Here is a 57,671-nt window from a genome sequence, read left to right as displayed (position 1 = left end):
TGGCCACCAACATGATCACCCACAACCTGGGCGAGGTGGTGGCCGCCGCCAAGTATCTGATGGCCCACCCGGACGCAGGGCTGGACGAGCTCATGCGCTACGTGCCCGGCCCGGATCTGCCCGGCGGCGGAGTCATCGTGGGACGGGACGGCATCCGCAAAGCCTACGAGCACGGCCGGGGGGCCTTCGTGACCAGGTCCGTCACCCACCTGGAGAACGTGACCGCCCGCAAGAAGGCCATCGTGGTCACTGAGCTGCCCTTCATGGTGGGCCCCGAGCGGGTTCTGGAGCGTATCTCCGATGGGGTGCGCAACCACAAGCTGGAGGGCATCTCCAGCGCCATCGACCTGACCGACCGGCACAACGGGACCCGACTGGTCATCGAGATCAAGACGGGATTCGATCCGGGCAAGGTCCTGGGCAAGCTCTTCAAGTACACGCCCCTGGAGGACTCCTTCACCATCAACAACGTGGCCCTGGTCCACGGACGGCCCAGAACCATGGGGCTCAAGGAGCTGCTGCAAGTCTGGGTGGAGCACCGGCGCACGGTCATCCATCGGCGCAGCGAGTTCCGCCGCAAGAAGGCCCTGGAGCGTCTGCACCTGGTCGAGGGGCTCCTGCTGGCCCTGGTCGACATCGACGAGGTCATCCAGGTCATCCGCAGCTCGGACGACGCGGATGCGGCCAAGACCAGGCTGATGGCGGTCTTCGACCTGGATCAGACCCAGGCCCAGTACATTCTTGACCTGCGGCTGCGGCGGCTGACCAAGATGAGCCGGATCGAGCTGGAGGGCGAACGAGACGACCTCAACAAGCAGCTGGAGGAGCTGGAGCGGATTCTGGGCTCTTCGGCCGAGCTGGATCGGGTGGTCATCCAGGAGATGGATCAGGCAGCGGCCCAGTGGGGCACGCCCAGGCGCACGGTCATCCTGGACCAGGAGCCCTCCGGCGACCTGGCCCCCGTGCAGTCGGCAGCCAGCGACCAGCAAACCGCTCAGCAGACCTCGGGCAAGGTCGCTGCTGGCTCCCAGGCTGCACTGCTGGCCAGCGGAGGAACCAGCCGCGGCGGCGACGGCGGCGACCTGCACATGGAGGACAAGCCCTGCACGGTCATGATGAGCGCCACCGGACTGCTGGCACGCAGCACCCCGGGCGCCCTGGATGCCTGGCGGTCCCGGCCGCGCAACCAGGACCGGGGGCATGACGACCAGGTCATCGCCATATTCGCCACCACTACCCTGGCCACCTACGGCCTGGTGACCACGGCTGGAAGGCTGATCACCGCCCACGTGGCCGACCTGCCGCTGATCCCGGCCACCGCCAACCCCAACCTGAGCGGGGGCATCGTGGCTGACGAGCTCCTGGGCGGGACCGCCAGCACCGAACCCCAGGCCGACGAGCACGCCGTCACCGTCATCGACATGAACGACTCCGCGCCTCTGGCCCTGGGCACCCGGCTGGGCACGGTCAAGCGCTGGAACCGCGAATCCCCGACCACCATGGACTCCTGGTCGGTCATCGACCTCAAGGGTGACGACCAGGTGGTCTTCGCAGCCCCCTGCCAGGACGGGGATCGGATGGTGCTCATCTCCTCGGATGCCAGCCTGCTGACCTTCACCGGGGACAAGGTTCGCCCCCAGGGCCGCAATGCGGCCGGCATGGCGGGCATCCGGCTGGCCCAGGGCTGCCAGGTCGCCGCCTTCGCGGTCGTGCCGGCCGGGGAGATCGGCTGGACCTATCAGGAGACGGGCGAGGATGGCATGAGCACCCAGGCCGGGGCCGTGGTCCTGACTGTGGCCGGCGACTCCGAGGCCCTGCCCGGCACCGAGAACGGGTCGGCCAAGCTGACCCCGCTGGAGATGTATCCGGTCAAGGGCCGCGGCACGAAAGGCGTGCGCTCCCAGCGCTTCCTCAAGGGTCAGGACACCCTGCTGTTGGCCCGGGTGGGCGCCTGGCCCCTGCACGCCAGCACCGCCGCCGGTTCTCCGGTCGAACTGCCCGAAGTGGACATGCGCCGGGACGCCTCCGGCCAGGAGCTGGCAGCGCCCATCGCCTTCGTGGCCTGAGGGCGCTCAGCAAGGGCTCAGTAGAGTGCCATGCCGCCCGGACCGGCCGTGAACCCGGCTGCGGCCAGGGCCATGCCCACCGGTTCGCGCATGGTCAGAGGCCGGCCATTGGCATCACTGAAGAGGATGCGTCCCTGTCCGTCCCGGCTCAGCCATGAGGCCAGCTGGGCGAAGGCGGCCTCCAGCAATCCACGCTCGGGCTCACCGAAGACCAGCAGATGATGACCCTTGGGCGCCGCATAGACCAGGGCGCGGCCATGATTCTGCACCAGGAGGTTCCCTATCCGCCGAATGGGCCGTCCGCCGCCATCCCCTGATGTGGTCGGCCAGGCAAGAGCCGTGCCATAGAGGTTGGCGGGATCGGTCACGTCCATGACCACGGGTTCGGCAGGTCGCTGCCCCGATCCGCCTTCGCCATCGCTTTTGCGCTCATCCTCTTGGAAGTCCCTGAGCTGGTTGATCACCTCTCTGGGGGCGAACTGGGCGCCGCCGAAGCCGTCGACGATGACCCCTCGCGTCAGCCGGCCGGCCTCCTCCATGCGCCTGCAGACCTGATAGAGGGCCGAGAATCCGCCGGGCAGGGACCGCACCTCAGGCAGCACCGGAGCCAGGAGCCCATAGCGGTCCAGGATGGCCTGCTCCTCGTGGACCAGGCTGACGGTCCGCTGGCGGTCACCGTCCTGGCTGCCTCTCGATTTGTCGATTGGATCGGGCATGCCCATCCCCGCTGCAACTGCTGCTGCTCCGCGCTCATCCGCAACAAGGGTCCAGAATCCCTCCGCCGCCGCTGACAAGGCAGATGAGCCGGCCGCCCGCGTCAAAGCCGCGCGTCCCAAGGACCTGCCGCGCCCACGCAGACCATGGGGCAAACGGCGGGCCCTCCCCGAGGGCTGCGGCCCTGATCCACGGACCAGCCGCCGAACAGGAGCCAGGGAGGCGTTGGTGACCAGCCCACGCCTGACCAGGCCCCAGAGCGAACGGGCCAGGGCCTCCTGGTCGGGGGCCTTAGAATCAGGGGACTCCATGCCATCCCCGCCCCGGCTGGCGCAGGCGCGCAGAAGGCGATCGAAGCGGTAGGCTCCCCCATCGGCCAGCACACCCAGCAGGACCTTTTCCAGATCGCCCGCGTTGCCCGGGTGGCTCAGGTTGCCGGTCCCATTTGTGGCTGACGGAGAACCGGCGGATTGTGCTGGAAGCTCCTCATCCAGGTCCTCGGCCAGGTAGAAGGTCATGGCGCCCAGCGGGCCCTCCCCCTGGTCGGACCCCACCCAGACCACCTGGCCCGAGGCCAGCAGATCGTCCATCAATGCGGGACCGTAATCACGCACCCTGGCCGGGAAGATGGCCGACTCCCAGAGTTCAGGCGGCAGAGCCAGCCCCTCCAGCTGCCCGACCACCTCCAGCAGTCCTTCGGCGCCCATCAAGGGCTCCTGGCCCAGGGGTGCCAGACCCTGCCGGTGAAGAAGGAAGTCGCTGTAGACATGGCCGGGAACGGGACTGGCGGCCTTGCTGGCCTTGGCCAGGGACCGCGAGCGCAGCCGACGGAAGACCTCGGGATCCAGCCACCCTCGGCGGGGTTGACCCCCCTCCCATCCAGGCTCGCCGTAGGCACGCAGGTCGGGCCGGGGGAAGACCCCGGTCATGAGCATTTCGCGAGCGGCCAGGGAACGCAGTCTGCCCTCCAAGAGAGCGCTGCCCAGGCCCAGGTGGCCGGCCAGATCCTGGGTGGTGAATGGCCCATGGACTGCGGCGTATTGCCTGACCAGCTGGTCGAAGGCCTCGCTGTCTGATTCCGATTCCTTTGTCGGCTGGGCGGATGGCTGGATGATGCCAGGGCCCAGAACCGCCGTCAGCCGCCCTGCCTGACCGGCCCATATCCAGCAGTCGCGAGCGCCTAACCTGACGGGAACCACCCTGGACTGGGTCCGCAGCTCCTCCAGCATGGCCCGGACCTGTGCCTGCGTCACCGGTTCGTCCTCCTGCCCGCGCATGCGCCGGCGAATCCCGGCCGGATCCATAGGGCCCAGGGTGCGCAGTAGGTCGGCCAGCCCCTCGGCCCCCCTGGCCCGGGTCCTGGGCGAAAGCCGCTGCAGATCAGCGGTCACCTGGTCGACGGTCTCCTGGTCCAGGAGGTCAGCCATGTCCACCTGGCCGACCATCTGCTCCAGCAGATCGGAGTCGATGGCCAGCATGGCGGCGTCGCGCTCGGCCTTGGGCATGTCGTACTGGTACATGAAGGTCCCCAGGTAGCCGAAGAGCAGCCCCGAGGCCATGGGCGAGGGGGTCCGGGTAAAGGCCGGGACCAGACGGGCGCTCCCCTGCTCCAGGTCGGCCATGAGCTCGCGCAGGGCAGGCATGTCGTAGACGTCCTGGAGGCACTCGCGCATGGTCTCCAGAACCAGGGGGAAGTCATCCTCCTTCAGGGCCGCGTCCAGCAGACGGGAGGCTCGAAGACGCTGCTGCCAGAGCGGCACCCTGCGGCCGGGCTCCATCCTGGGCATGTAGAGCGAGCGGGCTGCGCACTGGCGGAAGCGGGCCTGGAAGAGCGCCGAGCCGACCAGATGACGTCGGACCTCGCGCTCCACCTGATCGGGGGTGAATCCGAATATTCGCTGGTCTTCCAGGAAGGCATCGGTACCCGGGATCTGCACGACGATGCCGTCCTCCCCCGCCCAGACGGATCCGTCGTATCCGCGCTCGCGGGAGAGCCGGGCGGCGATGGCCAGGGCCCAGGGCTCGTTGACCCTGCGGCCGTATGGCGAATGGAGGATCAGCCTCAGATCGCCCTCCTCGTTGGGGCAGCGCTCTACCACCAGGTGACGGTCGTCGGGCACCCGGCCGGTGGAGGCCTGCTGCTCGGCCAGAAAGGCGGCCAGATTGTTGATGGCAGGACGGTCCAGGCCGTCCTCCAGCAGACGAGAACAGACGGGTTGAGTGAAGCCCGGCCGACCGGAGGCAGTCTGGACCGCCGGTATCAGGCCCTGGGACAGTTCCCTGGCCAGCCTGCCCAGACGACGGCCGAATGCGGGGTCACGGCCGGTGCCCTCCCCGTGCCAGAATGGCAGTCTGGCGGAGCGTCCCGGAGCGGGTACCACCACCACACGGTCGCGGGTGATCTGCTGGATCCTCCAGGAGGTGGTGCCCAGGGTGATCACGTCCCCCTTGCGGGACTCGTAGACCATCTCTTCGTCCAGTTCCCCCACTCGGCGGGGCTTGCCGCCGGCGGCCTCGGAGGGCATGACCACACTGTAGGAGCCGCGGTCGGGAATGGTGCCTCCGGAGGTCACCGCCAGTCGCTGTGCGCCGGGTCGGGCCGTCAGGGTTCCGGTCTGGCGGTCCCAGACCAGGATGGGACGGAAGGCGGTGAAATCCTGGGAGGTGTAGGCGCCGCTGAGCATGCCCAGCACCGCCCGGTAGACCTGCTGGTCCAGATGGGCGAAGGGCGCGGCCCGTCTGACCGTGGCCAGCCAGTCCTGCTCACTGAGCGGTCCCATGGCGGCCGCGGCCACCGTCTGCTGGGCCAGAACATCCAAGGGGCTGCTGGGCATGATGGTGGGTTCGATGTCGCCCTGGGCCATGCTCTCCATGCTGGCCGTGCACTCCAGGATCTGCTCGCGGGTCAGGGGGAAAAGCCTGGCTTGGGATACCCGACCGACCTGGTGATCGGCCCGGCCCACCCGCTGCAGTCCCGAGGCGGTCGACAGCGGGGCGTTGACCTGGATGACCAGATCGACCGAGCCCATATCGATGCCCAGCTCCAGGCTGGAGGTGGCCACCACACAGCGCAGTCTGCCGGCCTTGAGGTCATCCTCCACCTGGCGCCGGCGTTCCTTGGACACCGACCCATGGTGGGCCATGGCAATGGGTTGGTCGACGCTCTGGCCGGAAGTCCTCTCGGAAGTGGAACCGGTGGCCGAATCGTAGTGGGCGGGCTCCCTGGACTCATCTGTCTCATCGGAGAAACCCGGCTGGTCATGACCTGAGGCCTGCAGATCGGCTTGGTGCAGGTCGTTCAGCCGGGCGGTCAGGCGTTCGGCGAGCCCTCGGGAGTTGACGAAGACCAGGGTGGTGCGGTGGGACAGAACCTGGTCCAGAATGGCCCGCTCGATTGCTGGCCAGATGGACCCGCTTCTTTGGTCGCCCTCCTGACCTGACTCACCTGACTGACCGGGCGGCGCGGCCAGATCGCCCATGTCCTCCAGGGGCTCGATCAGGCGCAGGTCCATGGCTGTGGACGACTTGGGCTGGATCAGACTGACCTGACGGCTGCCACCCAGGAAACGTGCCACCTGCTCGGACGGCCGGACCGTAGCCGACAGGCCGATCCGCTGCACGGGCCCTCCGACCAGGTCGTCCAGCCGCTCCAGACTCAGGGCCAGATGAGCCCCGCGCTTGTTGCCCGCCAAAACGTGGATTTCGTCCACAATAACGGTTTGCACGTTCTTCAGCGTGCTAGCCGTTTTGGAGGTCAGCATCAGATAGAGGGATTCAGGGGTGGTGACCAGAATGTCTGGCGGATGGGCGGCCAGGGCTCTGCGGCCGCGGGCATCGGTGTCTCCGGTGCGGATGCCCGTCCGGACCTTGGGCGCTTTGCCTCCCTGCTGTTCAAACCGCTCGGCGATGCCTTCCAGCGGAGCCTGCAGGTTGCGGGCCACATCCGTCCCCAGGGCCTTCATGGGCGAGATGTAGAGCACGGCGACCCCAGGCTTCCGGGAGCGCCGGGGCCTGGTCATGAGCTCGTCGATGGCCCAAAGAAAGGCGGCCAGGGTCTTGCCCGAACCGGTGGGCGAAATGATCAGCGCATCGCCGCCTGCGCGGATGGCCGGCCAGGCCTGCACCTGGGTCGGCGTGGGACCCTCGGGGAAGGCCTGACGAAACCAGTCGGCCGTCTGCGGGGAGAAACTGCCCAAGGGATCGCCCATATGCGTCACACTCCTCTCCCCGCCCTTTCGGGCCTTGCCGAAGGCAGATCAGGTGTCGATCTTGCTCCGGTCGAAGTCGTCGGCATTGTCCACGATGAACTGCTTGCGGGGCGGCACGTCGTCCCCCATGAGCAGGGGGAAGATGCCGGCTGCCTGAGCGGCATCCTCCATGCGGATGCGGCGCAGCATGCGGGTCCTGGGATCCATGGTGGTGTCGGCCAGCTGGTCGGCGTCCATCTCGCCCAGACCCTTGTAGCGCTGCACATCGGGATTGTAGTCGATGTGCTTGGCATGCAGGTCGGCCAGCTTGCCCTCCAGCTCATCGTCCGAATAGGTGTAGATGAACTTCCCTTTGTTCTTGCCTGCCAGGGCGATTCGATGCAGGGGCGGCACGGCTGCGTAGACCCGCCCGTTCTCGATCAGGGGCCGCATATAGCGGTAGAAGAGGGTCAGCAGGAGGATGCGGATGTGGGCGCCGTCCACGTCGGCGTCGGTCATCATGATGACCTTGTTGTAGCGGGCCTGGTCGATGTCGAAGCTGGCCCCCGAGCCGGCGCCGACCACCTGGATGATGGAGGCGCACTCCTTGTTGGTCAGCATCTGGGACAGGGAGGCCTTCTGCACGTTGAGGATCTTGCCGCGGATGGGCAGCAGGGCCTGGAACATGGAGTTTCGGGCGGCCTTGGCCGTGCCCAGGGCGGAGTCGCCCTCGACGATGAACAGCTCGGCGATGTCATCGTTGCCGGGCATGGAATCCGAGAGCTTGGAGGGCATGGAGGCCGATTCCAGGGCGTTCTTGCGCCTGGTGACCTCCTTGGTCTTCCGGGCCTGGACGCGGGCATGCATCTCGCCGACGATCTTCTCCAGCACCTGGCCAGACTGCTCCTTGAAGCCGCGCTTGGAGCCGCTGATCATCTGGCCGAACTGGTCGTCGGTCATCCGGGTGACGATGGGTTTGACCTGGGCCGTGCCCAGCACGTCCTTGGTCTGGCCCTGGAACTGCGGCTCGGCAATGCGCACGGTGACCACGGCCACCAGCCCGGCCAGGACGTCGTCGCGCTCCACCTTGGTATGGGAGTCCTTGAGGTTGACCTTGAGACGGCGGGCGTTGGCCTCCACGGCCTTGCGCACCTGGCGGGTCATGGCGTTCATGAACCCGTCCACGTGCATGCCCCCGCCGGGCGTCTCCACCACATTGACGAAGCTGCGGACGACTGAATCGTAGTCGTTGACCCAGCGCAGTGCGATATCCACCCCGCAGACACGTTCCACCTGCTCGGCGTGCAGCTCGCCATCGGGGCCCACCCGCTGGGTCTCCTCCTGGTAGGTGTCCTGGCCGCTGATCCGCCAGATGTCGCTGACCGGCTCGCCCTTGGACAGGAAGTCCACGAAGTCCGTCACCCCGCCGGTGTGCAGGAACTCCTCCACCCGCTGATGGCCGGACTGGTCCTCCGGCTGCAGCATGGCCCGGTCGGCCCGCTCGGTGGCCGAAAGGTCGGCATCATCCGCCTGCGCATCCTCGGCAGGTTGGTCTTCGGCGCCTTCTTCTGGCCAGTCCCCGCTGTCAGACGGTTCACCAAGGTTCCCCTGAATGTCCTGATCGTCCGGTTCCGCAGCAGGTTCGCCGTCAACCTCCAGGCGCAGGTCCTGCTGGGCGCTTCCTGTGGCGGGGATGCGCTCGTCGATCACGGTGATCTTGAGGCCGGGCACCAGGAAGCTGGTCTGACGCACCCGGTCGATCAGCTGGGCGTAGCTGAACCGGGCCGTCGAGTTGAAAATTTCCGGATCGGCCCAGTAACGCACCCTGGTGCCGGTCCGGGACTTGGGCACGCTGCCCACCACTTCCAGAGGCGTAGGCCGGTTCTTCCTGGTGCGCTTGAAGGGCGAATCAGGCGAGGGATGCTCCGGATCCGGGTCCTGGTAGGTGCCGGGATGGCCCTGGTGGAAGCGCATCCGGTGGGTCTTGCCGTCCCTGTCCACCTCCACGTCCAGTCGGGAGCTCAGAGCGTTGACCACCGAAGAGCCCACGCCGTGCAGACCACCCACGGCCGTATAGGAAGAGTTGCCGAACTTGGCGCCGGCATGAAGCTTGGTCAGGACCACCTCCACGCCGGTCAGCCCCGTGCGAGGCTCAATATCGACGGGGATGCCTCGTCCATTGTCGTCCACCTCGATGGAGCCGTCCTGGTGCAGGATGACCTTGATGTGGTCGCACTGGCCGGCCAGAGCCTCGTCCACGGCGTTGTCGATGATCTCCCAAAGGCAGTGCATGAGCCCCTGGCTGTCCGTGGTACCGATGTACATGCCTGGACGCTTGCGCACTGCGTCCAGCCCATCCAGAACCGTCAGACTGCCGGCACCATAGGACTTTCCCTTATCAGGCTTTTTCGCCACCATTTACCTCGCCGTTCACCTCATGGCGCCCACGGGGACAGGAGTCCTCGCGTGGGCGGTCGCTTACGCACCGATGACCATTTCTAGCAAGGAGGCCTCGACAGCATCAGAACCTCCCCGCCGGGCGCAGAGGTCACTGATCCAGGAAGTCCCGCAGGGTCTGCGAGCGCGAGGGATGCCGCAGCTTGGACATGGTCTTGGACTCGATCTGGCGGATGCGCTCACGGGTGACCCCGTAGACGCGGCCGATGTCGTCCAGGGTCTTGGGCTGTCCATCCTCCAGGCCGTAGCGCATCTTGATGACGCCGGCCTCACGGGGGCTCAGGGTCTCGAGAACCTGCTGGAACTGCTCCTGCAGCAGGGAGAAGGCCACGGCATCCGAGGGGGCGATGGCGTCGGTGTCCTCAATCAGGTCGCCGAACTCCGAGTCGCCGTCCTCACCCAGAGGGGTGTGCAGGGAGATGGGCTCGCGGCCGTACTTCTGGACCTCCTGGACCTTCTCGACGGGCATGTCCAGTTCCCTGGCCAGCTCGTCGGGGGTGGGTTCGCGGCCCAGGTCCTGCAGCATCTGACGCTGGACGCGGGAAAGCTTGTTGATGACCTCGACCATGTGGACGGGCACGCGGATGGTGCGGGCCTGGTCGGCCATGGCCCTGGTGATGGCCTGACGAATCCACCAGGTGGCGTAGGTGGAGAACTTGTAGCCCTTGGTGTAGTCGAACTTCTCCACGGCACGAATCAGACCCAGGTTGCCTTCCTGGATCAGGTCCAGGAAGAGCATGCCCCTGCCGGTGTAGCGCTTGGCCAGGGAGACCACCAGTCGCAGGTTGGCCTCCAACAGATGGTCCTTGGCCTTCTTCCCGTCGTTGGCGGCCCACTTGAGCTCGCGGCGACGCTTGAAGTCCATGTCCTCGCCCTCGGTATCCAGCAGATGCTGGGCGTAGAGGCCGGCCTCGATGCGCTCCGAGAGGTCCACCTCCTGCTCGGCGTTCAGCAGGCTGACGCGGCCGATCTGCTTGAGGTAGTCCTTGACAGGATCGGCAGTGGCGCCGGCGGTGACCACACGACGCTTGGGATTGCCTGAGGGGGTGACATTCTCGTCGTCATCGGAATCGTCGACGACAAAGGCGCCCTTGACCTTGGCTGCGAGGGCATGGGCGGCCTTGCGGTCCTCTTCGGCCTCATCCTGGACCTGGGAGGCCTCATCCTCCTCCTGATCGCCCTCGTCGGGCTCGTCCTCCAGCTGGTCGTCGTCCTCCTGATCCTCGAGCAGGTCCTCGTCGGGCTCCTGCTCCTCCTGCTGGCGGATGGGCTTCTCTTCGACCTTCTTGGCGGTCTTGGAGGCCGGACGGCGGTTCGTCTTGGTCGCCGAGGTGCTAGTGGCGGCGCTCTTGCGGGACGCGGTCTTGCGGGACGCCTTGCTGCTGGTCTTGGACCTGGTGGCGGTCTTGGTCTTGCCGGCAGTTGAACTGGTCCGGCCCTTTTCGGTATCCACTGCGGCTGTCTTGGCTGACTTGGTGTCCTTCGTGGCCAAATTCTCCTCCTGGATCATCCCACCCGCCGACACTGCTTTTAGGGCACAGCTCTGGCAAGGTCAAATCGTAGACTCATTAAAGTGAACCACCCCAGGGGGACGATTATTCCCGATTCAGCCCAATTGCCTCCAAGCCGGGTCGATGCCGCGGCCTATCAAGGCCAGGACGATGGCGGCCAGGCTGCAGGAGCGGTCGTCTGCCAGAGCTTTCTCCGCAAACCCCGATGCTCGGGATCCCCCACTCCACCAGTCGACATAAGCCGCGACCGCCAGTGGCTGGGACCGAAACCCCGGCGGAACCTGATCTGCCATGGCTTCAAGCATGGCAAGCCCAGCACGGCAACGGGGCTGGTCCGGCCGTGTTGCGGTGTCCTTGAAGACCGCATCCAGGATGCTGCAGAGCGCCGTCACATTCGATGGATCGTTGGGACGAACGCAAAGATCCATCAGCCGATCGCTGTCCAGGCCAGGCTCGGGTGCCAGAATGGACAAAATAAGCCCGTCGCGTATGGCCAGCGTCTCCTTAATGGCCACGGCCAGGCAGTCGGCCGAGTCGGCGTCCAACCGCTGGCACGTCTGCGGCCCTTGCAAACCAGCGGTCCAGTCTGTCAGAGGTTGCTGGAGCCATCGTCTGTCGGCCTCTTCCACACCCCATCGTCGTCGGCCCTCTCGGTAGTGCTCCACCAGGTCTTTCATGCCGTATTCATGCGCATCGTCCATGCCGTCATCGCCTCCCATCCGCTCCCGGTATGAGCACCGGGAGCCTTGGCACCATCCTGATCCAGCTGGAATCGCGAGGAAAGCCACAACCGATCATGTGGTCAAGTGGTGTCATCCATCCACCATGGTCCTGGCAGCCTGTTCGCTGGGCAGATATGCGGATAGGCTCTAAGGCATGAAAAGCGTGACTGCAGCACGGGTCGAACAGCGCATGGAGGAACTGCTCCTACGCCGTTGCGACCATCTGATTGCTCCAGAGTCCGGACCGGACCAACCCCTGGATCAGAACCCCTCCCAGGAGGCTTTGCAGGAGGTCATCCTCCAGGCAATCGAGGCTGGCCGCGGCGGCAAACGCCTGCGCGCCCTGCTGCTCTGCGACGTCTGGCGGGCTCTGGAGTCCGAGCAGAATCCTGACCGTGAACAGGCGGTAGTGGACCTTGCCTGCGCCTTGGAGGTCTATCAGACCAGCGCGCTGGTCCACGACGACATCATCGACGGCTCCCCCCGTCGTCGGGGCCGTCCTGCCGCCCATCTGGCCCTGAGCCGGTCGGTTGCCGGAAACGATTCGAGCGGCCGGGCGCCCGCAAAACCTGATGCCCGCGGCGCCGGCCTAGGCATCCTCCTTGGCGACCTGCTGGCATCGCTGAGCACGGACATGGCCCTCCAGGCGGCTGCCAAGCTGCCTCAGGGAGCGGCCATCGGCAGGGCCTTTCAAGCCATGCAGACGGCTGTGGTCACCGGCCAGGTCCTGGACATGGGCATGGAGGAGGCCTGTCTGGACGATCCGGGACGCCTGCGCCGCCAGGCCCTGCACACCATGGCCTGGAAGACCGCCTCCTACACCACCCTGGCCCCGCTGGCTCTGGGCCTGCTGGCCTCTGGTGCAGACCTGGAAGAGCATAAAGAGTCCGTGCGCGCCCTGGGTCTGGATCTGGGTCTGGCCTACCAGCTGGCGGATGATCTGCTGGATGTAACAGGCGACGACCGACGTACCGGCAAACCCGTTGGTGGCGATATCCGCGAGGGCAAGCGGACCGTCCTCCTGGCCGACACCCTGGCCATGGCCGATCCTGACCAGGCCAAGGAAATCCGCCGACTGTACAGTTGCACCTCCCAAGTCCGCAACAAGACCCAGGTGAATATGGTCCGTGACCTGATGCAGTCCTGCGGGGCCGTAGAGGCCAGCCGTCGACGCATGGCTGACCTGTCCGTCCGAGCCCAGGCCCGAGCCCAGGCCCTGGCCGATCGTCTGCATCTGTCGACAGGGGGCCGAACCATCTTCCTAGAGGCCTGCCGACGCTTCCTGCCGCTTGCCACCACCGCCGGGTATCATGAACGTGTATCTTCCATTGATGCCGAGGCCGGTCAGGCCTCCGAGGTGCAGAGGGCCGGACAAGACGAGCATGAGTGAAGCGGACGAGAGGACCAGCGACCGGATCATCGACGGGCGCTACCGCATTCTGCGTGAGATCGCACAGGGTGGCATGGCCACGGTCTACGAGGCCTTGGACCAGCGGCTGTCCAGGCATGTGGCGGTCAAGATCATGCACACCATGCTGGCCCAGGGGCCGCACAGGGCCCAGTTCGAGGAGCGCTTCCGCCGGGAGGCCAGGTCCGCGGCTGCCATCGCCAACCCCCACATCGTCCAGGTCTACGACACGGGCGTCGATCAGGGGCTGGATTACCTGGTCATGGAGTATGTCCACGGCATCAGCCTGCGGCGGGACATGGCCCGGCAGGGCGTCTATCCCCTGAAGGAGACCCTGCGCATCCTGGGCGAGATCCTGGACGGCCTGGCCTCCGCCCACCGAGCCGGCGTCATCCACCGCGACATCAAGCCGGAAAACATCCTCATCAACGACCGCGGCCACGTGGAGATCACCGACTTCGGCCTGGCCCGCGCCGCCGCCCAGGCCACCCTGTCCTCGACGGGCATGCTCATGGGCACAGCCGCCTACCTGGCACCCGAGACCATCGAGAACAATGAGGCCTCCCCCCAGAGCGACCTCTACGCCGTGGGCATTATCGCCTACGAGATGCTGACCGGCACGGTCCCCTTCGCCAGCGACAATCCGGTGACCATCGTCTTCAAGCACGTCCACGAGGACGTCCCCTCCCTGGCCAGGGTCTGCCCGGGAATCGACCCGTCTGTGGCCGCCCTGGTCTCCGGGATGACCGACCGCTCCCCCGAGCATCGCCCGGATGACGCAGGCAAGGCCCTGGAGAGCCTGAGGAAGGTGGTCAAGGGACTGGACCGACAGGCCATGGACTACGTGCTGCCTGCAGGGGCCGCAGCAGCCGCAGCCAGTGGACAGCCCGAGTCCGCCATCGCCGGAACCGCTGAGCACGACCCTGAGGTGACCGGGTCGCCAAGGCAGACGGCTACAGCTGCCAATGACGACGAGGAGGCGGCCAGAGACCCGGAGAATTCGGACACGGTTCTGTCTGTGCCCGTCCCGCCAGAAACCGATGCGGGCGCAGCGACCAGACGCTATCAGCTCAACGACGTGGACACCCCCTCCCGAGCCGAGACCACGACCGTTCTGCAGCCTCAGGATCCGGCAGCATCTTCCGCCGATGCAACGACCATGCAGCAAGGCGCTGAAGCGGCTCAACCCAAGCACCGGCATCGGGGTTTGATCATTGTGCTGGTGGTTCTGCTGGTCCTGGCCCTGGCAGGAGGCGGCGGTGGCGCCTGGTGGTACTTCCTGGGTCCGGGCAGCTATGTCGCCCTGCCCAAGCCGGATGACGTCTCCTGCTCCGAGAACCAGGAGTGCAAGGTCGTCGGCGCCGACTTCGCCAAGTACGCCCGCACACTCAAGGTCGCCGGCATCCAGGTCGACACCGCCTATGACTTCAGCGACCAGGTGGCCAAGGGAGCCGTCATGGCCGCGGATCCCGATACCGTCGGAGCCCATATCAGCAAGAGGGGCGGCAGGCTCAAATTGACCGTCTCCAAGGGGGTGCGCCAGGCCACGGTGCCCAAGGACATCCTCACGCCGGAAACACCCAATGGCAAGGATCCGGTGCAGGCCTTGAAGGCAGCCGGGTTCGACAGGATAGACCACGATACCTCCAAGGACCAGTACTCCATGGACATCCCCGAGGGAGCCGCCATTTCAGTGGATCCGGCACCAGGGACCAAGACCCGCCACGATGCCAAGGTCAGCCTGGTCCTGTCCAAGGGTCGCATGCCCGTGGCCATGCCCGATATCGTCGGCAAGGCCAGGGATGAGGCCAAGGCGGCCCTGGAAGCCCTTCGGCTCAAGGTCAGCTACAGCGAGGACTGGTCTGACAAGGTGCCACGCAACCAGGTGATCTCCGCCTCCCACCAGGCCCAGGAGCAGCTGCACTGGGGCGATGCGGTCAACGTGGTGATCTCCAAGGGGCCGCAGTCCATCACCATGCCCGACGTGAAAGGCAAGAGCCAGGACGAGGCCACCAGGATCCTGGAGGGATACGGGCTCAAGGTCAACATCTCCGCTCCCTTGGGCAACCTGACGCACACGGTGCGCATCCAGGACCCCAATCCCGGCAGTCAGGTCAAGGTGCTCAACGATGACGGCTCGCCGGCCGTCGTGACCCTGACTGTGGTCTGAACTCCCGGGAAGTCAGTCCAGCTCCTGGTTGTTCTCATGGTTTTCATGCGCCTTGATGACCTGGGCATACACGTCCACGTAGCGTTGCCCGCTCATCTCCTGGATCTCCTGCATGATCCGGTCGGTCAGGTTGCGGATCTCCTCGTGGGTGAGGCTGTTGACCGGAACGCAGGGCACGGTGATGGGCTTGCCGTAGATGACCTTGGTCCGGCCCTTATGCGGAATCACATGGCCGGGCTCCTGAAGCTTCCTGGTGCCGATGATGGCTGCCGGCACCACCGTCGTCCCGGTCTCGAAGGCCAGCCGCGCCGCCCCGGTATGCCCCCGGTAAAGCCTGCCGTCAGGGCTGCGCGTGCCCTCCGGATGGATGCCGAAGATGTGCCCGTGCTCAAGGATGGAACGAGCCGTTTCCATGGCGCCCAGCGACTTGGAGCCGCCTGACCTGTCCACGGGAAAGACACCGACCGAGCTGAACCACCACTTCTTGAACTTGCCCTTTATCCCCTTGCCGTTGAAATACTCGGCCTTGCCCATGAAGTGGATCATCCGAGGGCAGGTGATGGGCAGGAGGGCGTCGTCGATGACGGCCAGATGGTTGGAGGCGATGATGGCAGCCCCCTGCTTGGGAATGTTCTCCGTGCCTTCAACGGTCGGTTTGAACCAGGTACGCGCCAACGGACCGAGCAGTTTGACGAAGAACCAGTACAGCACAGAGACTCCTTGGTAGCGAATGCGTGCGGCCGAGGTTACGATGGTTCTATGACCGAGCACAAGCATAACGACGCCGGGAAACAGTATAACAGCGAGGCGGGAACCGGGTCCCCACAGGGGGACGAGGAATGGGCGGACTTCCTGAACTCGCACGCTGACGAGCTGGGTTCCCTGGAATCGTCCAGGACGGCCAAGGAATTCGAGAAGAAGGCTCGAAAGTCCGAGAAGAAGGCAGCGCTGAGGGCCGAGGACTTGAAGCGCGACTCCTTCGTCGGCGGCTCCGGGCCTCGCGATTTCCAAGGCAGCAGCTGGCTGGACACCGACGAGGTCATGGACCAGTCGTCGAACTTTTTGCCGCCCAACCCCGACCTGAGCGACCTGGGCAGAAGGCGGGTGGCCTTCATGATCATGACGGCGCTGGGCCTGGTCTGCTTCTTCCTGACCATCTTCATCCCCCGCTGGTCCGGCTTGACCGGCCTGCTGGCGGGCCTGCTCCTGCTGATAGGCATCGCAGGACTGATCATCGACCGGAAGAATTTCCGCGACGATTCAAGCGGGCTCTTCGATGACGACCAACAACACTATCGGCGATAATGCCGTGTGCCGCCGTATACAAGCCTCCAAAACAGTTCGGGCCTCGTTGGCAGAGAGATCAGCCAGCGAGGCCCGAACAGGCTTGGCAGCCGCGAACCTAGACTAAGACCGGACGGGATGCCCGATTCTCTTGCTGGCAGCGGGACTGCGCCTCCTGGGCTCCGTGGATCCAGGCTGCCAGCAGGTCGGCGGCCCTGCCCTGGTCCACAACCTCGGTAGCCAGTTGATAGGCCTGGGCAAACCGCACGTTCAGATCAGCCTCGGGACCGGCGTCGATCTTTGTGCCGTCAGCCACGATGGCCGATGCCGCATTGAGCAGGGCCGTGGAACGGGAGGGAACCGACTTTCCAGCCAGGAAGTCCCTGACGACGCTGGCGTTGAAGGCCGGATCGCCGCCGCGCAGGTCATCCAAATCCACCGGGTCGAGGCCCAGTTCACGAGTCGGGTCGAAGGAGCGTTCCTCCACCTTGCCCTGGTGGATCTCCCAGATGGAGACCGGACCGGTCGGGGCCATCTCGTCCAGGCCCTCGACCGAGGTGTAGACCATGCCCTCCTGGCCGCGTGAGGCATAGACCTGGGCCATCATGGGGCTCAGCTGACGTTGCGCGCATCCGATGGCCACATAGCGGGGGTTGACCGGATTGGTCAGGGGTCCCAGGAGGTTGAAGACGGTCGGAATCCCTAGCGACGAGCGAACAGGCCCGGCAAACCGCATGGCAGGGTGGAAGGTCTTGGCGAAGACGAAGGTGATGCCGTAGCGGTCAGCCATGGCAGCCACCTCCTGCGGCGGCAGATCCAAGGGCAGGCCCAGCTGCTCCAGGCAGTCGGCGGTGCCGCTCTTGCTGGATGCGGCCCGGTTGCCGTGCTTGACGATTCTGACCCCTGCTGCGGCAGCCACAATGGCGCCCATGGTCGACAGGTTGACCGTCGCTGCCCCATCGCCGCCGGTGCCGACGATGTCGGTCACGTCACCCCTGACCTTCAGCGGCACAGCATGGCCCACCATGGCCTTGGCGGCCCCTTCGACCTCAGGGCTGGTCAGCCCCAGGGTGGACTGCATGGACAGGGCGGCGCCCACCTGCACCGGGTCGGCATTGCCGTCCATCAGGTCGTTCATGCACCACTCGGCCTCATCCGCGCTCAGGTGTCGACCGGACACCAAGGAGTTCAGGACGGATTTCCAGCTAAGTGGCCGCATGATGACTCTTTTCCCTTTGAAGAAGCGGGGCCGGATGCCCCGCTGTTTGCTCTAGGTTTACTGCCCTGCCCCTCCCCTGCACAAGGCCATCCCATATTTTGGTCACTTTGCTACCAATATATGGATGTTGGCAATCCAATATATGAAAGCGGCCACCGCCCTTGCGAGCGATGGCCTTCAACCAGATCAGCAACCCTATCTGCAGAAGCCGCTAATGCTTACGCGTACCTGTCATTTCTTCTCGTTCTGACCGTGGCACATCTTGTACTTGCGTCCGGAGCCGCAGGGGCAAGGTGCGTTGCGGGGCGTGCCCGGGAAGGTGCGGCCGTCGGCCCAGGGCGAGTGGTCCTCTACGGCCTTGGGCCTCTTATTGGCAGGAACCTTGCCCTCGGCATGGCTGATGGGCGCAGGCCCGACCGGAGCCGGGGTCGAAGCGTCGGGAGCCTCCGAGTCCTCGGCGGACGTGCTCAGACCCGACTGCGCGTCAGCGGCATCCTCGTCGGAGTCCTCCTGGACGCTGCCTGCCGGAGCATCTTCATCACGCTCCTCGGCCGTCTCGTCGATGTCGGTGGTCTCGTCCTCGGCATCAGGCTCTTCAGGCGCCTGGTAGTTGACCTCTTCGGACTGGCTCCCCTCGTTTTCTTCGCGTTCTTCGCGGGCCCGTCGCTCGTTCTCCTGGCTGGCGGCAATTTGCTTGAGGTCCACGTTGAAGAGCAGCTGCACGGTCTGCTCCTTGATGGCGTCGATCATGGAGTTGTACATCTGGTAGCCCTCGCGCTGGTACTCGACCAGGGGGTCGCGCTGACCCATGCCGCGCAGGCCGATGCCGTCCTTGAGGTAGTCCATCTCGTAGAGGTGCTCGCGCCACTTGCTGTCCAGGACGGAGAGGACCACCTGGCGCTCCAGCTGCCTGGAGCCCTTCTCGCCCAGTTCATCCTCGCGCTTCTGGTAGATGGACTCGGCATCCTCCACGATCTTGTCCGCCAGTGCCTTGACGGCCTTGTCACCCTTCAGACCCTCCAGGGAGTCCATGCTCTCATCCTGGTCGAGACTGATCGGATAGACGGAGGCCAGCGCCTTCCAGAGCCCGTCGGCATCCCAATCCTGAGGCTTGTCCGAGCCGTTCTGCGCCCCACGAATGTATGACGTCACGGTCTCACGGATGAAGCGGAGGATGTCCTGGTGGATGTCCTCGCCCTTGAGCACGGCCTGACGCTCGCCGTAGATGACCTGGCGCTGCTTGTTCATCACATCGTCGTACTTGAGCACGTTCTTGCGGATCTCGTAGTTGCGGGATTCAACGGACTTCTGCGCATTGCGCACACCCTTGGAGACGCTCTTGGTGCCGATGGGCTGACCTTCGGGCAGACTCTTGGAGGACATCATTCGGGCCACCAGCTGGGTGTTGAACAGGCGCATCAGGTCATCCTCCAGGCTCAGGTAGAACCTGGACTCACCGGGGTCGCCCTGACGGCCGGAACGGCCGCGCAGCTGGTTGTCGATGCGGCGGGACTCGTGCCGTTCGGTGCCCAGCACGTAGAGGCCGCCCAGCTTGACGACTTCCTCATGCTCATCCTTGACCTGTTCCTTGACGGAATCCAGCATCTTGGGCCAGCGCTTCTCATACTCCTCAGGGGTGTCGTCGGGCGAGTAGCCCTGCTCCTTGAGCTTCTGATCGGCGAGGAACTCCACGTTCCCGCCCAGCATGATATCGGTGCCGCGCCCGGCCATGTTGGTGGCCACGGTCACGGCGCCCTTGCGCCCTGCCACGGCTACGACGGCAGCCTCGCGCGCATGCTGCTTGGCGTTGAGCACCTGGTGGTCGATGCCGGCCACGTCCAGCAGGGAGGAGACCACCTCGGAGGACTCCACGGATGCGGTGCCCAGCAGGATGGGCTGGCCCTTGGCATGCCGCTTGGCTACGTCACGGACGATGGCGGCCAGCTTCTCCTTCTTGGAGCGGTAGATCAGATCGTCCTGATCCTTGCGGATCATGGGCTTGTTGGTGGGGATGGGCAGCACGCCCAGCTTGTAGGTGTTCATGAACTCGGCGGCCTCGGTCTCGGCCGTGCCGGTCATGCCCGCCAGCTTGTCGTACATACGGAAGTAGTTCTGCAGGGTGATGGTGGCGAAGGTCTGGTTCTCGGCCTTGACCTCCACGCCCTCCTTGGCCTCGATGGCCTGGTGGAGGCCCTCGTTGTAGCGGCGGCCCTTGAGCAGACGGCCGGTGTGCTCGTCCACGATCAGGACCTCGCCGTTCTGGACCACGTAGTCGCGGTCGCGCAGGAAGAGCTCCTTGGCCTTGATGGCGTTGTTCAGGTACCCGATCAGGGCGGTGTTGGCGGGCTCGTAGAGGTTGTCGATGCCCAGGTAGTCCTCGACCTTGGTGATGCCGGGGTCCAGAATGCCGACGACCTTCTTCTTCTCGTCGACCTCGTAGTCCTCGTCCCTGGTCAGCTTGGGAACCAGCTTGGCGAACTGCCGGTACCATCGGGTCACATCGCCCTCGGCGGGTCCGGAGATGATCAGAGGAGTGCGTGCCTCGTCGATCAGAATGGAGTCGACCTCGTCCACGATGGCGAAATGGTGGCCGCGCTGGACCAGCTCGTCCTTGTCCCAGGCCATGTTGTCGCGCAGGTAGTCGAAGCCGAATTCATTGTTGGTGCCGTAGGTGATGTCCGCCTGGTACTGCTTGCGGCGCTCGTTGGGGCGCTGGTCGGTGATGATGCAGCCCACGCTCATGCCCAGGAAGCGGAAGATGCGCCCCATGAGCTCGCTCTGGTAGGAGGCCAGGTAGTCGTTGACCGTGACCACGTGCACGCCCTTGCCCTCCAGGGCATTCAGATAGCTGGGCAGGGTGGCCACCAGGGTCTTGCCCTCGCCGGTCTTCATCTCAGCGATGTTGCCCCAGTGCAGGGCCGCGCCGCCCATCAGCTGGACGTCGAAGTGCCTCTGGCCCAGGGTGCGCTTGGAAACCTCGCGAACCGTGGCGAAGGCTTCGGGCATCAGGGAATCAAGGGATTCGCCGTTCTCCAGTCGCTGCTTGAACTTGGGCGTCTGCGCCTTGAGCTCCTCATCGCTCATGGCCGAGATCTGATCCTCGAAGGCGTTGGTCGCCTTGGCCACCCCCTGAAGCTTGCGAATCTGACGACCCTCGCCCATACGGAGGACCTTGTCCAAGACTGCTACCACGTTGCGCTCCCTACCGTTCTTTTATGGCCTTCGCACGCCCTCAGCTGACGTAGGCCCAGACCTTGATTATCTTACGCGAATGCACCGATTTTCTCGAAACCGATTATTCCATGAACCCAACTGCGGCCTTGGCAGCCGGACAGGGCATTGAAGAAGGGCGATTCTCCGGACGTCAGGCCAATTTGCCGCCGGGGAATCGCCCCACAGTTCAATATCCGTGTATCCGTTGTGCTGTTACTTCTTCTGGCCTACATGCTCAGGCGTATCGATCTCGAAGACGCCGTAGCTCCATCCGTGCCGGCGATAGACCACCGACGGCCGCTGGGTCTCCTTGTTGACGAAGAGGAAGAAGTCGTGGCCGATCAGCTCCATCTCGTAGAGGGCCTCGTCGATGCTCATGGGCTCGGCGATGTGCAGCTTGCGGCGGATGACGATGGGGGTGTCCCCCACCTGCACCTCGACCGACTGGCCCGGAGCCAGGTCCGAGGCCACGGCGCTCTGGGCGCTGTTGTCGGGGTTGGACTCCTGGCCCTGGTCTCCCTGATCGCCCTCATCGCCTGTCTGATCATCCACGGGCAGATCGGCGGGCAGGGGCGGATGCTCAAGTCCCCGGCGGTGGTCCTTGCGGCGGTCGCGGACCCGGCGCAGACGCTGGGTCAGCTTGTCCAGGGCCATGTCCAGTGCGCTGAACTCGTCGGCGCTGGAGGCCTCGGCGCGGATCACGGTCTTGCCGGCCTGAACCGTGAGCTCCACCCTCTTGGCGCTGTCAGCCTGGCGGGGATTGCCTTCATGTGTCAGAACGACCTGGATGCGCTGGGCATCGGGGGCGATGGCCGTCACCCTGTTCATCTTGCTGTCCACAACATCGCGGAACCGCTGCTTGATTTGGGTATGTCGACCGGTAATGACGATCTCCATGGGAATCTCCTTGCACTTGTGAGCGGACGAACCGCTGGTGCGATGGCGGACTTGGTCACCATCGACTGTGCTTCCGATTTTAGCCGAAAGCCTCTGAATCCGACACTGACTCAAATGACTTCTTGCTTCAAGCTTGCTAGATCAACAAACACACCGTATGCATCGCATTTAATCGGATCTACGCTTTTTGACAATTGATCAATACAAAACTTCACCATTGTTACATTTTTAGATCTTGCCAAATAGCACAAGGACAACACTGAGATTACAACGTTTGAACAGCCAGTATAGAACTCAGAAATCGCCTATTTTGACAATATAGATGTAAATCAATAGTATAACAAATACAGTTTGTTCAAACGTTCGAACAACGCATTTTGTCATTAATCGCTGCTGAAACGACGAGGTTTTCAATGAGTAGACAAATCTTCTATCAGCCGGTCCGAGGTTGGGTCGGTGACGTTATACCTTTCACTCGCGATGGCGAATTCATGCTCTTCTACCTTGATGAACAGCGCAAGGGCCCTAAAACAGGAATGGGCTGGCGACTAGTGGGCACAAGAGATCTACGAAACTACCACGATTACGGACCTGTTCTGCATAACGGTTCATTAGAAGACAAAGACTTTAACGCCTACACTGGCAGCGTTGTAGAGGACGCAAAGGGCACTACCCACCTCTTCTATACAGGAGTCAATCCTGAGATCAAGGATCAGCGAAACCACCCCATTCAGTGGGTGATGCATGCCGTAAGCAATGGCTCCCTCACTGACTGGAACAAGATTCCTGCCGATACTTTCTGTGCCACTCAGGGGTATGACACATCGGATTGGAGAGATCCATTCGTCTTCTTCAACGAGTCTGATCAACTGTGGCATATGCTCATAGCCGCACGCCGCGAATCCGGCCCATCTCGAAGACGGGGTTTGATTGCTCAATGCGTCTCCGAAGATCTACACACGTGGCGTGCCGTTGATCCCATTTGGGCACCCGACAGGTTCATCACCCACGAGTGCCCAGACCTTTTCCATTGGGGGAAATGGTGGTATCTCGTATATTCAGAATTCTCGGAACGTTTCTGCACGCGTTATCGTATGGCCAGATCTCTTCAAGGGCCATGGTTGAGGCCACCCGATTCGGACAGCATCGATGCACGAGCCTTCTATGCCGCAAAGAGCGTGGAGTGGAATAACAGGCGCTTTTTCTTCGGATGGATTCCAACACGCACAGACAACAAAGATGATGGTGCCTGGCAGTGGGCAGGAACCATGTCGGTGCTTGAAGCAATACAGCAGAAGAACGGATCCCTATCATTCCGTATCCCCCACGAAATTAAGGAGGTATTTGGGCTCCCTCAATCCATGGCTCAATTCGAATTCGACGTGAATCTGAAAAGAGACGACGGCATGGTGGTCAGGATGAGTTCAGATGAGCTTCCTTCCACATGCTTAGTGCACATTGATTTCATTCTTCACGAGCCTGAACCCAACAACCTTGCTTTTCTAATCAGAAGCTCAGCCGACGGTGACCAAGCATATTCGCTCCGATTAGAGCCCGGATACTCAAGGCTGGTCTTAGACCGCTGGCCCAGGCCAATTACAGGAAAAGAGCAGTGGCAGATATCGGGTGATATTCCTCATTTCGTGGATTTAGAGCGTCCATGCAATCTGTCGATAGGCAAACATGAGGTCGACATTCTTTTGGATAAGGATATCTGCCTTTGCAATGTCGACGGGAAAACTACCCTCCATTCGCGTTTGGAAAATCCTCTTGGTAGCTATTTCGGCATTTGCGTGACAGACGGGGAAGCAACAATCACAGCAGTCACAATATCCACAACCCAACAATGAGACAGGCAAACAATTAAAAAAAAAAAAAATAAGAATAAATCTGTCAGCAAAATGACACCCCACCTATACAAATAATCAAAGGAGATTACCAGGATGAGAAAAAACAAGTATGCTGCCATTGCAGCAACGGTAGCTGCATTATTACTAGTAACAGGTTGCGGCAGTGGCGGAGGATCTGGTAAGGCCGAGAGCGTCAACCCTCAGGGCGACATCAAGCCACGCGAAATTTCATGGCTGCTGTCCAGACCGGCTGACGGGGGAGTCATCAAGGCCATGAAGCAAATTTCTAAAGACTATTCCAAAGAACACCCAGGGTTTTCACTGAAACTAATTACCACGCCTGATCGGCCTTCTTACATTCAAAAATTAGAAACGCTGGCCGCCGCGAATAAACTCCCAGATCTTTTCGACATCGATGCAACACCCTTTGCACAGAAACTGGCCAAGAAGGGAAGTATGGTCAATGTTGAAAAGATGTTGAAGGATATGAAAATCTACGACAACTACCGTACTTCGGCTCTGGACTATCAACGCTTTGATGATGGTAGTTTGTATATGGTTCCTTTTGAGTCACAGATCGAAGTGTTCTTCTACAATAAGGCTTTATTCAAAAAAGCCGGCATCAACGTACCGAAGACCCTTGATGACTTTCCTGCCATGTGCACGGCCTTACAGAAAAGCGGCAGTACGCCGATCGCCTTGAACGGTAAGGACATGTGGCCACTGGAACGTTACATGGCTTTTTATCCCTTTAGAGCATCTGGAAATGAGTTTATTAAAAACCTTAAAAAGGGTAATGCTAAACTTTCGAATGCCGAGGGACGCAAAGCGGTAGAGTGGATGGCTAATCTAGGGAAATCACAATGCTTCCAACAAGGATTCTCATCAACTGAATACGCCGATGCTCAGGCACTTTTTACATCCGGCAAAGCGGCCGTTTACAACGATGGGAGCTGGGACCTACCAGCATTAGCCACGTCTAAGCTAAATCCAGAAGTCCGCGACGATATTGATTATTTCCTATTGCCAACAACACCCGGTGCCAAAACCACGGAGAATGAGTATGCCGCTCCATCGGGAATAGGAATGGCAATCAACGCTAAGACCTATGATCCGCTAGTTCGCGATTTCATCAAGTATTCCTTAACCAAATATTCGAAGATTTATGCCGATACTGGCCAAATCACCCCGATGAAATCAAGTACTGCAAAAATACCTTCCGACGCTACGCCGCTGTACAAACGCAACTTCGATGATGCAGATAAAGTCGGCAAAGTGACTCTGATGCCTTGGGACACACAGCTTGACTCAACTTCTAATACGCGGTTGCAACAAGAACTGCCCCTCTTGGTCCAGGGCGATATAAGCGTTGATAAGTTTATCAGCACTATGGATAAGGTCATCCAAGAAAACGGGCCCAAAGCTTTCAAAGATTTGAACTGATATTTGACAAACTTCGGGCAGGGCTCTCACCTACAGAGCTCTGCCCGTTTAAAAGGACAAATTATGCTTCCATATAGATCTAAGAAATCAGTTTTGATTTTTATTCTTCCTCCCCTTCTCCTGTACGGAGCTGGTGTACTTTTGCCTGTCATCCAATCTTTGATCATCAGCTTTTTCGATTGGGATGGCATCTCTGACATGAAATTTACTGGGCTTGCCAATTACATAAAAATGCTCACTGGAGATTCCGTCTTCTGGCAGTCTTTTGGCAACTCTATGGTCTACCTAGTTATTTGCCTAGTCCTTCAGCTAGGAGGCGCGCTGCTCGTAGCCACGTTGCTCACGGGAATGACTAAAGGTCGGGATTTGGTCAAAACCTTGTACCTCCTGCCAGCAGTCATTTCAACAGTAGCTATCTCGTTTCTTTTCCAGAGAATATACTCGGTTGATCCAAAAGGACTGCTCAATCAGGCCTTGGATGCTATAGGGCTGCATTCCTGGACCCATGCCTGGTTATCAGACCCTCATACTGTTCTTGCGGCTGTCTCTATACCGGAAGGATGGCGATTTAGCGGTCTGTACATGCTGATTATCTACGCAGCATTCATGTCAGTTCCACCTGAAATAGAAGAAGCAGCAAGACTGGACGGTGCTAATGGATGGCAACTTTTCACTAAGATTCGTTTCCCCTACATACGACCCGTGTGGATCACGACGGTAATCATGGCAGTCACGTATGGACTACGAGGATTCGATATACCTTACCTTCTGACCAATGGACGATATGGGCAACTTGTAACGACTTATATGTACCGGACAGCTTTCTCAAATACCAACTACGGATATGCAAGTGCCATTTCGGTTTTCATCGTTATTGAGTGCTTGATAGCAGTTGCTTTGATCTTCAAGGTCATTTTCAGAAAGGAAGAAGCATGAGTGCAACAAGTACGTTAGCTCTGAAAGAACAGAACAAACCATCTGCTCGCCGAAACAAGCTAAACTTCCATATGGTTTTGAATAGGGTGTTCATAATCCTGATTGTGATAATCCAAGTTTATCCCCTGTTCTGGCTCTTTATCACCAGTCTAAGAACCGAACATGATTTTGCATCCGGCAACGCTTTCGGAATACCTCACAGCTTCACCTTGGAGAATTACTCAAGAGCATTTCAAGCCGGCAATCTTGGTCAGTATATTTTCAACAGCCTTATCGTTACATTTGGCGCTGATCTGTTGATCGTGATTATGGGCATGATGGCCGCATATGCTATCGAAGTTTTAGGCTTTAAGTGGAGCAAAATAATTCGTATGCTTTTCCTGATGGGCATGATCGTCCCCACCCAGATTGCTTTGGTACCCCTATTCATTGACTATTCTCAAATCAACCTTCTTGACACACGTTTGTCCATGATTATTCCACTAGCGGGTTTCTCAATACCTATGTCGGTTTTTCTTTTCAGCTCCTTTTATCATTATATTCCTAGAGAAAACTATGAAGCAGCTTCCTTAGATGGTGCCGGTCCATACCGCATTTTTATGGAAATAACACTACCTCTATCTCTGAATACGGTCGTAACCGTAGTCCTGGTTAACAGCATTTTCATATGGAATGAATTTATATTCGGCAACACGTTCATCCTGACTGATGGGCTGAAGACTATTCCACTCGGGTTGCAAAATTACATTGGAGCCATGGGTAATACTGATTGGACTGCAACTTTTGCTGCCGTATGCGTGACGATTACCCCTCTAATGCTGGTCTTTCTTATACTAAATAAGGCAATGATACAGGGCATTGAAGGCGGGGCTTCTAAAGGATGAACCAACGAAAATCCACAGACGCGAAAGAAGAGGGGGCAAGCAAACCCCATTCGATCAAGAATGAAAGCAAACCGGTGACGCTCAAGGACGTAGCTCAAAGAGCGCACACGTCAGTCTCTACAGTTTCCTTAGTCATGAACAACAAGAAGGTCTCTCGGATTAGTCCCGAAGTTCGAGAGAAAGTTCTGGAATCAATACGTGCATTAGGCTATCGGCCTAATGCTATGGCTCAAAATTTAGTGCGTGGTTATTCACAATTCATAGGCTTGGTTACCGATTCCATTGCAACCACTCCATTCGCAGGGCAAATTATTCATGGGGCACAGAATGCGGCATGGGAACAAGGATATGTTCTTCTGATTGCCAACACTGAAGGCAACCGAGGCCTTGAAGACGAGGCTATACGAATGTTTTTGCGATACAAGGTCAGGGGGATCGCTTTTTCGACCTGGTATCACCATTCAATCGAAGTACCTAAACCCCTCGAGAATGTTCGAACCGTTCTAGTGAACTGCTTCGGGAATAAGAAAAATTCTCCCCTGGCAATTGTCCCGGATGAAATTCAGGGAGGCCGAACAGCAACACAGCTTTTGCTGGAACGAGGACATTCAAAAATCGCCTTTGTCAATACCAGAGCTGAATCTCCGGCAAAGACTGGGCGCTTGGATGGATACAAGCAAGCCCTAAAAGAGTCTGGCATAACTTTTGATCCATCTTTGACCTTTGAAGTGGAACCCAATCAGGAGGGAGGTCGGAGCGTTGCAAGGCGGGTAAAAGATAGTGGTGCAACAGGAGTTTTTTGTCACAATGATCGAGTGGCTATGGGCCTGTATGACGAACTCCAACGTGGAGGATCCCGCATACCTGATGACATTTCAATCGTCGGCTTTGACGATCAAGAGATCATTGCAGCCCACCTCTCACCACCACTGACCACAGTCGCCCTTCCCCATTACCAACTAGGTTATGAGGGAGTAAAAGCTATACTCAATGAGGATGCCCCTATGACTGGTAAACAGCTCGTGGTCTGTCCACCTGTCATAAGGGCATCCGTGGCTACTAACTGGCAATGAATTATTTATCACTACAAAATTGTTAAATATTCGCTTTTAACTTACACAGTATATTGTTCAAAGATATTTTTGAATATAGCTAAGTAGGTTGTTCCGATTTTGCTAAGGTCCTTGTGAATCTCTATCATGCTAAACGAGACCTCTCGGATGGCCGCGGCCCCTCCTCCTGGGAAGGGCTGAGGAACTTCCGGGCTCCACAGAGCACGATGGCGGATAACGTCCGCCCAGGGCGACCTGAGAGATAGCGCAACAGAGAACAGACCGCTCGCCTGGCAAAGGCGGGCAAGGGTGAAACGGCGGTGTAAGAGACCACCGGGTCGACGGTAACGCCGACCGCATGGCAAGCCTCATCGGGAGCAAGGCCAAGCAGAAGGCATTCAGGGGCTGCTCGTCCCGCCTTCGGGTAGGCCGCTAGAGCCTGGCGGCAACGTCAGGTCGAGATGGATGGCCATCCGTCGTCCGGATTTTCATCCGGTCGATGACAGAACCCGGGGTATATGAGAGGTCTCATCTTCTTCCCCTCAGCTGCTTTGATGCTTGCCATCATCAAAAGTCAGCAATGGTCAGACCAGTAAGACACGTTTGGCATAGGCACTCGCTTGTGCAACCAGACCGTTGATGGCATCTTTCAATTCGCTGTTGACCCTTTGTATCGAATTGATGGCCCTGGCCACATCATCCACATTGGATACGACGTAAACATTGGGCTTGTCGACCAGACGCTTGCCCCACTCAGTATGGTCAACGACGGCATCGCGAATTATGATTGGCCGACCATGATGCTGAGCCTGCCGAGCCTGAACACGGGTGCCGGAATATTCATGGGCTTCAACAATGACCGTTGCGATACCATAGCCGCTCATGGTGGCATTACGCGCCGGAAAGGTCCACTTCGTGGGCCCCTGCCAGGGCCAGAACTGCGAAAATACTTGGCCGTTATGTTCGATAAGATCCTGCAGATGGCGATTTTTTGCGGGGTAATACTTCCCTATGCCTGTACCGATGAAAGCCACCGTACGGCCATCCTCCTGCAGGGCACGACGATGAGCCTCAGCATCCACACCAAGGGCCAAGCCGGCAATGACGGTCAGGCCTCTGCTCACCAGCATCGTTGCCACATCAGAAGCGAAATGCAAAGCCTCCGGTCCTGCATTGCGCGAACCGACCACGCTGACACCCGCATCCTGTTGATTAGGGCTGAGGAAACGCCCTTTGGAAAACAGGAACGGAGGCATATCAACGACTTCACGCAGACTCAACGGATACCGTCCGTCGAGGACCGACACCATCTCTAAACCTTGCTTATACCAATCGTGAACCAAGGCTTCTGCCTCTTTGCGAGCCTGCAGGAGCTGTACACGACGTTGTGTGGTAATCGGTATGTCATCCTCTCCCAACAGGGTCGACTGAATACGGTCGTCATATTCGTCATCCTCATCGGGGTCATCCAGCCGATGATGCTGCGGGTCAAGCTCATGCTCAAAGACTTGGATAGCGCTACCCTGGCGTACAACCTTTTCAGCGATGGAGCTCCAGGTGTCACGAGATTTGTCAATGGTTCTGAGCAGGGCTACCAGTGCTGCATTTTCCTGCAGAAGTTCACTCTTTTTGAGCATCCGACACTTTCACCTTCTAACAGATCTAGAACAAGAGCAGCAGTTCAAGGAAACGGCCATAGCCGCATATTGCCTTGCATGCTTTCATTCTGGATACCGATAAGTTAATGACACACCTCAATCGAGAGGGTCGTCAGAGACGAAAAGGTCGGCTGCCACCTGGTTGAGGAGGCCGGGACTGTGGCCCTTGCGGGATCCAGCACTCCAGAATCGCCGTTTGCGCACCTTGAGATCAAGTCCGGCTGTCTTGCGGGCCACCTTGCGACCGAGCTCGTAGGCGGAGTCGACGAAGAGCCCCTCACGGGAGGCCTGGGCCACCACCTGCGCAGCCAGTCCCGGATCCAGACCCTTGCGGGTCATCTCCGAGAGCACGCCGCGCTCCCCCATGGTGCGATGCAGACAGGAGCGCAGAAGATCCTGGGCATAGGCCTGGTCATCAACAAGGCCCAGTCGGGTCAGCCTGTCAATCACCTGATCGACCACGTTTGTGTCAAACCCCTTGTCGACCAGACGACGGGCCAGGGCTCCGCTCGAACGAGCCGCTGCATCCAGCAGGGTCAGGGCAGCCTCCCGGCAAGCATCCACATCTTCAGCATCCGCTCGCGGAGCTGCAGGCGCGGAACCTCCGCCGAAGCCGCCTGCGCGTGGACGACGGCCACGACGGCGGGTCCTTCTGTCGGAACCCCGGGCGAAGCGGTGCCCACGGGAATGGTGACCTGCCAGAGATTCAGCATCAATATCCGGATTGGCAGCACTGTCGATGTCTTCCAGGCTCCCTCCGAATCGAGCGCCATGCCCAAGGCCCAGGACAGGAGACTGCACTGAGCGGCTATCTTCCTTGTCGCTGTCATCCTTCTGCAAAGAGGCAGGATCAAGAACTGCCACCGAAGCTGCTGACCCTGCCGAACTTGCAGAGTCTGCCTGGAACTGGTCCGACCGAGGATTCTTCGACTCTGTGCTGGAGTCGGCAGGATCCTCGGTCTGCGCCAGTCGGACCGGATTTTCCTTGAGGAAGTCCTCGGCCGAGATCATCAGGTCATGCAGCCTGGGCCGTGGGCACAGTGGTGTTGATGTCGACGGGAGCCGAGTCGTCTTCCTTGCTGTCTTGGTCAGCATCAGTCTGATCGGCCTTGTCGTCCTCAGAGGGAGCGGGAATAAGGCCGAAGGCGACCTTGACCTTATCTTCGATCTCCTTGGTCAGGCCGGGGTTGTCCTTGAGGAACTGACGGACGTTCTCCCTGCCCTGACCCAGCTGATCGCCCTCATAGGTGAACCAGGAGCCCGACTTCTTGACGATGTTGGTCTGCAGGGCCATGTCCAGAACCGAACCCTCCTTGGAGATGCCCTCTCCGTAGAGAATGTCGAATTCGGCCACCTTGAAGGGCGGGGCCATCTTGTTCTTGACCACCTTGACCTTGGTGCGGTTGCCCACCGCCTCATCGCCGTTCTTCAGCGTCTGGATGCGGCGGATGTCCAGGCGGACCGAGGCGTAGAATTTCAGGGCCTTGCCGCCAGTGGTGGTCTCCGGGCTGCCGAAGAAGACGCCGATCTTCTCCCTGAGCTGGTTGATGAAGATGGCTGTGGTGTTGGCCTGGGACAGGGCGCCGGTCATCTTGCGCAGGGCCTGGCTCATCAGCCTGGCCTGCAGACCCACGTGGCTGTCGCCCATGTCGCCCTCGATCTCGGCCTTGGGCACCAGGGCGGCCACCGAGTCGATGACGATGACATCCAAGGCGCCCGACCGGATCAGCATGTCGGCGATCTCCAGCGCCTGCTCGCCGTTGTCCGGCTGGGAGACGATCAGGGAGTCCGTGTCCACACCCAGCTTCTTGGCGTACTCGGGATCCAGAGCGTGCTCGGCATCGATGAAGGCCGCCACTCCACCGCCGGCCTGTGCATTGGCCACCGCATGCAGGGCCAGGGTGGTCTTGCCCGAGGATTCCGGACCGTAGATCTCGACGATGCGGCCGCGGGGCAGTCCGCCGATGCCCAGGGCCATGTCCAAGGCCAGGGACCCGGTGGGAATGACCTCCACATCCTGGGCAGGCTTGTCGCCCAGACGCATGGCCGAACCTTTGCCGAAGCTCTTCTCCACCTGCGCGAGGGCCGTGTTCAAGGCTGCCTGGCGACGGGGGTCGATCCCGCCCTCTTCTTCCTTCTTCGCCTTGCCACTGTTGCTCTGACGTGCCATATGGCTCTCCTTCTTCGTAACCGACCTCACGATGACGACATCCTGATTGACGACCTCACGATTGACAGCCTATCCGCCGTCGGAACCTGTCTGCGGTCCCGGCGCCCGATGTGGTCGAACGTGCCGATGGTCACCGGACCATGGGTATCAGTATACCCGACCATGCGAACAAATGTTCGAAAATCGCCTGGAATGGAAAATAAATTCGCGGAGAATAAAACCCGCCGATCAGGCTGCCGGCAGGGGCGGCGCATTGTGGTCCTTTCCCCAGCGCCGGGAGTCGGGAATCTCCATCTGATCGCAGAGCACGTTCCAGACCACGCGCGGCTCCACGCCCGCATCCAGGGCCTCTATTACGGTCATGGCATCCAGGGCGGTCAGCCTTTGGTCACGGGCCAGACTGCGTCCGTAGACCCGGCCGAAGACCTCCTCCAGCAGCTGCCAGAATTCCCGTTCACGCACCCGACATCACCTTTCGTCCAAGACCCACCCTGTCACAACCCTTCTACGGTAGCAACCGACAGTCAGCAGAAGAGGGCGCCTGGTTCCTCAGAACCGGACGCCCTCAAGAACGGTCCGCCGGGTCAGCCGACCGGACCTGACATGCTTACTCCTGAGTGGACTCCAGGTAGTCCGCCACCATCCGCAGGGTCTGCGGCACACCCAGGCCCAGCGCGTCGGCGATGGAGCTCAGCAGTTCGGAGCTGGCTTCCTTCTGGCCGCGTTCCACCTCGGACAGGTAGCCCAGGGACACGCCGGCCTTCTCGCTGACCTCACGCAGGGTCTTGTGATCGTTGGTCCTCAGCTCGCGCAGCACGTGGCCCAGGGCCTCGCGCAGGGAGACGGTATGGGTGACGGCCCGGCCGTCATTGGTGGAGGCTGCCCGCTGACGGCTGGCTTCCATGCCGTCCTCCTCCATCCACATCTTGTTCAGGTTGGCCTGGCGCTCCTCCTTGGCCTTCTTGGCGGCCTTGGCACGGATCACCTGCTGCTGGGCGAAGACGACGGCACGACGCTGGGCGGGCGTCAGATCACGAACCCGCGCGTTACGCTCCACTCCGGGTGCGGCCGGCTTGACATCATAGGTATCGTTGGTTCGAGTCATCACGGTCTCGGTGCTGGCCATAGCAGCCCCTTTCGCCATTATCGTGTTCAACTTCTTACACAGTGACCAACAGACAGGCCGCTGAATTATTCCAGGGGATGAACCCGAAAGGCCAGCTTTGTGACCAAGGTCACGTATGCACAAGGTCCGGCATCGGCTTGAGAACATCAGGCCGTCAGCCCCGCGAGTGCAGGGCCCGATCCAGCTGGTCCAGAATCCGCATGACCGTGCCCCGGCGCACCTGTTCCCGGTCGCCGTCCAGATGCAGCTCGTAGGCATAGGTCCGGTAGGCGTGGGATTGAAGGCCGGTCTCGATACGCCGACCCAGCACCCGGACGGGCAGGGCCAGACCGATGTAGACCAGCCCGGCAGGATCGTCCCCGTCAGGGCCCGGCCCGGCCACGCCTGTAGTGGCCATGCCGATGACCGTATCCTCGTGCCCCGGCCTGGTGTAGAGCCTGGCCGTGCCCTCGGCCATCTCCTGGGCGACCCGCGGATGGACCGCACCCTGGGTGGCCAGCAGATCCTGGTCCACCTTGAGGATGGCGGCCTTGGCGGCGATGTCGTAGGTGACGGCCGACCCAAGAAAGACGTCTGACGCACCGGGAATCCTGACGAAGGCATCGGCCAGCAGTCCCCCGGTCAGCGATTCGGCGGCGGCTAGGAACAGGCCCGAATCACGGCAGGTGTCGATGATCCGTCCAGCCAGGTCGTCGCAACGGCCCTGCACGCTCTTGCCGATCATCGCCGCATCCCCATCACGTATTCCGCCCCCGAGTAGAGGCAGAGGGCCAGGGCCACCAGGATGACCACGCGGGTGGCCACCAGGTACCAGGGCCAGACCGTTGACAGGGGCACCATGAGCATGCCCAGGCCGATGCACTCAAACAGGGTCTTGTACTTGCCAGCCTGGGAGGCGGCGATGACCCGGCCCTGCTTGTTGATGACCAGGACCCGCAGCAGGGTGATGCCCAGTTCCCGCACCAGGAAGAGCGCGGTGACCCACCACCAGAGCTCGCCGAAGACGGAGGCCACAATCAGCGCCGAGCAGATCAGCAGCTTGTCGGCGATGGGATCCATGAGCTTGCCCAGCTCGGTCACCTGGTTGTACCGGCGGGCCAGCCACCCGTCCAGCTTGTCGGTCGAGGCGGCGAGGATGAAGAGCACAGCGGCGGTCCAACGCAAGCCGGGCCTGCGCTCGCCCCAGGGACCGGCCATCAGATCCAGGGCGATGAAGACCAGGACCAGGAGGATACGGGTGTAAGTGACCAGGTTTGGGGGTGAATTCCATCCTTCGAGAAGCCTGCGCCTCTCACGACCGGTCTCTGACTCGGCATGCTCCTGCATTGCCACTCCTTATACGCGATACTCGTGCGCTCGGGCCGTCCGGTAAGAGATGCCGGGCGGCAGTTTCATCATAACGGTAGACCAGGCCCAACTTTTTGGACCGATGTTCAGCCCTGCGCTTGCTCATCCGGGGCGGGATCCATGGAGGGGGCGTCGCCTCGGATGAAGGCCAGGGCCTGCTGCAGCTGCGGCGGCTGGATGAGCACCTCGCGGGCCTTGGAACCCTCCGATGGCCCTACGATTCCCCTCGACTCCAGCAGGTCCATCAGCCTCCCTGCCCTGGCGAAGCCCACACGCAGCTTGCGCTGGAGCATGGAGGTGGATCCGAACTGGGTGGTCACCACCAGCTCGGCCGCCTGGAGCAGCTCGTCCATGTCGTCGCCGATCTCCTCCTGGATCTCGTTCTTGTGGTCGGCCTTGTCGGCCATCTGCTCGATGTCCTCGCGGTAGTGGGGCTTGCGCTGGGTGCGCACATAATCCACCGCCTTGCGGATCTCGGACTCGGAAACCCAGGCGCCCTGGACGCGGGTGGGTTTGGCCTGGCCCATGGGCAGGAAGAGGGCGTCGCCCTGGCCGATCAGGGTCTCGGCGCCGGTGGCATCCAGAATGACCCGGGAATCGGTTGAGGAGGATGTGGCAAAGGCCAGCCTGGAGGGGATGTTGGCCTTGATCAGGCCGGTGACCACGTCCACCGAGGGCCGCTGGGTGGCCAGGACCAGGTGGACGCCGGCGGCACGCGCCAGCTGGGTGATCCGCTGGATGGAGCTCTCCACGTCGTTCTTGGCCACCATCATCAGGTCGGCCATCTCGTCGACCACCACGACCAGGTAGGGGTAAGGGGCCACCTTGCGGTTGGAGCCGGCGGGGGCGTGGACCTTGCCCTCGCGCACGGCCTTGTTGAAGTCCTTGATGTGCCGGAATCCGAAGAACTGCAGGTCGTCGTAGCGGGCGTCCATCTCCTTGACCACCCATTCCAGGGCCTGGGCGGCCTTCTTGGGTTCGGTGATGATGGGCGTGAGCAGGTGGGGAATGCCGGCGTAGGCGCTCAGCTCCACACGCTTGGGGTCCACCATGATCAGGCGGACCTGTTCCGGCGTGGCCCGCATGATCAGCGAAACCAGCATGGAGTTGATGAAGCTGGACTTGCCCGAACCCGTGGCGCCGGCCACCAGCAGGTGGGGCATCTTGGTCAGGTCGGCGGTCACATAGTGGCCTTCCACGTCCTTGCCCACGGCGGTCATCATGGGGTTGTCGTCCTGCTGGGCCTTGTCGGAGCGCAGCACGTCGCCCAGGTGGACGATCTCGCGGTCCACGTTGGGAATTTCGATGCCGATGGCCGACTTGCCAGGGATGGGCGACAGGATGCGCACGTCCGAGCTGGCCACCGCGTAGGCGATGTTGCGCTGAAGGTTGGTGACCTTCTCCACCTTGACGCCCGGGCCCAGCTCCACCTCGTACTGGGTGACCGAGGGGCCGCGCAGGAAGCCGACCACCTTGGCATCCACGTCGAACTGCTGGAAGGTCGATTGTAGGGCCTTGATGACCGCGTCGTTGGCCGAGGTCCTGACCGCATGAGGCTTGCCCTTGACCAGCAGGTCCGTGCTGGGCAGCACATAGGGCCGGCTCTCGTCCACCTGGCGGTCGTCTGAGGAACCTGACGCTTCTGCAGCCTGAGCGCCGGCCGTCTGGTTCCCTGCGGCCGGAGCGGGCTGGGCATCCATCTGCACGGTGTCGGCTGCGACAGCGGCAGCGGCCCAAGGATCCGAGGCCCCCACGCCGGACAGGGCAGCCGGATCCACCTTAGGGTGTCCCTGCTCCCTGGCATCCAGAAGGGCGGCCGTGGCCGGGGCCTCCACCGCGGGCATGTTCTGCGTGGACACCTGATCACCCTGGTCGGCCTGGTCGGCCTGGTCAGCCCCCTCCAGCGAAGCCGCCTGGGAGAAGGGCTCGTCAGCCTCGTAACGCTCAAGATGGGTGTCCGTGTCCTTGCCGATGCGGCCATGCAGCAAGCGACTGAACCAGCCGGCCACCCCGCCACGGCCGGAATCCTGGGCAGTCTCCTGGTCCTGCTCCTCGTGGGTGGGCACGCCGGGCGCCAGAGGCAGGGTGTCATCGCCCAGCCTGACCTCGTTGGGAGCGGTCTGCGCCTGAGCCGAGCCGGAGGCATGGGTCCTCTTGCCGCGCAGCAAGGCAACCAGGTCGCTCATATGGAATCTGAAGGTGATAAAGAGGCCGAAAATGCCCACAAGGACGAAGATGATGACGGCGAAGACCTTGGACAGCCCCCAGGCCAGGGGCGAACCCAGAGCGAACCCCAGAAGGCCGCCTGAGCCGCTGATGGCCCTCATGTCGAAACCACGATGGTCCGAAGCCATGAGCACATCCAGAATGGAGCAGACAGACCAGAGCACCACCATGAGGCCGCCCACCACAGGCAGGTTGCCGGCCTCGCGCCCGGTGTAGCAGACCAGCCGGAAGGCCGCGAAGAGCAGGACTACCGGCAGGATGATGCTGCAGAGCCCCAGAACGCCCGCAGCCAGGGCATGCAGCCCCCGCCCCAGGAAGCCGTTCACGCGGAACCATTCGCTGGCACTGAAGAGCACGGCCAGAATGACCAGCACGAAGCAGAGCCCGTCCTTGCGGTAGGCGGAGTTGTCGCCGTTCTTGCCGGCCACGGCGCGCACCAGGGATCCCAGGCCCCGGGGCAGGGCCAGCAAGGCCTTGTGCCAGAAGGGTTCCGGGTCCTGGCTGTCCTTGGATGCGGTCCGGCCGCGACCGCGTGCGTCTGCTTGCTGCTTACGTGTCATAACCCTTTCAGCCTACCCAGAACCCCGGTCCGCGCCGGGCCCGACGGGTCAGTGTGCACAACTCTTTCAGACGGGGGGCCGTCAGGGCTAGCATCGTTGGCATGACACCAGCCGAACGTCAGAGCGCCGTGGCCTTCGCCCTGCGCAACCTGCTTCTGGATGACCGTCAGCCTGGCCCTTCAGCCCTGCAGGCAGTCAACGACTTCATGGCAGGCAGGAAGCAGACTGAGGCACTGGCCGACACGGCCCGACGCTTGGAAGCCCAGAGCAATAGTACGAACACCAATGTGGATGCCCTCTTTCTGCGAACCATCCTGGTCTGTCAGCGGCCTTGGGCGACCGAGGGCGATCTTGCAGAGCTGCTGGCCATCCACCGCCGGCTGCTGCCCAGCCTGCCGGAAGAGCAAGCGCTGCGCCGATCTCAACCAGACGACAACACCAACCTGTACCCGGCGGCCATGCTGGAGCAGGGGGCGGCAGCCATCGGCCAGGAGCTGGCGGCCGAACGCAACCTGGCCAGCCTGGACCGTCCGGTCTTCGTGGAGCGCCTGGCCCACTACTACGACGAGCTCTCCTGCCTGCACCCCTTCGCCGACTGCGACGGCATGACCCTGCGCATCTTCCTCTCACGTCTGTCCCACGATGCCGGCTGGGACCTGGACTGGGGACGGGCTGATCCGACCGCCCACCGCCGGGCCCTCCAGCGGGCGCTCCGGGGCAAAACCGACGGCCTGCAGACCCTGATTGCAGGCATGGTCCGCCCGGTCAACCCAACCAGAATATTCCTGATCGCCGGATGGGACCAGGGCCCAGCCCACTGAGCCGACACCCTCAGCCCGGCAGTCTCAGCCAGCCAGCCGCTCGTTGCCGCTGCGCTTGGCGGCCTCGATGATCTGGGCACTCTGGTTGATCAGTTCTGTCGCCCCGGCCTGGTCGTGGTCGCGCACGTGACCCCAGTATTGTATTTTGAGCTGCACATAGCGCTTCCGCGCCTGCAGGTCGGCCATCCGCTGGTCCAGCCGCCGTCCCTGCTCGTCCAGGAGTTCGATCTGCCGTCCGGCGGCCTCGGCTCCCGCCGCGCGGTTGCCCAGATACTCCCGCATGTGCTCCAGGGACATGCCCGTGGCGCTCAGGCAGGAGATGGTCTCCAGCAGGTCCAGATCCTCCTGGCTGTAGCAGCGGTGGCCGCTCGAGGGATCCCTGGCGATGGGCGGAATGATGCCGATGGTCTCGTAATAGCGCAGGGTGGTCTCCGGCATCCCCGACATGAGCGAGGCCTGGCGGATGGTGTACCAGGGCCCTGATTCCTGGTCGGGCTGGGTTTGGGCGGTCTGGGTTTCAGTCTGGGGCTGCGTGATGGTGGTCATACTCGTCCAGCCTAGGAACTTCAAGTACTTGAAGTCAAAGCGCGCCCAGATGGTGTCTGGTCACCCTCCCCTGGTCCGCCTGGTCGGCCTGGGCGTCCGCCTGGTCGAAGCAGCCTTGGTCGGCCTGGTCCACCAGGTCCAGGGCCTGCCGGGCCAGGTCCGGGGCCAGGGCATTCAGCCAGTGGATGCGCGGATCCCGGCCGAACCAGCCCATCTGCTTGCGGGCCAGGCGCTTGGTCTTCTGCGCTATCAGCTCGAAGGCGGCATCCAGGTCGGTGCGGCCGTCCAAATAGTCCAGAATCTGCTGATAGCCCAGGGCGCGTGAGGCCGTGGTCCCCAGGCGGTTGCGCAGCCCGCTCACCTCATCGACCAGCCCCTGGTCCCGCATGGCCTGGGTGCGTCGGTCGATTCTGCGGTCCAGCTCATCCCGGGGCAGGTCCAGCCCCAGCTGCAGGGCGGGCAGCAGGTAGCGGTACCGGGGCAGGCTGGCCGAATAGGGCCGTCCGGTGATCTCCATGACCTCCAGAGCCCGCACGGTCCGCCGCACATTCCGGGGGTCCATCCGGGCCGCAGCCTCCGGGTCCCGCTCCTGCAGCTGGCGGAAGAGCAGCCCGGGGCCCTCCTTTTGGGCCCGCTCCTCCAGCCTGGCCCTGACCGCCGGGTCGGTGCCGGGGAAGGACAGATCGTCGATGACCGCCCGGGTATAGAGCCCGGAGCCGCCGACGAGAATGGGCCGGATTCCCTGCGCCCGCAGGTCGGCTATCAGGGACCGGGCCATGGTCTGGAAGCGGGCCACGCTCATGGCCTCCTCCGGCTCGATGATGTCGATCAGGTGGTGGACCACCGCCTGCCGCTCCCCTGCCGAAGGCTTGGCCGTGCCCACGTCCATCCCCCGGTACATCTGGTAGGCATCGGCATTGACGATATGAGCCTCCTGCCCGCGCGCCCGGAGAGCCTGCGCCAGGGCCACGCCCAGGGCGGTCTTGCCCGAGGCTGTGGGACCCACGATGGAGACGATGCGGGGTTCAGCGGATGTCATAGACCTGCCCCGCCCGAGGATCCGGGTCAGCGATCAGATAGTGGGGCCCGGCCTGGGTGACGGTGCAGGTGACCAGGTCCCCGGGCTTTGGCGCAGGCCTCCCCTGGGGCACCCCGACGTGGACCAACACCCCAGTGCGCTCATGCCCGGTCACCCGATGGGTGCTGCCGTCGTGCCGGCCGTGCCCGTCGCCGATCAGCACTTCCACCTCTTTGCCCAGAAAGTCCTGCATATGCTCCATGGTGATGGACTCCTGAAGGGCCTGCAGCCGCTCGAACCGGTCCTGGACCACGGCCTTGGGCAGCTGGGACATGCGGGCGGCCGGAGTGCCCGGACGAGGCGAATATTCAAAGATAAAGGCCGACGAGAAGCGCGCCCGGCGCACTACATCCATGGTGGCCTGGAAGTCCTCTTCGGTCTCCCCGGGGAATCCCACGATGATGTCGGTGGTGATCAGGGCATCGGGCATGGCGGCCCGCACCTTGTCCAGTATCTGCAAAAAGCGCTGGGACCGGTAGGAGCGCCTCATGGCCCGCAGAATCCGGTCGGAGCCCGACTGCAGGGGCATGTGCAGCTGGTGCATGACCGTGGGCGTCTCGGCCATGGCGGCGATCACATCGTCGGTGAAGGCCGCCGGGTGAGGCGAGGTGAAGCGGATCCGCTCCAATCCAGGCACCCGGCCGCAGGCGCGCAGGAGCCGGGCGAAGGCGAAGCGGTCCCCCGTGGACCAGCCGTAGGAGTTGACGTTCTGCCCCAGCAGGGTCACCTGGCGGGCCCCGGAGCGCACGCAGTCCTCAACCTCCTGCAGGATGTCGTCCATGGAACGGTCCCGCTCCCGCCCGCGCACCGAGGGCACGATGCAGAAGGTGCAGGTGTTGTTGCAGCCGACCGATATGGACACCCAGGCCTGCGTGCGCGAGGCCCTGACCGCCGGCAGCCGCCCGGGCAGATCCCGCAGCTCCTGCGTAACCCCCACCTGGGGCCGCCCGTCCTTGCGGGCCTTGTCCAAAAGCCCGGGCAGCGAGCCGATGTCCCTGGTGCCGAAGACCGCATCCACCCAGGGCGCCGCCTTCACGATCCGCTCCCGGTCCTTCTGGGCCATGCAGCCGCCCACGGCGATGCGCGTGTCGGGCTTGTGCTGCTTGAACCTGTGCCAGCGCCCGATGGTCCCGTACATGCGCTGGGTGGCGTTGTCGCGCACGGCGCAGGTGTTGAGCACCATCACGTCCACCTCGCGCGCGCGGACCTGCTCGGGCGTGGCCTGCTGGTAGCCCTGGGCCCGGAGCACCCCGGCGATCCGCTCGGAATCATGCTCGTTCATCTGGCAGCCCAGGGTCCGCACATAGTAGACGCCCCTGCTGTCCGTACGCTGAGCGGTCACGCTCATGCCCTCGCCTGCTTCCATAAGCCCTGATTGTATGCGCAGGTCGGGTCCCGCGGCCATCGGGGCCTGTGCGTACCATGAGTCATGGTTACGAACGGCGGCATGGGAGGTTCATGTGATTCTCGACCGTAACAGTGCCATGAGCGCATCCGAAATGAAGCAGCGACTGTCGGACTTGGACGAAAAGGACCGTCCCAAGCTGGACATCGACGAGATAACGGAATTCGTCAATCTCATGCAGACCTACGAGGGGGCCATGTATGAGATTTCGACCAAGCTGGACGTGCTGGACACGGAATTCCAGGTCCGGTTCAGCCACAACCCCATCCACCACATGGAGCGCCGGCTCAAGAGCGTGGACTCCCTGATCGGCAAGCTGCACCGCAAGAACCTGCCCGTCACCATTCCCTCGGTGCGCGATCACATCTTCGACGTGGCCGGCGTGCGCGTCATCTGCAACTACCGGGACGACGTCTACTCGGTCTCCCGCTACCTCTCCGACCAGTCGGACATCCAGGTGCTGAGGGTCAAGGACTACATCCGCAACCCCAAGATGAACGGCTACCGCAGCCTGCACGTCATCTACGCCGTGCCGGTCTTCCTGACCTCGGGCCCCCACTACACGCCGGTCGAGGTGCAGTTCCGCACCATCGCCATGGACTACTGGGCCTCCCTGGAGCACCAGCTGCGCTACAAGTCCGATCTGCCCGACGCCCGCCTGGCCGAGCATTCGCAGACCCTGCTGGACTGCGCCCGCTCCCTGCAGAACATCGAGGTGCAGATGCAGTCCATCCACCGCGACATCTCAGGTTCGCCCCAGGAGCAGGAGGCCGACGACGAAGCCATCAGCGGCAATGCCGATTAGCTGAATCGTCACAAATCCTTTACCATAGAAGCCAGGCCAGGTGGAAGGGTTGGGGCTTCCGCCGGGTCCCAGGAGGAGGCCCCGCCTGCAAGGTCGGGTCTCCTCCTGTACCACAATCCCTTAGAAGTCGAAGTTGTCGGGATCCGCGCCGGTGCGCTCGTCCCTGTTCATGGCGGTGATGGCCTTCATATCCTCATCGCTCAGCTCGAAGTCGAAGACCTGCGCGTTCTGCTCGATCCGCTCCTTGTGGGTGGACTTGGGGATGACGATCACCCCGCGCTGCAGGTGCCAGCGCAGCACGATCTGTGACGGGGAGCGGTCGTAGCGCTCGGCCATGGCCTTGAGCCTGGGGTCGGCCAGCAGGTTGCCGCCGGTGCCTCCCAGGGGGCTGTAGGCCTCCACGTCCACGCGCAGGGTGCCGTGGCAGTAGTCGATCAGGTCGTCGTTGACGAACTGGGGCGAGGACTCGATCTGGTCGACCGCCGGCTTGGTGCCGCTGATGGTGTGCAGCTCGTCCAGGTGGTGCTTCTGGAAGTTGCAGACCCCGATGGCCCGCACCCGCCGCTGGGTGTAGAGCTCCTCCATGTCCTCCCAGGCCTGCTGCCAGCCCTTGGCGGGCCAATGGATCAGGTAGAGGTCCAGGTAGTCCACGCCCAGCCTGTCCAGGCTCTCCTTGAAGGCCTCCTTGGCCCGCCCTGCACGGATGTCGTCATTCCAGAGCTTGGTGGTCAGGAAGACATCCCGCCGGTCAACCCCGGAGCGGCGCAGCCCCTCCCCCACGGACTGCTCGTTGCCGTAGATCATGGCGGTGTCGATGTGGCGATAGCCCGCCTGCAGGGCCCAGGTGACAGCCTGGCTGGTGGCCTCGCCATCGGGTGTTTGGAAGACCCCGAGCCCCAGCTGGGGGATGGTGACCCCATTGTTGAGGGTGATGACGGTGTCGGTAACGTTTCCGGTCATATAGTCATGCTCCTTATCGGCCGATCAGCGGCCGTGACGTGTTGTCTGTCCATTCTATCTGCCAGGGAAGATGGGAGGAGCTGTTGCTTAGGCCTACCGCCGTGCATTTGCATCTCGTGTGTTGTTTGCGGGCTGGGTGGTAGGGTGAAAAGCGGGGGATGTCGAGAAGACGGCTGGCTTTTGTCGTGACTCGTGCAATCTGTTGCACGGACTGGTATTGAGCAATAGGCGGCTTTCCGACAAGAAGAACTTTGTTATGCAAGCGGCGTTTGCTCCGCTTGGCATCTGGTGAAGGGGTTTTGGTTTGATGCATCTGGTTTCCCGTCTGCGCCGCATCCTGGCGATGATGATCGTCCTGCTGGGAATGCTTGCGGGCCTGGGCGTCGCATCCGCCCAGGCGGCGGATGCTCCTGTCCTCACCGGGGGGGGGGGGTCGTCAGACCCCTCGCGTAGCTGAGCAAACCCCCGGCATTCCCCCCAGCAGCGCAACCAGCACCCCGCTGCCCTCCCCATCGCCAATACAAGCCGCCACACCGTTAAGCCCGACAGCAAATCCAAGCATCCCGTCACCGACGACGACAACACCTGGCAACACGGACACCACACCGACTCAATCAGCCGACAAGACAGCTGATCAGGCTTCGCACACAGTGCGCTTCGACCCGGCCGACGGCAGCAAGCCCACACAGTCAACCGTGAAAACCGGCACGCTCGCCGCTCCCCCGCAACAGAACCCTCAACGTGAGGGCTTCCGGTTCGACGGGTGGACATACGACGGCCAGCCTTTTGACTTGCAGACCCCCATCCTCCAGGACACCACCCTGAAAGCCCAATGGTCGAAGACCGCGGACTGGACACTGAGCCCGAACCACGGGCCCGCCGCCGGCGCCCGGCTGACCATCAGCCCGCCCAACAGGCAGGAGCCTGGATTTTCCAGCGTTCACGCCGCCGGAGACCAGACTGTCGGCCTGACCGGCGACGGGCGCATCTACACCTGGACGCAGGACAGCACACCCAAGCAGGTTCCCGCCCCCGCCCAGGCCCCCGACGGGTTCCGCTACCTGCAGGCCGCAGCCGGCAGCCGATCGCAGGCCGCCCTCGGATCCGACCAGCGGATATACACCTGGGACAGCGGACAAACAACGCCCACCATCCTCGACACCGGCAAGGATGCCAGGTTCACCAGCATCAGCACGGACGACGACCTCCTGCTGGCGGTGGACCGGCAGAGCCGGGTCCACGCCTATCAGGCCAGCAATGCCGACAGCCAGAACCCGGAACTTATACAGCAGGCCGCCATCAGCCTGCCCGGGCAGGCGCAGGCCGTCACCGCTGCGGCCTCCGCCAGCCAGGCGCTCATCGTGGACGAGGACGGGCAAGCCTGGACCTGGGAGATGAGCAAGACCGGAAAAACCAAATGCGTCAAGCAGCAGCCGGAAACGCGCATCGTCCAGGCGCAGGCCCTCAACCAGGGGTTCCTCCTCCTGGACGCGGACGGGCAGGCCCGGTACCTGGCTGGCAGCACGGCAAGCATGACCCCAGTCAGCCTGCCGGACGGCGCGCAGGCCAACAGGATCACCGACAACAAGGACCAGGCCGTCATCACTGATGCGGACGGCCACGTCTGGGCCTGGAAGCCTGGCGAAGCCCCCAAGCGCGCGGACGACGGGAGCCAGCAGTACGTGCAGGCCGCCGCTGCCGGCGGCGGGATCGCCGCCATCAGCAGGCAGGGCGGCATGCTCGCGTGGAGCCTGGACGGGCAGGGCCAGCCCGGCAAACCCGACAGGCTAGGCACCACTGCTGCGCCCACCTTGGCATCAGCCAGCCTGGACGGCCAGGCGTTGTCGCTCAGCAGGAGCAAGGGCTCCTGGCGGGCTGAAGCTCCTGCCCGCAAGCCGGGACAGGCCGCCATCCTCATCACGGGCAGGCAGGACGGGCAGCCTTTCGCCAGGAGCCTTGCGTACACGGTCGACCAGCCGCCGGCACGGGCTGCGGAGCCAGGATCCGCGTTCACGGCCCGCTTCGACACGGGCGGAGGAAACCCCAAACCAGCAGACCAGCATGTCTCCTCCCCGTACGGGAGGGCGAAGCGCCCCTCCCCCGACCCTGCGCGGGAAGGCTACCTGTTCGACGGCTGGTTCACCGGGGATGTCGCCTACGATTTCAGCAGGCCCGTCGACAAGGACCTGACCCTGACCGCCCACTGGACGCCCGCAGGCCGGAACACCAAGTGGAGCATCAGCCCGGACAAGGGCAGCCAGCTGGGCAGGGAACCCACGACCATCACCCCGCCCGACAACGCCAGCCGGGGCATCAGATTCAGCCAAGTCAGCGGATCAACAAACCCCAGCTATGGTTTTTCCTTGGCGGTGGGCAGCGACGGCAACGCCTACGCCTGGGGAAACAACAACGATGGCCAGCTCGGCAACGGGACGAGAGACGACAAGCATGCGCCGGCCATGGTGAAGACGCCCGACCGCAGCACGTACCCGGACCTGCCAGCGGATTTCACCTACGTGCAGGTCAGCGCCGGATACTTTCATTCCCTGGCCGTGGGCAGCGACGGCAACGTTTACGCCTGGGGATACAACGGCAGTGGCCAGCTCGGCGACGGGACAACCATCGAGCGGCATGCGCCGGTCAGGGTGAAGACGCCCGACCGGAAGACGTACCCGGACCTGCCAGCGGACTTCACCTACCTGCAGGTCAGAGCCGGAACCAATCATTCCCTGGCCCTGGCCAGCGACGGCAACGTTTACGCCTGGGGATGGAACGGCTATGGCCAGCTCGGCGACGGGACGAGTGCCAGCAACCGGTACACGCCGGTCAGGGTGAAGACGCCCGACCGCAGCACGTACCCGGACCTGCCAGAGGATTTCACCTACCTGCAGGTCAGCGCCGGAGAGCTTTATTCGCTGGCCGTGGGCAGCGACGGCAACGTTTACGCCTGGGGAAACAACAATAATGGCCAGCTCGGCGACGGGACAACCATCGAGCGGCATGCGCCGGTCAGGGTGAAGACGCCCGACCGGAAGACGTACCCGGACCTGCCAGCGGACTTCACCTACCTGCAGGTCAGCGCCGGAGCCTATCATTCCTTGGCCCTGGGCAGCGACGGCAACGCCTGGGCATGGGGAAACAACCAGTATGGCCGGCTCGGCGACGGGACAAGCAGCAACCGGTACACGCCGGTCAGGGTGAGGACGCCCGACCGCAGCACGTACCCGGACCTGCCAGCGGACTTCACCTACCTGCAGGTCAGCGCCGGAGGCGATCATTCGCTGGCCGTGGGCAGCGACGGCAACGCCTGGGCATGGGGATGCAACTGGGCTGGCAACCTCGGCAACAACACCGCCAGCGGAACCAGTGACACGAATCCTGTTCCTATTCGCGTGCGCGACCCCGCCAGCCCCACCGACAAGAGCCAAGGACTGCAAGCCGCACAGGTCAGCGCCGGAGCCAATCATTCCCTGGCCGTGGGCAGCGACGGCAACGCCTGGGCATGGGGATGGAACGGCTTAGGCCAGCTCGGCGACAACAGCACAAACGACAAGTCGGCTCCTGTGCCGGTGGTGTTCAACCTGCAGCTGGTGATCACCGGTGTCAGATTCGACCAGACCCCCGCATCAGGGCTGACGCGCGGCGACGGCAGCAGCGTGAGCGTGACCACGCCCGCGCACCAGCCGGGCACGGTCACCGTCAGCGTGGACTACACGCTGGGCGGCACACCCCAAACGCCCGACACTTCTCTCCGATACACGTACCTGCCCGCAGGCGTGCTCCCCAAGGCAGGCGGGGAAGGCATCCTGCTCGCCCTGGCCACCGGCATGACCGGCATGGGCGGGGTCCTGGCCTCACGCCGCCACCGGAGGGAACAACACCAGCTGCTTCACGCTTCGCACGAGTAAGAGCGGCCGGGCGGCGTATCAATCCCCCCGCCCCCGGCCCATCAAGGGGGAGCAGGGAGGAAACGTGTCAATCAAGGCTCAAACCCCAAGAGAGCCGACACTTCCCTCCCGCGCCCCCCACCACACTCCGTCCAGCCTGCAAAGTCTGGACGGCACATCAGGAGAGGGGCAACCGCCATGGCGGGATACGGGCATGCAACCACCCCACCATGGCGGCCACCCCCACCCGATCCTAGCCAGCCCCTTTCATGCAATTTCATAATTGCCCTAAGCAGCCGACTATGCCCAATTACTGCAATCACAGCCGTCGGGCGTTTGGATCCGGCTTGTGTGTTGCTTGTCAAACCGGTGGTATGGTGAAAAACAGGGGTAACGGGAAGACGGCTGGCTTCCGCCACAGTTCCTGCAATCCGGTGCAGGGTTGGCGTTGAAAGACAGGACGGCTTTCCGGCAAACAAGACGCTTTTAAGCGAGCCGCTGGCTCCGCTTGGTGTTGGTGAAGGGGTTTACGAGTCATGCATCTGGTTTCCCGTCTGCGTCGCGCGTTGGCGATGATGACCGTCCTGCTGGGCCTGCTGGCAGGCCTGGGCGTCGCATCCGCAAACGCGGCGGACGCTCCTGTACTCACCGGGGGGGGGGGGTCGTCAGACCCCTCGCGTAGCTAAGCAAACCCCCGGCATTCTCCCCAGCAACGCAAAAAACACTCCACTGCCCTCGCCATCACCGCTGACACCTTCTTCGCCACTGAGCTCCACGACACCAAGCCCAAACACCCCGCAATCGTCAACAAGCAGTCCGGACAACACAGGATCCGCTTCAACCAAGCCATCCGATAGTGATGATCACACTTCACACATAGTGCGCTTCGACCCAGCTGGCGGGAACGCGCCTACTCAATCAACCGTGAAAACCGGCACGCTCGCCGCTCCCCCGCAACAGAACCCAGTGCGCGAGGGCTTCCGGTTCGACGGATGGACACACGACAACCAGCCTTATGACTTCCAGACCCCCATCATCCAGGACACGACCCTGAAAGCCCAATGGTCGAAAACCACGGACTGGACACTGAACCCTGATCATGGGCCCGCCTCCGGCGCCCGGCTGACCATTAGCCCGCCCAGCCCGCAGAAACCCTGCTACGTCAGCGTCCAAACCGGAGGAGACCAGACTGTCGGCCTGACCGGCGACGGGCGCATCTACACCTGGACGCAGGACAGCACACCCAAACAGGTTCCCTCCCCCGCCCAGGCCGCCGACGGGTTCCACTACCTGCAGGCCACAGCCGGCAGCCGATCGCAGGCCGCATTAGGATCAGACCAGCACATCTACACCTGGAACAGCCAACAAGCGACACCCGTGATCCTCGACACCAGCCAGAGCAGCAGGTTCACCAGCATCAGCATGTATGATGACCGGCTCCTGGCCGTGGACCGGCAGGGACAGGTCCACGCCTTCCAAGACAGCCAGACCGGCAGCCAGAATCCGCACCAGAAGCCCGTCGAGCAAACCACAACCAGGCTGCCGGGGCAGGCGCAGGCCGTCCTCGCCGCAGCCTCCGCCAGCCGGATCCTCGCCCTGGACGCAGACGGGCAAGCCTGGACCTGGGACAAGAACAACACCGGAAAAGCCGAACCCGCACGCATCAAACAGCAGCCCGGCATGCGCACCGTCCAAGCCCAAGCCCTCAACCAGGGGTTCCTCCTCATGAACGCGGACGGGCAAGCCCGGTACCTGGCCAACACCGCAGCCGATTCCACTGCCGTCAACCCGCCAGAAGGTATGAAAGCCAGCTCGGCCGCCACCAACAATGACCAGGCCATGATCGTCGGCAAAGGCGGCCGCCTCTGGACCTGGAAGCCCGGCGAAGCGCCCAAGCGCGCAGACAACGGGAACCGGCAGTTTGTGCAGGCAACAGCTGCAGGCAACAGGATCATTGCTATCAGCAGGCAGGGCGACATATATAAATGGAGCCTGGACGAGCAGGGTCAGCCCGGCAAGCCAGCCAGACTCGACACCAGCACCGACTCCACCCTGGAATCAGCCAGCCTGGACAGCCAGCCGCTCAAACTCAGCAAGATCAGCAGCATCTGGCAGGCGGAAATCCCCGGCCACAAGCCGGGACCAGCCACCATCACCATCATCGGCAGGCAGGACGGCCAGCCCTTCACCAGGAGTCTCAACTACACGGTCGACCAGCCGCTGACACGAGACGACCAGCAGGGCACCACCCACACCGTCACCTTCAATGCGGACGGAGGAAGCCCCAAACCCGCAGACCAGAACATCTCAAACACCTACGGCAGGGTAAAGCGGCCCACCCCTAACCCGACGCGCGAAGGCTACCAGTTCGACGGATGGTTCATCGGGGAAGTCGCCTACGACTTCAGCAAGCCCGTCACCAAGGATCTGACCCTGACCGCCAAGTGGACTGAAAGCGGGAACGACAAGTGGAGGATCAGCCCCGACAAGGGCAGTCAACTGGGCAACGAATCCACCACTATCGCCCCGCCAAACACCAGCCGGGGCATCAGATTCAGTCAGGTCAGCGGATCAAAATACGAAGGTTATTATTCCTATGGTTTTTCCTTGGCTGTGGGCAGCGACGGGAACGCCTACGCATGGGGAAACAACGAATATGGCCAGCTCGGCGACGGGACGAAAACCAACCGGACCACACCGGTCATGGTGAAGATGCCCGATCGCAAAACGTATCCTGACCTGCCGGCGGACTTCACCTATGTGCAGGTCAGTGCCGGATACTATCATTCCCTGGCCGTGGGTAGCGATGGATACGCCTACGCATGGGGAAACAACGACAATGGCCAGCTCGGCAACAAGACCAGCGGCGGGTATTCGACTGTTCCTGTGCGCGTGCGCGACCCCGACAGCCCCTACGATACGAGTAAAGGACTGAAAGCCGTACAGGTGAGCGGCGGAACCTATCATTCGCTGGCCGTTGGCGCCGACGGGAACACCTACGCGTGGGGATACAACAGCTCTGGTCAGCTCGGCGACGGGACAACCACCAGCAGGACTACGCCGGTCATGGTGAAGAAACCCGATCCCAAGACGTCTACAGATGTACCTGCAGATTTGGCCTACGTGCAGGTCAGTGCCGGATACGAGCACTCGCTAGCCGTGGGCAGCGACGGATACGCCTACGCATGGGGAAACAACGAATATGGCCGGCTTGGCAACAATAGCAACGATTACTATGCAGATTCGTCTGTTCCGGTACGCGTACGCGACCCCGCCAACCCCACCGATACGAGCAAAGGACTGCAAGCCGTACAGGTGAGCTGTGGAACCTATCATTCGTTGGCCGTGGGCAGCGACGGATACGCCTACGCCTGGGGAGACAGCAGCAATGGCTCGCTCGGCAACAACAGCAGCGTTCATTATCCGAATCCTGTTCCTTTGCGCGTGCACGACCCCGCCAACCCCTACGATACGAGCAAAGGACTGCAAGCCGTACAAGTGAGCGGCGGATACTATCATTCACTGGCCGTTGGCAGCGACGGATACGCCTACGCATGGGGATACAACGCCTTTGGTCAGCTTGGCAACAGCACCAGCAACTCTTCAACTGTTCCTGTGCACGTGCGCGACCCCGCCAACCCCACCGACTCGAGCAAAGGACTAAAAGCCACACAGTTCATTGCCGGAGACCATCATTCGCTGGCTGTGAGCCCAAACGGATACACATACGCCTGTGGATACAACGCCTTTGGCCAGATCGGCGACCGCACCACCTATAATGCATATGTTCCTGTGCCGGTGATGTTCAACCTGCAGCTGGTGATCACCGGCGTCAAATTCGACCGGACTGTCGTATCAGGCCTGACGCATGGCAAAGACAATAGCGTCACCGTGCTCACGCCAATACACGTGCCGGGCACGGTCACGGTCAGTGTGGACTACACGGTGGGCGGCATACACCAGCAGCCCGATACTTCCCTCAGATATACATATCTGCCTGCAGGCGTGCTCCCAAGGGCCGGAAGGGAGGGCATCCTGCTCGCCCTGGCCACCGGCATGACCGGTATGGGCGGGGTCCTGGCCTCGCGCCGCCATAGGAGAGAACGGCACAGGCTATTGCATACTTCGCACGAGTAAGACAGGCCGGAGGCGGATCAAATCCCCCCACCCCCGGCTTACAACGGGGGCGCACGGAGGAATGCCGCATTCAAGGCTCATCCCCAAGAGAGCCGGCACTCCTCTTGCGCCCCCACCACCACACTACTGTCGACTGCCGCGGTCAGGAATTGAGAGCAGATGCACGCCCCGCCTCTGCAATGGGAAGAAGGGAACTTGGGCAAACCGATCAAGCGGCACAGAACCCCAAGTCAGCTCGGCCTTCGTCCGTGCTCCCACTACTGGATAATTTGTAAACAAACGCTTTTCCTCAACCAAAAAATTCATTGTCATCGATGACTGACCCGGCTCGTGTGTTGTTGACGGGCTGGGTGGTAGGGTGAAAAACGGGGGATGTCGAGAAGACAATTTGCTTCCGTCAGGATTTGTGCAGTCTGTTGCACGGGCTGACCTCGAGCATTGGGCGGCTTTCCGACAGGTAGAACTTTATTAGGCAGGCGGTTCTGATACCGCTTGGTGTTTGGTGAAGGGGTTTTGGTTTCATGCATCTGGTTTCCCGTCTGCGTCGCATCATGGCGATGATGACCGTCCTGATCAGCCTGCTGGCAGGCCTGGGCGTCGCATCCGCCCAGGCGGACGCTCCCATACTCACCGGGGGGGGGGGGTCGTCAGACCCCTCGCGTAGCTAACGGAACCCCCGGCATTCTCCCCAGCAGCACTCCAGTCACCCCGCTATCCTCGCCATCGCCGATACAACCAGCCACACCATTAAGCCCCACACCAGGAACCCCGTCATCGACGACGGGAACGCCTGACAGCGCAGACGCCGCTCCTTCCAAATTAGCCGACAAGACAGATAATCAAGCTTCGCATACCGTGCGTTTCGACCCGGCCGACGGCAGCAAACCCACCCAAACGAGCGTGAAGACCGGGACTCTCGCCGCTCCCCCGCAACAGAATCCTGCGCGTGATGGTTTCCTGTTTGACGGGTGGACATACGACAACCAGCCCTTCGACTTGCAGACCCCCATCCTCCAGAACACGACCCTGAAAGCCCAGTGGTCGAAGACCACGGACTGGACGCTGAGCCCGGACCACGGGCCCGCCTCCGGCGCCCGGCTGACCATCAGCCCGCCCAGCAGACAGGAACCTCAATTCGCCAGTCTTGATGCCGCCGGAGACCAGACCGTCGGCCTGACCGGCGACGGGCGCATCTACACCTGGACGCAAGACAGCACACCCAAGCAGGTTCCCGCCCCCGCCCAGGCTCCCGACGGGTTCCGCTACCAGCAGGTTGCAGCCGGCAGCCGCCGGCAGGCCGCATTGGGATCCGACCAGCGGATATACAGCTGGAACAGCCAACAGCCCACGCCCACCATCCTCGACACCAGCCAGGATGCCAGGTTCACCAGCATCAGCACGGACAATGACCTCCTGCTGGCGGTGGACCGGCAGGGACAGATCCACACCTTCCAAGACAGCCAGAGCACGAGCCCCAAGCCCGACGGACAGGAAACACTCAGCCTGCCCGGAAAGGCGCAGGCCGTCACCGCCGCAGCCTCCGGCAGCCGGATCCTCATCGTTGACGCGGCCGGGCAAACCTGGACCTGGGACACGAGCAAGACCGGAAGCGCCAAACCCGAACGCATCAAGCAACAGCCGGAAACCCGTATCGTCCAGGCCCAGGCCCTCAACCAGGGGTTCCTCCTCCTGGACGCGGACGGGCAGGCCCGGTACCTGCCAGACGACACTGCCGCCATGATCCAGCTCAGCCTGCCGGACGGCGTGCAGGCCAGCTCGACCGCCGCCAACAAGGACCAGGCCGCCATCACTGATGCGGACGGCCACGTCTGGGCCTGGAAGCCCGGCAAGACCCCCGTCCGCGCGGACGACGGGAGCCAGCAGTACATGCAGGCCACAAGCACCGGCAGCAGGATCACCGCCATCAGCAGGAAAGGCGGCTTGTTCGCGTGGAGCCTGGACGGGCAGGACCAGCCAGGCAAGCCAGCCCGAATCGACACCACCCAGGCACCCACACTGGAATCAGCCAGCATGGACGGCCACACATTGACGCTCAGCAGGAACAACGACTCATGGCAGGCGGACATGCCCGCCCACAAGCCCGGACAAGCCGTCATCACCATCGCTGGCAGCCAGGACGGCCAGCCCTTCACCAGGAGCCTCGGCTACACGGTCGACCAGGCACTGACCAGAGACGGCCAACAGGATTCCGCCTACACGGTCCATTTCAACACTGGCGGAGGAGGCCCGACCCCACAGGACCAGAGCATCCAGCCAGTCTACGGCAGAATCCAGCGCCCCACGCCTGATCCGATGCGCGAAGGCTACCAGTTCGACGGGTGGTTCACTGGGCAGGTCGCCTACGATTTCAGCAGGCCCGTCACCACAGACCTCACCCTCACCGCCCACTGGACGCCAGAAAAAGCAAGCAACACGTGGGGCATCAGCCCCAATAAAGGCAGCCAGCTGGGCAACGAGACCACCACCATCACCCCGCCAGACAGCGCCAGCCGGGGCATCAGGTTCAGCCAGGTCAGCAGCGGAGGGTACATGATCAACGATCAGACGGGGTATTCGCTGGCTGTGGGCAGCGACGGGAACGCCTACGCCTGGGGCAACAACAAGTTCGGCCAGCTCGGCATCGGCACGACCGCCCAGCGGAACACGCCCGTCCCGGTGCCGAAGCCTGCAGGCGCGCCCGCGGATTTCACCTACGTGCAGGCTGATGCCGGCGGCTACCATTCGCTGGCCATCGGCAGCGACGGGTACGTGTACGCCTGGGGGCTCAACGACCACGGGCAGCTCGGCAACAACACCAAGTCCAATTCGTCAACACCCGTGCGCGTGCACGGGCCCGGCAACACCGGCGAAGGGCTGAAAGCCATCCAGGTCGCCGCAGGAGCCTGGAACTCCATGGCATTGGCCGCCGACGGCACCGTATACACCTGGGGCAGCATATCCAGAGGATGGAGCTATGACTGCTCAAGCGCGCAGACCGTGCCCATAACAGTCAAGGATCCTTCGGATGCGAGCGGCGTCCTCCACGCCGTGCAGATCAGCACCAGCTGGTCCTTCGACATGGCCCTCGGCCAGGACGGGTACGTGTACACATGGGGCTACAACGCCGACGGCCAGCTCGGCAACAACACCAGCGACGGTACCAGCACCAACATCTTCCACCCCACGCCCAGCCGCGTGTTCGCCACCGGCAAGTCCACAGCCGCAGCAGGCCCATGGCTGAAAGCCGTCCAGGTGAGCGCCGGCGGCTGGCATGCACTGGCCATCGGCGAGGACGGAACCACCTGGGCATGGGGACAAAACAGCCATGGCCAGCTCGGCAACGGCACCACCACCGGAGAAGAAGGTGCGAATCCTGTCCCCGTGCGCGTGCAATACCCCGCGAATGCAGGCACAGTGACAGCCACGCAGGTCAGCGCGGGAGTTAAGTTCTCGATGGTCATTGACGAAGATGAGAACGTCTGGGCATGGGGAATGAACGGTAAAGGCCAGCTTGGCAATAACTCTACCAGTGACCGACATTCCCCGGTAAAGGTATTCGCCTCCATGCAGTCCCCGAGTTCGACCGGCCCGTGGCTGAACGCCATACTAGTGAGTGGCAGTTGGTATTATTCACTGGCGATTGGCACAGATGGAGTCGCCTACGCCTGGGGATGGAACAGCTCTGGTCAGCTCGGCAACGACAACATCCCCACAGGGGCAAACAACAGTAAAGCCCAGAGCCCTGTTCCTGTGCCGGTGTCGTTCAACCTGGCTCTGGTGATCACCGGCGTCAGGTTCGACCAGACCCCCGCATCAGGCCTGACGCGCGGCGACGGAGGTAGCGTGAGCGTGTTCACGCCCGCGCACCAGCCGGGCACGGTCACCGTCAGCGTGGACTACACGCTGGGCGGCGCACCCCAAACGCCCGACACCTCCTTGAAGTACACGTACCTGCCAGCAGGCGTGCTCCCCAAGGCAGGCGGGCAGGGCATCCTGCTCGCCCTGGCCGCGGGCATGACCGGCATGGGCGGGGTCCTCGCCTCCCGCCGCCACCGGAAGGAAACACGCCGACTGGTTCACGCTTCGCACGAGTAAGAGCGGCCGGGCGGCGTATCAATCCCCCCGCCCCCGGCCCATCAAGGGGGAGCAGGGAGGAAACGTGTCACTGAAGGCTCACACCCCAAGAGAGCCGACACTCCCCTCCCGCGCCCCCACCACACTTCCGCCTGCGGGGATACAGGCAGACCTCTCTTGTTTCCGCCCAGGAAGGGAGATGAACACAGCAGGGCAGGCAACAGGGCTTACCACCCGGACAAGCCTGGCCGCTGCCTGTTCTCCCCGTCCTGGCATAATTCCGTAACGTCAGCTGCCGAACTCGTTGTCTTCGGACGGCTGGCTCTGGCTTATGTGTGTTGTCTGCCGACCGGGTGGTAGGGTGAAAAGCGGGGGATGTCGAGAAGACGGCTGGCTTGCGCCATGGCTCCTGCAATCCGATGCAGGGCTGGCATTGACAGACAGCACGGCTTTCCGACAGGAAGAACTTTATTAGGCAGGCGGTGTTGATTCCGCTTGGTGTTTGGTGAAGGGGTTTTGGTTTCATGCATCTGGTTTCCCGTCTGCGTCGCATCATGGCGATGGCTGTCATCCTGCTGGGAATGCTGGCAGGCCTGGGCGTCGCATCCGCCCAGGCGGACGCTCCCATACTCACCGGGGGGGGGGGGTCGTCAGACCCCTCGCGTAGCTAACCAAACCCCCGGCACCCTCCCCAGCAACACAACCAACACACCACTTCCCACACCATCACCGATACAAACATCTACTCCATTAAGCTCCACAACACCGAGCCCTGGCACCCCGTCATCGCCGACGGATGCTACCGGCAGTGCAGAATCCGCTTCAACCGAACCATCCGATAAGACAGATGATAAGACTTCGCATACAGTGCGCTTCGACCCGGCCGACGGCAGCAAGCCAACACAATCAACTGTGAAAACCGGGACTCTCGTCGCTCCCCCGCAACGGAATCCTGTGCGCGAGGGCTTCTTATTCGGCGGGTGGACTCATGATGGCCAGCCTTTCGACTTCCAAATCCCAATCCTCCAGGACTCGACCCTGAAAGCCAAGTGGATCAAGACCACGGACTGGCGGCTGAGCCCGGACCACGGACCCGCCTCCGGCGCACGGCTGACCATCAGCCCACCCAGCCCGCAAGAACCCTACTACATCAGCATCCAAGCCGCAGGAGACCGGTTTGTCGGTCTGACCGGCGACGGTCGCATCTACACCTGGACGCAGGACAGCACACCTAAACAGGTACTTTCTCCCGTCCAGGCTCCCGACGGGTTCCACTACCTGCAGGCCGCATCCGGCAGCCGATGGCAGGCGGCGCTCGGATCCGACCAGAAGATCTACGCTTGGAACAGCCAACAGCCCACACCCACCATCCTTAACGCCGATGGGAACATCCGATTTACCAGCATCAGCATGAACGATGACCGGCTGCTTGCCGTGAACCAGCAGGGACGAATCCACACCTATCAGGCCAGCGATGCCGACAGTCAGGGTCTGAACCTGAAATTCACAAAGCAGGCCGCAACCAGCCTGCCTGGGCAGGCGCAGGCCGTCCTCGCCGTCGCTTCCGGCAGCCAGACTCTCATCGTGGACGCGGACGGGCAGGCCTGGACCTGGGACGCAAACAACACCAGGAAAGCCGAACCCGAACGTATCAAGCGGGACCCGGACATGCGCATCATTCAAGCCCAGGCTCTCAGCCAGGGGTTCATCCTCCTGGACACGGACGGGCAGGCCTGGTACCTGGCTGGCAACACTGCCAGCATGACCCCGGTCAGTCTGCCGGACAGCGCACATATCAGCAGGATCACCGCCAACAGGGACCAGACCATGATCGTCGGCAAGGACGACCATGTCTGGACCTGGAAGCCCGGTGAAGCACCCAAGCGCGCGGACAACGGGAATCAGTCATACGTGCAGGCTGCGAGCATCGGCAGCAGGGTCACCGCCATCAGCAGGCAGGGCAGCCTATACAGGTGGAGCCTGGACGGGCAGGGCCAGCACGGCGAGCCAGCACGGCTCGACACCACACAGGCGCCCATCCTGGAAACAGCCAGCCTGGACGGCCAGCCGCTCAAACTCACCAGGAACAACGACTCATGGCAGGCGCAGATGCCCGCCCACAAGCCGGGACCAGCCGCCATCACGATCACCGGCAGGCAGGACGGCCAGCCCTTCACCAGAAACCTCAACTACACGGTCGACCAGCCGCTGACACGAGCCGCCGAACCACGATCCACGCTCACGGTCCACTTCGACACGGGCGGAGGAAAACCAGAACCAGAAGACCAGAGTTTTTCCACCATAAACGGGAAGGCGAAACGGCCCTCACCCGACCCGACGCGCGAAGGATATCTGTTCGACGGATGGTTCATCGGGGAGGTCGCATACGATTTCAGCAAGCCCGTCGACAAGGACCTGACCCTGACGGCCAAGTGGACACCGAACAGCACGTGGAGCATCAGCCCGGACAAGGGCAGCCAGCTAGGCAGGGAATCCACCACCATCACCCCGCCCGACACAAGCCGGGGCATCAGGTTCAACCAGATCAGCGGAGGAAAAAGTTCCAACAACAGTTTTTCCTTGGCTGTGGGCAGCGACGGGAACGCCTACGCATGGGGAAACAACTACTATGGCCAGCTCGGCGACGGGACGAAAACCGACAGGACTACGCCAGTCAAAGTGAGGAAACCTACAAACGCACCTGCGGATTTCACCTACGTGCAGGTCAGTGCCGGATGGGATTGTTCGCTGGCCGTGGGCAGCGACGGGAACGCCTACGCATGGGGATTGAACAGCTCTGGCCAGCTCGGCGACGGGACAACCACTCAAAGGACTACGCCGGTCAAAGTAGGGAAACC

General features: G+C 62.4%; 38 protein-coding genes and 1 other RNA gene (1 of these 39 running past the window's edge). 19 read left to right on the top strand and 20 right to left on the bottom strand.

The genetic code is table 11. From position 1 onward, the window contains the following. Positions 1–2,066 carry the 3' portion of a DNA topoisomerase IV subunit A gene (locus tag QRX40_RS07130; RefSeq protein WP_313837327.1) on the top strand. It extends 568 nt beyond the left edge of the window, so the window shows 2,066 of its 2,634 coding nt (coding positions 569–2,634); the start codon falls outside the window, past its left edge; it ends in the stop codon at positions 2,064–2,066. Between the two features lie 17 nt (positions 2,067–2,083). On the opposite strand, the gene QRX40_RS07125 is transcribed toward QRX40_RS07130, so the two are convergent. The 4 genes from QRX40_RS07125 to QRX40_RS07110 form a co-directional block, all read right to left on the bottom strand. Next, positions 2,084–6,988 carry an ATP-dependent helicase gene (locus QRX40_RS07125; RefSeq protein WP_313837325.1) on the bottom strand — a complete coding sequence of 1,635 codons (4,905 nt, stop codon included), beginning with the start codon at positions 6,986–6,988 and terminating at the stop codon, positions 2,084–2,086. A gap of 48 nt (positions 6,989–7,036) precedes the next feature. Beyond that, positions 7,037–9,385 carry a DNA topoisomerase IV subunit B gene (locus tag QRX40_RS07120; RefSeq protein ID WP_313837323.1) on the bottom strand — a complete coding sequence of 783 codons (2,349 nt, stop codon included), beginning with the start codon at positions 9,383–9,385 and terminating at the stop codon, positions 7,037–7,039. A gap of 130 nt (positions 9,386–9,515) precedes the next feature. Beyond that, positions 9,516–10,916, bottom strand: coding sequence for an RNA polymerase sigma factor (locus QRX40_RS07115; protein WP_313837321.1), 1,401 nt, complete (start codon positions 10,914–10,916; stop codon positions 9,516–9,518). Positions 10,917–11,030: 114 nt separating this feature from the next. Continuing rightward, on the bottom strand, positions 11,031–11,654 hold the full coding sequence (locus QRX40_RS07110) for a hypothetical protein (RefSeq protein WP_313837319.1): 624 nt from the start codon (positions 11,652–11,654) through the stop codon (positions 11,031–11,033). Positions 11,655–11,820: 166 nt separating this feature from the next. On the opposite strand from QRX40_RS07110, the gene QRX40_RS07105 reads away from it, so the two are divergent. Together QRX40_RS07105 and QRX40_RS07100 are read left to right on the top strand one after the other, a co-directional pair. Continuing rightward, positions 11,821–13,047 (top strand): polyprenyl synthetase family protein, encoded by a 1,227-nt coding sequence (locus QRX40_RS07105; protein WP_313837317.1) that lies wholly within the window; start codon positions 11,821–11,823, stop codon positions 13,045–13,047. Next, positions 13,040–15,235: a protein kinase domain-containing protein gene (locus QRX40_RS07100; protein ID WP_313837315.1), complete on the top strand. Its 2,196-nt coding sequence runs from the start codon at positions 13,040–13,042 to the stop codon at positions 15,233–15,235. Before QRX40_RS07105 ends, QRX40_RS07100 begins: the two co-directional genes overlap by 8 nt. A 12-nt stretch (positions 15,236–15,247) precedes the next feature. Here QRX40_RS07100 and QRX40_RS07095 read toward each other — a convergent pair whose 3' ends face one another. Next, positions 15,248–15,946, bottom strand: coding sequence for a lysophospholipid acyltransferase family protein (locus QRX40_RS07095; RefSeq protein WP_313837313.1), 699 nt, complete (start codon positions 15,944–15,946; stop codon positions 15,248–15,250). 48 nt (positions 15,947–15,994) lie between these two features. On the opposite strand from QRX40_RS07095, the gene QRX40_RS07090 reads away from it, so the two are divergent. Further along, positions 15,995–16,540 carry a hypothetical protein gene (locus tag QRX40_RS07090; RefSeq protein WP_313837312.1) on the top strand — a complete coding sequence of 182 codons (546 nt, stop codon included), beginning with the start codon at positions 15,995–15,997 and terminating at the stop codon, positions 16,538–16,540. 97 nt (positions 16,541–16,637) lie between these two features. Here QRX40_RS07090 and trpD read toward each other — a convergent pair whose 3' ends face one another. The 3 genes from trpD to hpf form a co-directional block, all read right to left on the bottom strand. After that, the gene (trpD, locus tag QRX40_RS07085) at positions 16,638–17,738 is read right to left on the bottom strand and encodes an anthranilate phosphoribosyltransferase (RefSeq protein ID WP_313837311.1); all 1,101 of its coding nucleotides are present in this window, start codon (positions 17,736–17,738) and stop codon (positions 16,638–16,640) included. 231 nt (positions 17,739–17,969) lie between these two features. After that, positions 17,970–20,930, bottom strand: coding sequence for a preprotein translocase subunit SecA (gene secA / locus QRX40_RS07080; RefSeq protein WP_313837310.1), 2,961 nt, complete (start codon positions 20,928–20,930; stop codon positions 17,970–17,972). 234 nt (positions 20,931–21,164) lie between these two features. Next, positions 21,165–21,848 (bottom strand): ribosome hibernation-promoting factor, HPF/YfiA family, encoded by a 684-nt coding sequence (hpf, locus tag QRX40_RS07075; protein ID WP_045924169.1) that lies wholly within the window; start codon positions 21,846–21,848, stop codon positions 21,165–21,167. Positions 21,849–22,261: 413 nt separating this feature from the next. Here hpf and QRX40_RS07070 point away from each other — a divergent pair, with 413 nt between their 5' ends. The 6 genes from QRX40_RS07070 (at position 22,262) to rnpB (ending at position 28,547) form a co-directional block, all read left to right on the top strand. Continuing rightward, the gene (locus QRX40_RS07070; RefSeq protein ID WP_313837309.1) at positions 22,262–23,698 is read left to right on the top strand and encodes a hypothetical protein; all 1,437 of its coding nucleotides are present in this window, start codon (positions 22,262–22,264) and stop codon (positions 23,696–23,698) included. A 93-nt stretch (positions 23,699–23,791) separates the two neighbouring features. After that, positions 23,792–25,141, top strand: coding sequence for an extracellular solute-binding protein (locus QRX40_RS07065; protein WP_313837307.1), 1,350 nt, complete (start codon positions 23,792–23,794; stop codon positions 25,139–25,141). A 63-nt stretch (positions 25,142–25,204) separates the two neighbouring features. Then, positions 25,205–26,077 carry a sugar ABC transporter permease gene (locus tag QRX40_RS07060; RefSeq protein ID WP_313837305.1) on the top strand — a complete coding sequence of 291 codons (873 nt, stop codon included), beginning with the start codon at positions 25,205–25,207 and terminating at the stop codon, positions 26,075–26,077. After that, entirely contained in the window at positions 26,074–26,961 is an 888-nt protein-coding gene (locus tag QRX40_RS07055) for a carbohydrate ABC transporter permease (RefSeq protein ID WP_313837303.1), read from the top strand. Before QRX40_RS07060 ends, QRX40_RS07055 begins: the two co-directional genes overlap by 4 nt. Then, on the top strand, positions 26,958–28,034 hold the full coding sequence (locus tag QRX40_RS07050) for a LacI family DNA-binding transcriptional regulator (RefSeq protein ID WP_313837302.1): 1,077 nt from the start codon (positions 26,958–26,960) through the stop codon (positions 28,032–28,034). The genes QRX40_RS07055 and QRX40_RS07050 overlap by 4 nt, the downstream gene beginning before the upstream one ends. A gap of 135 nt (positions 28,035–28,169) precedes the next feature. Then, positions 28,170–28,547, top strand: an RNA gene (gene rnpB / locus QRX40_RS07045) — RNase P RNA component class A. A 50-nt stretch (positions 28,548–28,597) separates the two neighbouring features. Here rnpB and QRX40_RS07040 read toward each other — a convergent pair. The 8 genes from QRX40_RS07040 to QRX40_RS07005 all read right to left on the bottom strand — a co-directional run bounded on the left by QRX40_RS07040 (position 28,598) and on the right by QRX40_RS07005 (position 37,100). Continuing rightward, complete coding sequence (locus QRX40_RS07040; RefSeq protein WP_313837301.1) at positions 28,598–29,650, bottom strand: DNA-processing protein DprA; 1,053 nt, start codon at positions 29,648–29,650, stop codon at positions 28,598–28,600. Between the two features lie 117 nt (positions 29,651–29,767). Beyond that, complete coding sequence (locus tag QRX40_RS07035; protein WP_313837300.1) at positions 29,768–30,682, bottom strand: regulatory protein RecX; 915 nt, start codon at positions 30,680–30,682, stop codon at positions 29,768–29,770. A 4-nt stretch (positions 30,683–30,686) separates the two neighbouring features. Beyond that, positions 30,687–31,841, bottom strand: a complete 1,155-nt coding sequence (gene recA, locus QRX40_RS07030) for a recombinase RecA (protein ID WP_313837298.1) — start codon at positions 31,839–31,841, stop codon at positions 30,687–30,689. Positions 31,842–32,069: 228 nt separating this feature from the next. Beyond that, positions 32,070–32,303, bottom strand: a complete 234-nt coding sequence (locus QRX40_RS07025; RefSeq protein ID WP_024627845.1) for a DUF3046 domain-containing protein — start codon at positions 32,301–32,303, stop codon at positions 32,070–32,072. A 145-nt stretch (positions 32,304–32,448) separates the two neighbouring features. Further along, positions 32,449–32,967, bottom strand: a complete 519-nt coding sequence (locus QRX40_RS07020; RefSeq protein ID WP_373637637.1) for a helix-turn-helix domain-containing protein — start codon at positions 32,965–32,967, stop codon at positions 32,449–32,451. A 154-nt stretch (positions 32,968–33,121) separates the two neighbouring features. Beyond that, positions 33,122–33,691 (bottom strand): CinA family protein, encoded by a 570-nt coding sequence (locus QRX40_RS07015; RefSeq protein WP_144085992.1) that lies wholly within the window; start codon positions 33,689–33,691, stop codon positions 33,122–33,124. Next, entirely contained in the window at positions 33,688–34,293 is a 606-nt protein-coding gene (pgsA, locus tag QRX40_RS07010; protein ID WP_313837295.1) for a CDP-diacylglycerol--glycerol-3-phosphate 3-phosphatidyltransferase, read from the bottom strand. The genes QRX40_RS07015 and pgsA overlap by 4 nt, the downstream gene beginning before the upstream one ends. 107 nt (positions 34,294–34,400) lie before the next feature. Then, on the bottom strand, positions 34,401–37,100 hold the full coding sequence (locus QRX40_RS07005) for a DNA translocase FtsK (RefSeq protein ID WP_313837294.1): 2,700 nt from the start codon (positions 37,098–37,100) through the stop codon (positions 34,401–34,403). A 101-nt stretch (positions 37,101–37,201) separates the two neighbouring features. Here QRX40_RS07005 and QRX40_RS07000 point away from each other — a divergent pair, with 101 nt between their 5' ends. Next, positions 37,202–37,921 carry a Fic family protein gene (locus QRX40_RS07000; RefSeq protein ID WP_313837292.1) on the top strand — a complete coding sequence of 240 codons (720 nt, stop codon included), beginning with the start codon at positions 37,202–37,204 and terminating at the stop codon, positions 37,919–37,921. Between the two features lie 24 nt (positions 37,922–37,945). Here QRX40_RS07000 and QRX40_RS06995 read toward each other — a convergent pair whose 3' ends face one another. The 3 genes from QRX40_RS06995 to miaB are packed head-to-tail and all read right to left on the bottom strand — an operon-like array spanning position 37,946 to position 40,911. Beyond that, positions 37,946–38,467: a MerR family transcriptional regulator gene (locus QRX40_RS06995; protein WP_313837290.1), complete on the bottom strand. Its 522-nt coding sequence runs from the start codon at positions 38,465–38,467 to the stop codon at positions 37,946–37,948. A 34-nt stretch (positions 38,468–38,501) separates the two neighbouring features. Next, the gene (gene miaA, locus QRX40_RS06990; protein WP_313837288.1) at positions 38,502–39,506 is read right to left on the bottom strand and encodes a tRNA (adenosine(37)-N6)-dimethylallyltransferase MiaA; all 1,005 of its coding nucleotides are present in this window, start codon (positions 39,504–39,506) and stop codon (positions 38,502–38,504) included. Beyond that, positions 39,493–40,911, bottom strand: a complete 1,419-nt coding sequence (gene miaB / locus QRX40_RS06985; RefSeq protein WP_313837286.1) for a tRNA (N6-isopentenyl adenosine(37)-C2)-methylthiotransferase MiaB — start codon at positions 40,909–40,911, stop codon at positions 39,493–39,495. Before miaB ends, miaA begins: the two co-directional genes overlap by 14 nt. 133 nt (positions 40,912–41,044) lie before the next feature. Between miaB and QRX40_RS06980 the strand changes: the two genes are divergently transcribed. Further along, positions 41,045–41,755 carry a GTP pyrophosphokinase family protein gene (locus tag QRX40_RS06980; RefSeq protein WP_045924161.1) on the top strand — a complete coding sequence of 237 codons (711 nt, stop codon included), beginning with the start codon at positions 41,045–41,047 and terminating at the stop codon, positions 41,753–41,755. A gap of 120 nt (positions 41,756–41,875) precedes the next feature. On the opposite strand, the gene QRX40_RS06975 is transcribed toward QRX40_RS06980, so the two are convergent. Further along, the gene (locus QRX40_RS06975; protein WP_313837283.1) at positions 41,876–42,715 is read right to left on the bottom strand and encodes an aldo/keto reductase; all 840 of its coding nucleotides are present in this window, start codon (positions 42,713–42,715) and stop codon (positions 41,876–41,878) included. A 307-nt stretch (positions 42,716–43,022) separates the two neighbouring features. Here QRX40_RS06975 and QRX40_RS06970 point away from each other — a divergent pair, with 307 nt between their 5' ends. From QRX40_RS06970 to QRX40_RS06940, 7 genes are all read left to right on the top strand, one after another. Beyond that, positions 43,023–43,172 carry a hypothetical protein gene (locus tag QRX40_RS06970; RefSeq protein ID WP_313837281.1) on the top strand — a complete coding sequence of 50 codons (150 nt, stop codon included), beginning with the start codon at positions 43,023–43,025 and terminating at the stop codon, positions 43,170–43,172. Positions 43,173–43,365: 193 nt separating this feature from the next. Further along, positions 43,366–46,623, top strand: a complete 3,258-nt coding sequence (locus tag QRX40_RS06965) for an InlB B-repeat-containing protein (protein WP_313837280.1) — start codon at positions 43,366–43,368, stop codon at positions 46,621–46,623. A gap of 903 nt (positions 46,624–47,526) precedes the next feature. Beyond that, a complete protein-coding gene (locus QRX40_RS06960) occupies positions 47,527–50,739 on the top strand; it encodes an InlB B-repeat-containing protein (RefSeq protein ID WP_313837279.1) in 3,213 nt (1,070 codons plus the stop codon). 521 nt (positions 50,740–51,260) lie between these two features. Continuing rightward, entirely contained in the window at positions 51,261–51,407 is a 147-nt protein-coding gene (locus tag QRX40_RS06955; RefSeq protein WP_183129728.1) for a hypothetical protein, read from the top strand. 187 nt (positions 51,408–51,594) lie between these two features. Beyond that, positions 51,595–54,834 (top strand): InlB B-repeat-containing protein, encoded by a 3,240-nt coding sequence (locus QRX40_RS06950; RefSeq protein WP_313837277.1) that lies wholly within the window; start codon positions 51,595–51,597, stop codon positions 54,832–54,834. Between the two features lie 503 nt (positions 54,835–55,337). Further along, complete coding sequence (locus tag QRX40_RS06945; protein ID WP_313837276.1) at positions 55,338–55,484, top strand: hypothetical protein; 147 nt, start codon at positions 55,338–55,340, stop codon at positions 55,482–55,484. 196 nt (positions 55,485–55,680) lie between these two features. Then, positions 55,681–57,671: InlB B-repeat-containing protein (locus tag QRX40_RS06940; protein ID WP_313837274.1), on the top strand; the 1,991-nt coding region annotated here is incomplete at its 3' end.

Source organism: Bifidobacterium sp. H6bp9, assembly GCF_032193695.1.
Taxonomy (GTDB): Bacteria; Actinomycetota; Actinomycetes; order Actinomycetales; family Bifidobacteriaceae; genus Bombiscardovia; species Bombiscardovia kimbladii.
Note: the sequence above shows the minus strand (reverse complement) of the source record. Positions and strands in the feature narration are given on the sequence as shown.

Excerpts from the sequence above, each read along its gene's own strand:
- QRX40_RS07040 (WP_313837301.1), bottom strand. The coding sequence starts at position 29,650 with ATGCTCAAAAAGAGTGAACTTCTGCAGGAAAATGCAGCACTGGTAGCC.
- QRX40_RS07020 (WP_373637637.1), bottom strand. The coding sequence starts at position 32,967 with ATGGCCAGCACCGAGACCGTGATGACTCGAACCAACGATACCTATGAT.
- QRX40_RS07055 (WP_313837303.1), top strand. The coding sequence starts at position 26,074 with ATGAGTGCAACAAGTACGTTAGCTCTGAAAGAACAGAACAAACCATCT.
- miaB (WP_313837286.1), bottom strand. The coding sequence starts at position 40,911 with ATGGAAGCAGGCGAGGGCATGAGCGTGACCGCTCAGCGTACGGACAGC.
- pgsA (WP_313837295.1), bottom strand. The coding sequence starts at position 34,293 with ATGCAGGAGCATGCCGAGTCAGAGACCGGTCGTGAGAGGCGCAGGCTT.
- miaA (WP_313837288.1), bottom strand. The coding sequence starts at position 39,506 with ATGACATCCGCTGAACCCCGCATCGTCTCCATCGTGGGTCCCACAGCC.
- QRX40_RS06980 (WP_045924161.1), top strand. The coding sequence starts at position 41,045 with ATGAAGCAGCGACTGTCGGACTTGGACGAAAAGGACCGTCCCAAGCTG.
- QRX40_RS06945 (WP_313837276.1), top strand. The coding sequence starts at position 55,338 with ATGCATCTGGTTTCCCGTCTGCGTCGCATCATGGCGATGGCTGTCATC.
- QRX40_RS07110 (WP_313837319.1), bottom strand. The coding sequence starts at position 11,654 with ATGGGAGGCGATGACGGCATGGACGATGCGCATGAATACGGCATGAAA.
- QRX40_RS06970 (WP_313837281.1), top strand. The coding sequence starts at position 43,023 with ATGCATCTGGTTTCCCGTCTGCGCCGCATCCTGGCGATGATGATCGTC.
- QRX40_RS07035 (WP_313837300.1), bottom strand. The coding sequence starts at position 30,682 with ATGATCTCGGCCGAGGACTTCCTCAAGGAAAATCCGGTCCGACTGGCG.
- QRX40_RS07005 (WP_313837294.1), bottom strand. The coding sequence starts at position 37,100 with ATGACACGTAAGCAGCAAGCAGACGCACGCGGTCGCGGCCGGACCGCA.
- QRX40_RS07070 (WP_313837309.1), top strand. The coding sequence starts at position 22,262 with ATGAGTAGACAAATCTTCTATCAGCCGGTCCGAGGTTGGGTCGGTGAC.
- hpf (WP_045924169.1), bottom strand. The coding sequence starts at position 21,848 with ATGGAGATCGTCATTACCGGTCGACATACCCAAATCAAGCAGCGGTTC.
- QRX40_RS07125 (WP_313837325.1), bottom strand. The coding sequence starts at position 6,988 with ATGGGCGATCCCTTGGGCAGTTTCTCCCCGCAGACGGCCGACTGGTTT.
- QRX40_RS07065 (WP_313837307.1), top strand. The coding sequence starts at position 23,792 with ATGAGAAAAAACAAGTATGCTGCCATTGCAGCAACGGTAGCTGCATTA.
- QRX40_RS07000 (WP_313837292.1), top strand. The coding sequence starts at position 37,202 with ATGACACCAGCCGAACGTCAGAGCGCCGTGGCCTTCGCCCTGCGCAAC.
- recA (WP_313837298.1), bottom strand. The coding sequence starts at position 31,841 with ATGGCACGTCAGAGCAACAGTGGCAAGGCGAAGAAGGAAGAAGAGGGC.
- QRX40_RS07015 (WP_144085992.1), bottom strand. The coding sequence starts at position 33,691 with ATGATCGGCAAGAGCGTGCAGGGCCGTTGCGACGACCTGGCTGGACGG.
- QRX40_RS07060 (WP_313837305.1), top strand. The coding sequence starts at position 25,205 with ATGCTTCCATATAGATCTAAGAAATCAGTTTTGATTTTTATTCTTCCT.
- QRX40_RS07120 (WP_313837323.1), bottom strand. The coding sequence starts at position 9,385 with ATGGTGGCGAAAAAGCCTGATAAGGGAAAGTCCTATGGTGCCGGCAGT.
- QRX40_RS06975 (WP_313837283.1), bottom strand. The coding sequence starts at position 42,715 with ATGACCGGAAACGTTACCGACACCGTCATCACCCTCAACAATGGGGTC.
- QRX40_RS06995 (WP_313837290.1), bottom strand. The coding sequence starts at position 38,467 with ATGACCACCATCACGCAGCCCCAGACTGAAACCCAGACCGCCCAAACC.
- QRX40_RS07090 (WP_313837312.1), top strand. The coding sequence starts at position 15,995 with ATGACCGAGCACAAGCATAACGACGCCGGGAAACAGTATAACAGCGAG.
- QRX40_RS06955 (WP_183129728.1), top strand. The coding sequence starts at position 51,261 with ATGCATCTGGTTTCCCGTCTGCGTCGCATCATGGCGATGATGACCGTC.
- trpD (WP_313837311.1), bottom strand. The coding sequence starts at position 17,738 with ATGCGGCCACTTAGCTGGAAATCCGTCCTGAACTCCTTGGTGTCCGGT.
- QRX40_RS07100 (WP_313837315.1), top strand. The coding sequence starts at position 13,040 with ATGAGTGAAGCGGACGAGAGGACCAGCGACCGGATCATCGACGGGCGC.
- QRX40_RS07050 (WP_313837302.1), top strand. The coding sequence starts at position 26,958 with ATGAACCAACGAAAATCCACAGACGCGAAAGAAGAGGGGGCAAGCAAA.